This is a genomic window from Pseudomonas sp. TAE6080 (assembly GCF_018732265.1).
GTDB lineage: Bacteria > Pseudomonadota > Gammaproteobacteria > Pseudomonadales > Pseudomonadaceae > Aquipseudomonas > Aquipseudomonas brenneri.
The window spans coordinates 55093-111234 of sequence record NZ_JAHIDY010000017.1 but is presented as its reverse complement, the minus strand read 5'-3'; the positions used below and the strand labels follow the sequence as shown (position 1 = coordinate 111234).

General features: G+C 61.6%; 56 protein-coding genes (2 of these 56 cut by a window edge). 24 read left to right on the top strand and 32 right to left on the bottom strand.

What is annotated here, in order from left to right; all coding sequences use genetic code 11:
- A protein-coding gene (locus KL786_RS14920) for an HAD family hydrolase (protein WP_458729846.1) crosses the window boundary here: on the top strand, positions 1–561 show its 3' portion. It extends 498 nt beyond the left edge of the window; 561 of the gene's 1059 nt are visible here — the last part of the coding sequence; its start codon lies off the left edge, out of view; the stop codon is at positions 559–561.
- Positions 562–752: 191 nt separating this feature from the next.
- Here the strand turns inward: KL786_RS14920 and ilvD are convergent, their stop codons facing one another.
- From ilvD to KL786_RS14905, 3 genes are all read right to left on the bottom strand, one after another.
- Positions 753–2594, bottom strand: coding sequence for a dihydroxy-acid dehydratase (ilvD, locus tag KL786_RS14915; RefSeq protein ID WP_179448437.1), 1842 nt, complete (start codon positions 2592–2594; stop codon positions 753–755).
- A 318-nt stretch (positions 2595–2912) separates the two neighbouring features.
- The gene (locus KL786_RS14910; RefSeq protein WP_215518095.1) at positions 2913–4073 is read right to left on the bottom strand and encodes an MFS transporter; all 1161 of its coding nucleotides are present in this window, start codon (positions 4071–4073) and stop codon (positions 2913–2915) included.
- A 245-nt stretch (positions 4074–4318) separates the two neighbouring features.
- Positions 4319–5515: a class I SAM-dependent rRNA methyltransferase gene (locus KL786_RS14905; RefSeq protein ID WP_015886370.1), complete on the bottom strand. Its 1197-nt coding sequence runs from the start codon at positions 5513–5515 to the stop codon at positions 4319–4321.
- Between the two features lie 242 nt (positions 5516–5757).
- Between KL786_RS14905 and KL786_RS14900 the strand changes: the two genes are divergently transcribed.
- On the top strand, positions 5758–6570 hold the full coding sequence (locus KL786_RS14900) for an HDOD domain-containing protein (protein ID WP_215518106.1): 813 nt from the start codon (positions 5758–5760) through the stop codon (positions 6568–6570).
- 21 nt (positions 6571–6591) lie between these two features.
- Positions 6592–7404 (top strand): bifunctional DNA-formamidopyrimidine glycosylase/DNA-(apurinic or apyrimidinic site) lyase, encoded by an 813-nt coding sequence (gene mutM, locus KL786_RS14895; protein WP_215518094.1) that lies wholly within the window; start codon positions 6592–6594, stop codon positions 7402–7404.
- A 116-nt stretch (positions 7405–7520) separates the two neighbouring features.
- Here mutM and KL786_RS14890 read toward each other — a convergent pair whose 3' ends face one another.
- The 5 genes from KL786_RS14890 to KL786_RS14870 all read right to left on the bottom strand — a co-directional run bounded on the left by KL786_RS14890 (position 7521) and on the right by KL786_RS14870 (position 12244).
- Complete coding sequence (locus tag KL786_RS14890; RefSeq protein ID WP_029300613.1) at positions 7521–7772, bottom strand: YfhL family 4Fe-4S dicluster ferredoxin; 252 nt, start codon at positions 7770–7772, stop codon at positions 7521–7523.
- 103 nt (positions 7773–7875) lie between these two features.
- Positions 7876–8355 carry a pantetheine-phosphate adenylyltransferase gene (coaD, locus tag KL786_RS14885; RefSeq protein WP_003176711.1) on the bottom strand — a complete coding sequence of 160 codons (480 nt, stop codon included), beginning with the start codon at positions 8353–8355 and terminating at the stop codon, positions 7876–7878.
- A gap of 238 nt (positions 8356–8593) precedes the next feature.
- Complete coding sequence (locus tag KL786_RS14880; protein WP_215518093.1) at positions 8594–10189, bottom strand: GMC family oxidoreductase; 1596 nt, start codon at positions 10187–10189, stop codon at positions 8594–8596.
- Positions 10190–10242: 53 nt separating this feature from the next.
- The gene (locus tag KL786_RS14875; protein ID WP_215518092.1) at positions 10243–10788 is read right to left on the bottom strand and encodes a twin-arginine translocation pathway signal protein; all 546 of its coding nucleotides are present in this window, start codon (positions 10786–10788) and stop codon (positions 10243–10245) included.
- Positions 10789–10816: 28 nt separating this feature from the next.
- Positions 10817–12244 (bottom strand): coniferyl aldehyde dehydrogenase, encoded by a 1428-nt coding sequence (locus KL786_RS14870; protein ID WP_215518091.1) that lies wholly within the window; start codon positions 12242–12244, stop codon positions 10817–10819.
- A 147-nt stretch (positions 12245–12391) separates the two neighbouring features.
- Here KL786_RS14870 and KL786_RS14865 point away from each other — a divergent pair, with 147 nt between their 5' ends.
- A complete protein-coding gene (locus KL786_RS14865) occupies positions 12392–13063 on the top strand; it encodes a TetR/AcrR family transcriptional regulator (RefSeq protein ID WP_032858829.1) in 672 nt (223 codons plus the stop codon).
- A 33-nt stretch (positions 13064–13096) separates the two neighbouring features.
- Complete coding sequence (locus KL786_RS14860; RefSeq protein ID WP_215518090.1) at positions 13097–13951, top strand: sulfurtransferase; 855 nt, start codon at positions 13097–13099, stop codon at positions 13949–13951.
- A 55-nt stretch (positions 13952–14006) separates the two neighbouring features.
- Here KL786_RS14860 and KL786_RS14855 read toward each other — a convergent pair whose 3' ends face one another.
- The 4 genes from KL786_RS14855 to KL786_RS14840 form a co-directional block, all read right to left on the bottom strand.
- Positions 14007–15005, bottom strand: a complete 999-nt coding sequence (locus KL786_RS14855) for a hydrolase (protein WP_215518089.1) — start codon at positions 15003–15005, stop codon at positions 14007–14009.
- Positions 15006–15129: 124 nt separating this feature from the next.
- On the bottom strand, positions 15130–15735 hold the full coding sequence (gene rsmD, locus KL786_RS14850; protein ID WP_215518088.1) for a 16S rRNA (guanine(966)-N(2))-methyltransferase RsmD: 606 nt from the start codon (positions 15733–15735) through the stop codon (positions 15130–15132).
- Entirely contained in the window at positions 15735–17225 is a 1491-nt protein-coding gene (locus KL786_RS14845; RefSeq protein WP_215518087.1) for a M16 family metallopeptidase, read from the bottom strand. The genes rsmD and KL786_RS14845 overlap by 1 nt, the downstream gene beginning before the upstream one ends.
- Positions 17218–18573, bottom strand: coding sequence for a M16 family metallopeptidase (locus KL786_RS14840; RefSeq protein ID WP_032858820.1), 1356 nt, complete (start codon positions 18571–18573; stop codon positions 17218–17220). Before KL786_RS14840 ends, KL786_RS14845 begins: the two co-directional genes overlap by 8 nt.
- Before the next feature lie 341 nt (positions 18574–18914).
- Between KL786_RS14840 and ftsY the strand changes: the two genes are divergently transcribed.
- The 4 genes from ftsY to rpoH all read left to right on the top strand — a co-directional run bounded on the left by ftsY (position 18915) and on the right by rpoH (position 22998).
- A complete protein-coding gene (gene ftsY, locus KL786_RS14835) occupies positions 18915–20342 on the top strand; it encodes a signal recognition particle-docking protein FtsY (protein ID WP_215518086.1) in 1428 nt (475 codons plus the stop codon).
- The gene (ftsE, locus tag KL786_RS14830; RefSeq protein ID WP_003213784.1) at positions 20339–21010 is read left to right on the top strand and encodes a cell division ATP-binding protein FtsE; all 672 of its coding nucleotides are present in this window, start codon (positions 20339–20341) and stop codon (positions 21008–21010) included. The genes ftsY and ftsE overlap by 4 nt, the downstream gene beginning before the upstream one ends.
- The gene (gene ftsX, locus KL786_RS14825) at positions 21007–22029 is read left to right on the top strand and encodes a permease-like cell division protein FtsX (protein ID WP_215518085.1); all 1023 of its coding nucleotides are present in this window, start codon (positions 21007–21009) and stop codon (positions 22027–22029) included. Before ftsE ends, ftsX begins: the two co-directional genes overlap by 4 nt.
- Positions 22030–22143: 114 nt before the next feature.
- Positions 22144–22998, top strand: a complete 855-nt coding sequence (gene rpoH, locus KL786_RS14820; RefSeq protein ID WP_003176698.1) for an RNA polymerase sigma factor RpoH — start codon at positions 22144–22146, stop codon at positions 22996–22998.
- Positions 22999–23131: 133 nt separating this feature from the next.
- Here the strand turns inward: rpoH and mtgA are convergent, their stop codons facing one another.
- Positions 23132–23854 (bottom strand): monofunctional biosynthetic peptidoglycan transglycosylase, encoded by a 723-nt coding sequence (gene mtgA / locus KL786_RS14815; protein ID WP_032858815.1) that lies wholly within the window; start codon positions 23852–23854, stop codon positions 23132–23134.
- Positions 23855–23928: 74 nt separating this feature from the next.
- On the opposite strand from mtgA, the gene KL786_RS14810 reads away from it, so the two are divergent.
- The 4 genes from KL786_RS14810 (at position 23929) to trmB (ending at position 26164) form a co-directional block, all read left to right on the top strand.
- Entirely contained in the window at positions 23929–24300 is a 372-nt protein-coding gene (locus KL786_RS14810) for a DUF423 domain-containing protein (protein WP_032858813.1), read from the top strand.
- A 78-nt stretch (positions 24301–24378) separates the two neighbouring features.
- The gene (gene thiS, locus KL786_RS14805) at positions 24379–24579 is read left to right on the top strand and encodes a sulfur carrier protein ThiS (protein ID WP_090293215.1); all 201 of its coding nucleotides are present in this window, start codon (positions 24379–24381) and stop codon (positions 24577–24579) included.
- A 55-nt stretch (positions 24580–24634) separates the two neighbouring features.
- Positions 24635–25429, top strand: a complete 795-nt coding sequence (locus KL786_RS14800; RefSeq protein ID WP_017845016.1) for a thiazole synthase — start codon at positions 24635–24637, stop codon at positions 25427–25429.
- Between the two features lie 9 nt (positions 25430–25438).
- Positions 25439–26164 (top strand): tRNA (guanosine(46)-N7)-methyltransferase TrmB, encoded by a 726-nt coding sequence (gene trmB / locus KL786_RS14795; RefSeq protein ID WP_215518084.1) that lies wholly within the window; start codon positions 25439–25441, stop codon positions 26162–26164.
- 152 nt (positions 26165–26316) lie between these two features.
- Here trmB and KL786_RS14790 read toward each other — a convergent pair whose 3' ends face one another.
- The 9 genes from KL786_RS14790 to KL786_RS14750 all read right to left on the bottom strand — a co-directional run bounded on the left by KL786_RS14790 (position 26317) and on the right by KL786_RS14750 (position 32968).
- On the bottom strand, positions 26317–26640 hold the full coding sequence (locus KL786_RS14790; protein WP_029300493.1) for a DUF3392 domain-containing protein: 324 nt from the start codon (positions 26638–26640) through the stop codon (positions 26317–26319).
- A gap of 18 nt (positions 26641–26658) precedes the next feature.
- Positions 26659–27861 carry a radical SAM family heme chaperone HemW gene (gene hemW, locus KL786_RS14785; RefSeq protein WP_252193739.1) on the bottom strand — a complete coding sequence of 401 codons (1203 nt, stop codon included), beginning with the start codon at positions 27859–27861 and terminating at the stop codon, positions 26659–26661.
- A complete protein-coding gene (gene rdgB / locus KL786_RS14780) occupies positions 27858–28454 on the bottom strand; it encodes an RdgB/HAM1 family non-canonical purine NTP pyrophosphatase (protein ID WP_215518104.1) in 597 nt (198 codons plus the stop codon). The genes hemW and rdgB overlap by 4 nt, the downstream gene beginning before the upstream one ends.
- Complete coding sequence (locus KL786_RS14775; RefSeq protein WP_029300487.1) at positions 28451–28885, bottom strand: DUF4426 domain-containing protein; 435 nt, start codon at positions 28883–28885, stop codon at positions 28451–28453. The genes rdgB and KL786_RS14775 overlap by 4 nt, the downstream gene beginning before the upstream one ends.
- A gap of 21 nt (positions 28886–28906) precedes the next feature.
- Entirely contained in the window at positions 28907–29527 is a 621-nt protein-coding gene (metW, locus tag KL786_RS14770; protein ID WP_029300485.1) for a methionine biosynthesis protein MetW, read from the bottom strand.
- A 7-nt stretch (positions 29528–29534) separates the two neighbouring features.
- A complete protein-coding gene (gene metX, locus KL786_RS14765) occupies positions 29535–30674 on the bottom strand; it encodes a homoserine O-succinyltransferase MetX (protein WP_215518083.1) in 1140 nt (379 codons plus the stop codon).
- Positions 30675–30828: 154 nt separating this feature from the next.
- Entirely contained in the window at positions 30829–31419 is a 591-nt protein-coding gene (locus tag KL786_RS14760) for a YggT family protein (protein WP_215518082.1), read from the bottom strand.
- A 9-nt stretch (positions 31420–31428) separates the two neighbouring features.
- Positions 31429–32247, bottom strand: a complete 819-nt coding sequence (proC, locus tag KL786_RS14755; RefSeq protein WP_215518081.1) for a pyrroline-5-carboxylate reductase — start codon at positions 32245–32247, stop codon at positions 31429–31431.
- Between the two features lie 34 nt (positions 32248–32281).
- Positions 32282–32968, bottom strand: coding sequence for a YggS family pyridoxal phosphate-dependent enzyme (locus KL786_RS14750; RefSeq protein WP_215518080.1), 687 nt, complete (start codon positions 32966–32968; stop codon positions 32282–32284).
- A gap of 57 nt (positions 32969–33025) precedes the next feature.
- Here KL786_RS14750 and KL786_RS14745 point away from each other — a divergent pair, with 57 nt between their 5' ends.
- Positions 33026–34060, top strand: coding sequence for a type IV pilus twitching motility protein PilT (locus KL786_RS14745; protein ID WP_215518079.1), 1035 nt, complete (start codon positions 33026–33028; stop codon positions 34058–34060).
- Positions 34061–34188: 128 nt separating this feature from the next.
- On the opposite strand, the gene KL786_RS14740 is transcribed toward KL786_RS14745, so the two are convergent.
- Positions 34189–34824: a C40 family peptidase gene (locus KL786_RS14740; RefSeq protein ID WP_215518078.1), complete on the bottom strand. Its 636-nt coding sequence runs from the start codon at positions 34822–34824 to the stop codon at positions 34189–34191.
- Between the two features lie 249 nt (positions 34825–35073).
- Between KL786_RS14740 and KL786_RS14735 the strand changes: the two genes are divergently transcribed.
- On the top strand, positions 35074–35502 hold the full coding sequence (locus KL786_RS14735) for an NINE protein (protein ID WP_032858797.1): 429 nt from the start codon (positions 35074–35076) through the stop codon (positions 35500–35502).
- A gap of 145 nt (positions 35503–35647) precedes the next feature.
- Here the strand turns inward: KL786_RS14735 and KL786_RS14730 are convergent, their stop codons facing one another.
- From KL786_RS14730 to gshB, 7 genes are all read right to left on the bottom strand, one after another.
- Positions 35648–36919, bottom strand: a complete 1272-nt coding sequence (locus KL786_RS14730; RefSeq protein WP_215518077.1) for a dihydroorotase — start codon at positions 36917–36919, stop codon at positions 35648–35650.
- A complete protein-coding gene (locus KL786_RS14725; protein ID WP_032858794.1) occupies positions 36916–37920 on the bottom strand; it encodes an aspartate carbamoyltransferase catalytic subunit in 1005 nt (334 codons plus the stop codon). Before KL786_RS14725 ends, KL786_RS14730 begins: the two co-directional genes overlap by 4 nt.
- 24 nt (positions 37921–37944) lie before the next feature.
- The gene (gene pyrR / locus KL786_RS14720) at positions 37945–38451 is read right to left on the bottom strand and encodes a bifunctional pyr operon transcriptional regulator/uracil phosphoribosyltransferase PyrR (RefSeq protein ID WP_065942744.1); all 507 of its coding nucleotides are present in this window, start codon (positions 38449–38451) and stop codon (positions 37945–37947) included.
- An 82-nt stretch (positions 38452–38533) separates the two neighbouring features.
- Positions 38534–38971, bottom strand: a complete 438-nt coding sequence (ruvX, locus tag KL786_RS14715) for a Holliday junction resolvase RuvX (RefSeq protein ID WP_005792259.1) — start codon at positions 38969–38971, stop codon at positions 38534–38536.
- Positions 38971–39540: a YqgE/AlgH family protein gene (locus KL786_RS14710; protein WP_032858790.1), complete on the bottom strand. Its 570-nt coding sequence runs from the start codon at positions 39538–39540 to the stop codon at positions 38971–38973. Before KL786_RS14710 ends, ruvX begins: the two co-directional genes overlap by 1 nt.
- A gap of 194 nt (positions 39541–39734) precedes the next feature.
- Positions 39735–40634: an energy transducer TonB gene (locus KL786_RS14705; RefSeq protein WP_215518076.1), complete on the bottom strand. Its 900-nt coding sequence runs from the start codon at positions 40632–40634 to the stop codon at positions 39735–39737.
- Between the two features lie 77 nt (positions 40635–40711).
- Positions 40712–41665: a glutathione synthase gene (gene gshB / locus KL786_RS14700; RefSeq protein WP_029300457.1), complete on the bottom strand. Its 954-nt coding sequence runs from the start codon at positions 41663–41665 to the stop codon at positions 40712–40714.
- Between the two features lie 239 nt (positions 41666–41904).
- Here gshB and pilG point away from each other — a divergent pair, with 239 nt between their 5' ends.
- From pilG to KL786_RS14670, 6 genes are all read left to right on the top strand, one after another.
- Positions 41905–42312 (top strand): twitching motility response regulator PilG, encoded by a 408-nt coding sequence (gene pilG, locus KL786_RS14695; protein ID WP_032858786.1) that lies wholly within the window; start codon positions 41905–41907, stop codon positions 42310–42312.
- A 46-nt stretch (positions 42313–42358) separates the two neighbouring features.
- A complete protein-coding gene (gene pilH, locus KL786_RS14690; RefSeq protein ID WP_215518075.1) occupies positions 42359–42724 on the top strand; it encodes a twitching motility response regulator PilH in 366 nt (121 codons plus the stop codon).
- 12 nt (positions 42725–42736) lie between these two features.
- Positions 42737–43273, top strand: a complete 537-nt coding sequence (locus KL786_RS14685; RefSeq protein ID WP_032858785.1) for a chemotaxis protein CheW — start codon at positions 42737–42739, stop codon at positions 43271–43273.
- Positions 43270–45321 (top strand): methyl-accepting chemotaxis protein, encoded by a 2052-nt coding sequence (locus tag KL786_RS14680; RefSeq protein ID WP_215518074.1) that lies wholly within the window; start codon positions 43270–43272, stop codon positions 45319–45321. Before KL786_RS14685 ends, KL786_RS14680 begins: the two co-directional genes overlap by 4 nt.
- A 158-nt stretch (positions 45322–45479) precedes the next feature.
- A complete protein-coding gene (locus KL786_RS14675; RefSeq protein ID WP_215518073.1) occupies positions 45480–51335 on the top strand; it encodes an Hpt domain-containing protein in 5856 nt (1951 codons plus the stop codon).
- Entirely contained in the window at positions 51328–51783 is a 456-nt protein-coding gene (locus KL786_RS14670; protein WP_215518072.1) for a chemotaxis protein CheW, read from the top strand. The genes KL786_RS14675 and KL786_RS14670 overlap by 8 nt, the downstream gene beginning before the upstream one ends.
- Before the next feature lie 184 nt (positions 51784–51967).
- Here the strand turns inward: KL786_RS14670 and KL786_RS14665 are convergent, their stop codons facing one another.
- Both KL786_RS14665 and KL786_RS14660 read right to left on the bottom strand, forming a co-directional pair.
- Positions 51968–52456: a mobile mystery protein B gene (locus KL786_RS14665; RefSeq protein WP_252193737.1), complete on the bottom strand. Its 489-nt coding sequence runs from the start codon at positions 52454–52456 to the stop codon at positions 51968–51970.
- Complete coding sequence (locus tag KL786_RS14660; protein WP_032858778.1) at positions 52435–52899, bottom strand: helix-turn-helix domain-containing protein; 465 nt, start codon at positions 52897–52899, stop codon at positions 52435–52437. The genes KL786_RS14665 and KL786_RS14660 overlap by 22 nt, the downstream gene beginning before the upstream one ends.
- 474 nt (positions 52900–53373) lie before the next feature.
- Between KL786_RS14660 and KL786_RS14655 the strand changes: the two genes are divergently transcribed.
- The 3 genes from KL786_RS14655 to KL786_RS14645 form a co-directional block, all read left to right on the top strand.
- The gene (locus KL786_RS14655; RefSeq protein WP_215518071.1) at positions 53374–54015 is read left to right on the top strand and encodes a hypothetical protein; all 642 of its coding nucleotides are present in this window, start codon (positions 53374–53376) and stop codon (positions 54013–54015) included.
- A gap of 203 nt (positions 54016–54218) precedes the next feature.
- Positions 54219–55889, top strand: coding sequence for a malonate decarboxylase subunit alpha (gene mdcA / locus KL786_RS14650; RefSeq protein WP_215518070.1), 1671 nt, complete (start codon positions 54219–54221; stop codon positions 55887–55889).
- Positions 55890–56142: the 5' portion of a triphosphoribosyl-dephospho-CoA synthase gene (locus KL786_RS14645; RefSeq protein ID WP_215518069.1), read on the top strand. It continues 605 nt past the right edge of the window; 253 of the gene's 858 nt are visible here — the first part of the coding sequence; it begins with the start codon at positions 55890–55892; the stop codon falls past the right edge of the window.

The following is a 56142-nucleotide window of genomic DNA, read 5'->3' as shown; positions in this document are numbered from 1 at the left end:
ATCTTCACCGGCCAGACCGAGCTGTACAACAAGTTGATGGAAAACGGCATCGACGTGTACGTGATGACGGCGGCCTCTGAAGAGCTGGTGCGCATGGTCGCGTCTGATCCCAAGTACGGCTACAACGTGAAGCCGCAGAACGTGATTGGCGTCAGCCTGCTGCTCAAGGACCGCAAGACTGGCGAGCTGACCACCGCACGCAAGCAAGTCACGGCCGGCAAGTATGACGAAAAGGCCAACCTCGACCTGGAGCTGACCCCGTACCTGTGGACCCCAGCGACCTGGATGGCCGGCAAGCACGCGGCGATCCTCACCTACATCGATGAATGGAAAAAACCGGTACTGGTCGGCGGCGACACCCCTACCAGCGACGGCTACATGCTGTTTCACGATGTGGACGTGGCCAAGGGCGGCATTCACTTGTGGATCAACCGCAAGGACAAGTACATGACGCAAATGAACGGCATGATCGCCAAACACGCTGCGGCCCAGGCCAAGGAAGGCTTGCCGGTGACGGCGGACAAGAACTGGGTGATCGTCAAGCCCGACGAGATCCAGTAACCCGTCTTAAGCCCAAGTGCAGTCAATGTGGGAGCTGGCTTGCCTGCGATGGCATCGACGCGGTGTATCAGGTACGCCGTGGTGTCCGCATCGCAGGCAAGCCAGCTCCCACATTTGATCTCCTGTGGCTTGGCGATTCAGGCAGGCAAAAAAATGCCCCGCACTTGGCGGGGCATTTTCATGGGCGGGGCTTACAGGCCGTCAAGCATCGCCTTGTTACGTACCGCACCCTTGTCGGCACTGGTGGCCAGCAGCGCGTAAGCCTTCAGCGCGGTGGTGACTTTGCGCGGACGCTTCTCCACTGGCTTCCAGCCCTTCTTGTCCTGCTCGACCCGGCGCGCGGCCAGTTCTTCATCGCTGATCAACAGGTTGATCGAGCGATTCGGAATGTCGATCAGCACCTTGTCGCCATCCTGCACCAGGCCTATCGCGCCGCCGGCAGCGGCTTCTGGCGAAGCGTGGCCGATGGACAGGCCCGAAGTACCGCCGGAGAAGCGACCGTCGGTCAGCAGCGCACAGGCTTTGCCCAGGCCCTTGGACTTGAGATACGACGTCGGGTAGAGCATTTCCTGCATACCCGGGCCGCCTTTCGGACCTTCGTAGCGGATGATCACGATGTCGCCTTCTTTCACTTCGTCGGCGAGGATGCCGCGTACCGAGCTGTCCTGGCTTTCGTAGATCTTGGCGCGGCCTTCGAACACATGGATCGACTCGTCCACGCCGGCGGTTTTCACCACGCAGCCGTCGAGGGCGATGTTGCCGTACAGCACGGCCAGGCCGCCTTCTTGCGAGTAGGCGTGCTCGACGCTACGGATGCAGCCGTTTTCACGGTCGTCATCCAGGGTTTCCCAACGGGTCGACTGGCTGAACGCCGTCTGGGTCGGGATCCCGGCAGGGCCGGCCTTGAAGAAGGTGTGCACGGCTTCGTCGTCAGTCTGGGTGATGTCCCACTTGGCGATGCCTTCGGCCAGGGACTTGCTGTGCACGGTCGGCAGGTCGGTGTGCAGCAGGCCGCCACGGGCCAGGGAACCTAAGATCGAGAAGATCCCGCCGGCACGGTGCACGTCTTCCATGTGGTACTTCTGGATGTTCGGCGCGACTTTGCACAGCTGGGGTACATGCCGGGACAGGCGGTCGATATCGCGCAGGTCGAAATCGATCTCGGCTTCTTGCGCTGCGGCCAGCAAGTGCAGGATGGTGTTGGTGGAACCGCCCATGGCGATATCCAGGGTCATGGCGTTTTCGAACGCCTTGAAGTTGGCGATATTGCGCGGCAATACCGACTCATCGTTCTCGGTGTAGTAACGCTTGCACAACTCGACGATGGTGCGGCCGGCCTGCAGGAACAATTGCTCGCGGTCGCTGTGGGTCGCCAGTGTGGAACCGTTGCCCGGCAACGCCAGGCCCAGGGCTTCCACCAGGCAGTTCATCGAGTTGGCGGTGAACATGCCGGAGCACGAACCGCAGGTTGGGCAAGCGCTGCGCTCGTATTCCGCGACCTTCTCGTCAGAAGCGCTGGAATCGGCGGCGATCACCATGGCGTCCACCAGGTCGAGGCCGTGGGAGGCGAGTTTGGTCTTGCCGGCTTCCATCGGGCCGCCAGAGACGAAGATCACCGGGATGTTCAGGCGCAGCGAGGCCATCAGCATGCCCGGGGTGATCTTGTCGCAGTTGGAGATGCACACGATGGCGTCGGCGCAGTGGGCGTTGACCATGTACTCCACGGAGTCGGCGATGATCTCGCGGCTCGGCAGGGAATACAGCATGCCGTCATGGCCCATGGCGATGCCGTCGTCCACGGCAATGGTGTTGAATTCCTTGGCCACGCCGCCAGCGCGTTCGATCTCACGGGCGACCAGTTGGCCAAGGTCCTTGAGGTGGACATGGCCCGGCACGAACTGGGTGAACGAGTTGGCAATCGCGATGATCGGCTTCTTGAAGTCGTCATCTTTCATCCCCGTGGCACGCCACAGCGCGCGCGCGCCGGCCATGTTGCGGCCGTGGGTGGATGTTTTCGAGCGGTAATCTGGCATGGAGCACTCCGGGCGGCTAATCAGGAATCAAAGGGGAGTGAGCTTCTATTGACGTCTGGAACACCCGAAAAATGGCCCTGGTGTCCGGAAGTTGCCGCAAACGTGACGGGATCGCCGTGCGCATTGGCCTTGAGCTCATAAACCCGCCGGGGGATGACTGGCGATGAATACGGCCGATTCTACACCGTCTTCCTGTAGGAGCGAGCTTGCTCGCGAAAAACCCATAGGCGACGCAGGTTGCCTGGGGGCGCTGCGTTATCGTTGGCGTTCTTCGCGAGCAAGAACTAGGCGTCCCCCTCGCTCCTACAGGGGAAAGCGTTAGCGCCCGACCCGTAAATTCGTCAACCAGCCCCAGAGGCTGAACACGATGAAGCTGACCGCAATGGTCAGCAGCAGATGCGTTCCGGTTTGTGCCAAGGCCGCACTGCTTATGGCGGCCGTGAGGAACATGATGCTGTTCCCGGCCGATGCAGCGGTGCCCGCGCTGCTCGAGAACAACAGCATCGCTGCGGAAATCGCAGCGGGCCGAACCAGGGTGACGGCCAGGGCGCTGATCAACATGGGGATGAGCAAGGTCACGGTGGTGATGGCTTCCAGGCTGACGACCAGCGTTAGCAGCGCGCCCGCGACGAGCAGCAAGCCGAGGCCGATGTTGATTTGCCGGGACAGCGCCATGCGTTTTTGCAGGTACGAAGCCGCCACGCCGCCGAGCAGGTAGGCTACGCCGTACACCATCAGTACCAGCGCGTACTGGTATTCGGACAGTTTCAACGCATCCATGAAAATCAGCGGTGTCACGCTGATCAAGGCGAAATAGCAGGCAAACACCAGGGCGGCGATCCACCAGTAGCGCAGGAAGTCGCGATTGGCGGCGACAGCTTTGAGCGTGCCCAGGATCGAGACGGGCGCGCGGTGCGGGCTGGTAGCCTTGGGCGGCAGGATGCAAAACGCATGGATCAACATGCCCAATGCCATTAGCGCAAACCCATAAAAGCTCCCTTGCCAGTCGAAGGTGGTTTGCAGCCAGGAGCCGATCAGCGGTGACAGCGCTACAAACGAGCCGCTCAGGGTCATGTAATAGAGGCGTACGCGGGCGCGGTCTTGTTCGTCGAACAAGTCTTCCACCAGCGCGTGGCCCAGCACGAAAAATCCACAGCCCATGGCCTGCACACTGCGAAACAGCAGGAAGCTCAGGTAATCCGGCGCCATTGCGCAACCGATGGCACCGAGGATCGACAGGCTGATACAGCCGATCAGCACTTCCTTGCGCCCCCATTTATCCGACAGCGGGCCGGCCACCAGTTGGGAAGTCGCAAAGACCAGCGTGAACAGGCTGATGGACAGCGCGATATCTGCGCTGGGCGTGTCGAAGCGGTTTGCCAGTGCGGGGAAAGAGGGCAGCAGGATATTGATCGGGAAGAAGCTGATCAGGGAAATGCAGGTGATGAGGATAAAGCGGGAGAGGGTGGGCCCAGACATTGTTTTTGTTTTCCGGAGTAGAACCAGAAACCGATACTAGTCTGCGAAAAGTGGAATTCAATCAAAACCGTTGGCGGAAGTTTCCTGGGCTCGTGTGGGTTGCGACGGTAGGAAAAATCTTTCTGATACAGCACAAAAAAATGTGGGAGCTGGCTTGCCTGCGATAGCGGTGTAACAGATTAAAAATCTGTAACTGATACACCGCTATCGCGGGCAAGCCCGCTCCCACCTTTGATCTGTGTTACTTAGCTATTGGGCAACAACCGGCACGTAATGCTCTTGATATACCGCGTCTCGACAATCGCCGGGTGCACCGGGTGGTCCGGGCCCTGGCCGCCGCGTTCCAGCATCTGGATATTGCGGTCCAGGTGGCGGGCGCTGGTCAGCAGGATGTTTTGCAGGTCGTCTTCCGGCAGGTGCATGGAGCACGAGGCGCTGACCAGGATGCCGTCCTTGCTGAGCAGGCGCATGGCTTGCTCGTTCAGGCGGCGGTAGGCGCCTTCGCCGTTTTTCATGTCTTTTTTGCGTTTGATGAAGGCCGGTGGGTCGGCGACGATCACGTCGAAGCGTTCTTCGCTGGCTTTCAGTTCTTTCAACGCTTCAAAGACGTCGCCTTCGATGCAGGTCATCTTCTCCGCGACGCCGTTCAGCGCGGCGTTGCGCTCGACGCCGTCGAGGGCGAAGGCGGAAGCGTCGACGCAGAACACTTCACTGGCGCCGAACGCTGCGGCTTGCACGCCCCAGCCGCCGATGTAGCTGTACAGGTCGAGGACGCGTTTGCCTTTGGCATACGGGGCCAGGCGTGCGCGGTTCATGCGGTGGTCGTAGAACCAGCCGGTCTTCTGGCCCTGGATCACCGGGGCTTCGAACTTCACGCCGTTTTCTTCGAGGGCGACCCACTCTGGCACCAGGCCGAACACGGTTTCGACGTAGCGGTTGAGGCCTTCGGCGTCGCGTGCGGCAGAATCGTTCTTGAACAGGATGCCGCTGGGCTTGAGCACTTGGGTCAGTGCGGCGATCACGTCTTCTTTATGGGCTTCCATGGTCGCCGAGGCGATCTGTACCACCAGGATGTCGCCGAAACGGTCGACTACCAGGCCTGGCAGCAGGTCGGAATCGCCGTAGACCAGGCGGTAGAACGGTTTGTCGAACAGACGGTCGCGCAGGGACAGGGCGACGTTCAGGCGGTGCACCAACAGCGACTTGTCCAAAGGCAACTTGATGTCGCGCGACAGCAGGCGTGCGCAGATCAGGTTGTTCGGGCTCATGGCCACGATGCCCAGGGTCTTGCCGCCAGCCGCTTCCAGAATAGCCTGGTCGCCTGCCTGGAAGCCGTGGAGTGGGGTGGCGGCCACGTCGATTTCGTTGCTGTAGACCCACAGGTGGCCGTTGCGCAAACGGCGATCGGCGTTGGCTTTGAGACGCAGGCTTGGCAGGGACATGACGTCGCTCCGGAAAAAAGAGCGGGAGTATACCCTTTGCGCATCCGTTCATGTGGGAGCTGGCTTGCCTGCGATGCAGGCGGCGCGGTGTATCTGACGTACGGCGTTGATGCTATCGCAGGCAAGCCAGCTCCCACAAAAGACCGAGATAGAGGTTAGAATCGCCGCCTAGCCCAGAGTGTGTACTTATGTCCCAAGAGCTTTCCGCCGAACAGATCCAGCAGGCCCTGCAAGGCATCAGCGTGCCGCCTCAACCGCAAATCATGGTGGATTTGCAGATGGAGCAATACATGCCCGATCCGGACCTGGAAGTGATTGCGCGGTTGATCTCCCAGGACCCCGGCCTGTCCGGTTCGTTGCTGAAAATCGTCAATTCGCCGTATTACGGCCTGAGCAACAAGATTGCCTCGATCCAGCGGGCGGTCAACCTGCTGGGCAGCCGTTCCATCGTCAACCTGATCAATGCCCAGTCGATCAAGGGCGAGATGAGTGACGACACCATCGTCACCCTCAACCGGTTCTGGGACACCGCCCAGGATGTGGCAATGACCTGCCTGACCCTGGCCAAGCGCACCGGCTCCCAGGCGGTGGATGAAGCCTACGCCCTGGGCCTGTTCCACGATTGTGGCGTGCCGTTGATGCTCAAGCGCTTCCCGGACTATATGAGCGTGCTGGAAGAGTCCTACGCCAAGGCGGGCCCCGACTGCCGGGTGGTCGATACCGAGAACCGCGCGTTCCACACCAACCATGCGGTGGTGGGTTACTACACCGCCAAGTCCTGGCGCCTGCCGGAGCATGTGACCAACGCGATCGCCAACCACCACAACGCCCTGGCGATTTTCAGCGATGAGTCGGCGCGCAACAGCCCACTGAAAAACCTGCTGGCGATCCTGAAGATGGCCGAGCACATCTGTGCGTCCTATCGGGTACTGGGCAACCAGACGGTGGACCATGAATGGGAGAGCATCGGCCATCTGGTGCTGGATTACGTGGGCCTGTCGGATTACGACTTCGAGAACCTGAAGTTGTCGATCCGCGAATTGGGCGCGCACTAACCTTTCTATCGCGAGACGAATATGCCTGAGCTGCCAGAAGTCGAAACCACCCGGCGCGGGATCGCGCCGCACCTGGAAGGCCAGCGGGTCAGCCGGGTGATCGTGCGTGAGCGCCGCCTGCGTTGGCCGATTCCCGAGGATCTGGACGTGCGCCTGTCCGGGCAGCGCATCGTGCTGGTGGAGCGTCGCGCCAAGTATCTGCTGATCAATGCCGAAGTCGGCACCTTGATCAGCCACTTGGGCATGTCGGGCAACCTGCGCCTGGTGGAAGTCGGCCTGCCGGCGGCCAAACATGAACATGTGGACATCGAACTGGAGTCAGGCCTGGCCCTGCGCTACACCGACCCCCGGCGCTTTGGCGCGATGCTCTGGAGCCAGGACCCGCATAACCACGAACTGCTGCTGCGCCTGGGGCCAGAGCCGTTGACTGACCTGTTCGACGGTGAGCGCCTGTTCCAGCTGTCCCGTGGGCGCTCCATGGCGGTCAAGCCGTTCATCATGGACAACGCGGTGGTGGTGGGCGTGGGCAATATCTACGCGACCGAGGCGTTGTTTGCCGCCGGGATCGACCCGCGCCGGGAGGCCAAGGGCATTTCCCGTGGGCGATATTTGAAGCTGGCGATTGAGATCAAACGCATTCTTGCGGCTGCCATCGAGCGTGGCGGTACAACCTTGCGTGATTTTATTGGCGGCGACGGGCAGCCGGGGTATTTCCAGCAGGAGCTGTTCGTCTACGGGCGCGGGGGCGAGGCGTGCAAGGTCTGTGGGAGTGAGTTGCGTAATGTGATGCTGGGGCAGCGGGCGAGTGTGTTTTGCCCGAAATGCCAGGGCTGACTTTGTGTGAGGGCGGCTGCCGTCATCGCGGGCAAGCCCACATTTTGATTTGTGAATACCTTCAAATGTGGGAGCTGGCTTGCCTGCGATAAGGCCCGCCCAGCCACCACAAGGTTTCAGGCCTTACCGGTAATCAAGCGGTACTTCTCCATCAATTGCTCTTCTGTTTCCGGGCGGGCTTCATCCAGCGGAATGCAATCGACCGGGCACACTTGCTGGCACTGGGGCTCGTCATAGTGGCCGACACACTGGGTGCACAGGTTGGGGTCGATCACGTAGATCTCTTCACCCTGGGAAATGGCAGCGTTCGGGCACTCGGGTTCGCAGACGTCGCAGTTGATGCAATCGTCGGTGATGATCAGGGACATGGAAACTCCTGCCAGGGCACTTGAGCCAAGGCATCTGAAAACTAATGCGCGCAATTGTGCCGCATTGGCGCCCGCAGTGCGAGCAGGCGCCGATCAAGCGGTCTTACTTCTTGAAGCGTAGGGTCAGGGCGTCGGCGACCGCAGGGTGCACGAACTTGGTGATATCACCGCCCAATGCCGCAATTTCCCGGACCAATGTCGAGGAAATGAACGAATAACGCTCCGACGGTGTGAGAAACAGGCTCTCGACGTCCGGTGCCAGTTGGCGGTTCATATTGGCCAGCTGGAATTCGTACTCGAAGTCCGACACTGCACGCAGGCCGCGCAGGAATACATTGGCGTTCTGTTCCTTGGCGAAGTGCGCCAGCAGTGTCGAAAAGCCCACTACTTCAACGTTCGGCAGGTGCTTGGTGACCTCGCGCGCCAGTTCCACGCGCTGTTCCAGGGGAAACAGCGGGTTTTTCTTGGGGCTGGCAGCGACCGCGATGATCACATGGTCGAACAAGCGCGAGGCGCGTTCGACCAGATCGCCATGGCCTTTGGTAATCGGGTCGAAGGTACCTGGGTACAACACTCGGTTCATCGCGTCGTCCTGGCGGAGTCCGTTGGGGAACCGGATGGTATCGCAGCCATCCCGGTCGGCCAAGTCAACTTATTCAGAAGAAAGCACTATAGACACCGCGAATACCCCTATGAACCCCTGTAGGAGCGAGCTTGCTCGCGAAGAACGTCAACGATAACGCAGCGCTATCAGATAGCCCGCGGTGCCTATGGGTTCTTCGCGAGCAAGCTCGCTCCTACAGGGGGCCATCATTGGCTTTTCATGCTGTTTTCAGGCGTTCGGCCAGTGCCGTCGCCAGTTGCGCGGTCAGGCCATACACCGACAGTTGTGGGTTGGCGCCGATGCTGGTGGGGAACAATGAACCATCGTGGATCGACAGGTTACGCAACTGGTGATGCCTTCCGAGGCTGTCGGTCACGGCGTTTTTCGCCTCTTCACCCATGGCGCAACCGCCCATCACGTGGGCGCTGCCCAGGCAGGTGCGGTGCAGTTCCAGGTTCAGGCCGTCAATCAGGCTGCGGGCTTCGGCCAGTGTGCTGACGTATCGCGCATCGTGGTGCAGCGGCTTGACCGACTTGGCGCCGGCGGCAAACTGGATTTCGGCCATGCTGTGGAAGGCCCGGCGCAGGCCATCCCAGGCATAGGGCGAGACCTCATAGTCGAGTACCGGCGTGCCATCGCCCCGCAGGCCGACGCTGCCGCCCTGGCTGTCAGGGTGGAACCCGTCCCGCAGCAGCGCGAGCATCGCATGGGTCTTGGGCAACTGGCTCATGTCCAGGGCGTTCTGCGTGCCATAACCACCGAACAACGTACTGGCCAGGGCCGGGTGCAAGGGCGGCGCTTCAAGCTTGTAGGACATTTTACCGGTGGTGCCGTCCTGCCATTGGAAGTGGTCGGAGTAAATCGACTGTGGCGCGCCATAGAACGGGTTGATCACCTCGTCGAACAGCCCTGCGGAAAAATTCACCAGATGCAGGAAGGTGCGCTTGCCCAGGCGTGAGTGCGGGTCGGGCGCGTCGGAGCGCATCAGCAGCGCCGGGCTGTTGATACCGCCGCCGGCCAGCACGTAATGCTTGGCCTTGACCGTGATCTTGCGGCCGGTAGGCGCTACGCAGCGTGCGTCCATGGCCACGCATTCGAGGCTGGTGATGGTGTCGCCGCTGAATTTCAGGCGCTCGGCGCGGGCCAGGTACAACAGCTCGCCGCCTTGCTCCAGGGTCGAGGGAATGGTGGTCACCAGCATCGATTGCTTGGCGTTGACCGGGCAGCCCATGCCGCAATAGCCCAGGTTGAAGCAGCCGCGCACGTTGCGTGGGATCACGTGCCAGCTGTAGCCAAGCTTTTCGCAGCCTTTGCGGATCACATCATTGTTGGGGTTGGGTGGCAGGGCCCAGGGTGCGATGCCCAGGCGTTGCTCCATCTTTTCAAACCACGGCGCCATCTCGGCGCTGCTGTGGCCCGTGACCGCGTACTCGCTGGCCCAGTGGGACAACGTCGGGTCGGGTGTGCGAAAGCTCGATGTCCAGTTGATCAGCGTGGTGCCACCCACCGCGCGGCCCTGCAGGATGGTAATGGCCCCGTCCTTGCTCATGCGCCCGATGCCTTCCTGATACAGGCTGGCGTAGGCCTCGTCTTCCAGCAGCTTGAAGTCGCTGCTGGTCTTGAGCGGGCCTTCTTCGATCAGCAGCACCTTGTAGCCAGCGGCGCTGAGGATTTCGGCGGTGGTGCCACCGCCTGCGCCGCTGCCGATGATTGCGACATCGGCCTCCAGGGTCAGGTCCTGGTCAAGGGCGGCGCCATTGTGGGTTTTCCAGCCGCGGGCCATGCCATCGCGGAACACATCAGGTACGGGCATCAGCTTGTTCTCTTGTTTTTATCAGCGGTCATGACGTGTAGGAGCTATCACGGTCAGATCTTCGGCGGCCCGGGGTATCCGCAATGGGCCCAGGACTCGGGCCGGAAATACCAGGCCATGATCACCAGCTTGAGCAGCGAGCCGTGGCCCATGCGCAGCAGGTTGAGGAAGCTGTTTTCCCAGCGATGCAGGAAGTTGCGGATCTGCTCGCTGCTGGCGTTTTCCCAGCTGCCCCAGACGCCGGTGAGCGGGCCACGGGTGACGGCCATGCCCAGCACATCGAACAACTGCTGGGTCAGCTTGAACATCTCCGGCGACAGGTGCTGCAGGCTGTAATCGAGCTTTTTAAGCGTGTCTTCAATCCCTGCGGCCACGACCCCGGCGCTGGCCGCCCCTTCCAGCAACACCGGAATCACCGCGCGCAAAAACGGCAGGTCGCTGTTGCGCAACATGGCAAAGCCGCTGGCGGGGGTGCTGCTGGAGCAGCCGCTGAGGCTGGCGCCAAGGCCGGCGGTCGCCAGGAAGGCCGTGCCGCACAGGCCGATTTTCAAGACGCCGCGCCGCGACAGCGCGGGTGATTCAGTCAGGCTAGGGTTCATTTTTATTGTTGTCCCGGTGATAACGGTTTTAGCGCACGAACAGCTTCTGGATCAGTTTCTGGATGGCTTTGCCATACGGCGGGTAAATCAGCTTCGCCGCGTTCAGGCGCTGCTTGATCAGTACGCCCTTGGCCTTGCTGAAGGTGAGGAAGCCTTCATGGCCATGGTAGTGGCCCATGCCCGATGGGCCGATGCCGCCAAATGGCATATCGTCCTGGGCCACATGCAGCAGGGTGTCGTTCAAGCACGCACCGCCGGAATGGGTTTCGTGGAGTACGCGATTCTGTTCGGCCTTGTTGTAGCCGAAGTAATACAGCGCCAGTGGGCGAGGGCGTTGGTTGATGTAGGCAAAGGCCTGGTCGATCCCGCGATAGGGCACGATGGGCAGCACCGGGCCGAAAATCTCGTCCTGCATCACGGTCATCTCATCGCTGACATTTAGCAGCAGGCTATGGGCCATGCGCCGGGCCTGGCCCTGGTCGTAGAGCGGCACCAGGGTCGCGCCCTTGTCGGTGGCGTCCTTGACGTAGGCATTGAGCCGGGCGAGTTGTCGCTCGTTGATGATGGCGGTGTAGTCCGGGTTATCGGCCAGTGTCGGATAAAACCCACGTACCGCCTGGGTGTAGGCCTCGACGAAGCCCTCTACCCGGTCCTCTGGAACCAGCACGTAGTCCGGCGCCACACAGGTTTGCCCGGCATTCAGCGCCTTGCCGAACGCGATTCGTTCGGCGGCGTCCTTGAGTGGTACATCCGCCGAGACAATGGCCGGGGATTTGCCCCCCAGTTCCAGGGTGACCGGGGTCAGGTGCTCGGCGGCGGCGCGCATCACATGCTTGCCGATGCTGGTAGCGCCGGTGAACAGCAGGTGATCGAAAGGCAGTTTGGAAAACGCCATGCCCACTTCCGCTTCGCCGAGCACCACGCATACCAGGTCTTCGGGGAAGATTTTCGCCAGCAGGGTCTTGAGCAACTGACCGGTGGCCGGGGTGGATTCGCTGAGCTTGAGCATCACCCGGTTGCCCGCCGCCAACGCACCGACCAACGGGCCGATGGCCAGATACAACGGGTAGTTCCAGGGCACGATCACCCCGATGACCCCCAGCGGTTGATAGATAACTTTGGCAGACGCCGGCTGGAAGGCTATACCTACAGCGCGGCGCGACGGTTTCATCCAGCCCTTGAGGTGTTTGCTGGCGTAGTGAATGCCGTGCAGGCTGGGCATCAGTTCGGCGAACAGGGTTTCATCGGCGCTGCGATGGCTGAAGTCACTGCTGATGGCCTCGATCAGCGCCTGGCGCTCGTCGCTGAGCAGGTCGCGCAAGGCCTTGAGCCACTGCTGGCGCTGCGCCGCCGGCGGCATCGGGTTACCTGCGTAGGCACGCCGTTGGGCGTCAAACAGGTCCTGGAGTTGGTCCAGCGCCTGGGAATCTTGCAGGTAGGCAACGTTGGCAGACATGGCGCAGATCCTGATTGTTATTGGTATAACTGCGTTTTTAGAGTCATTGCTCTATTTTGTCAAATGCCTTCGCAGCAGCATGCAGTTTTATCCTGGCAAGGATAGACCGTAAGATGTTTGCATCAGGATTCAAGAAGCCGATACCCCATGGCACCACGAGTAAAAACCAGCGAACGCATTGTGCAAACCAGCCTGGAGCTGTTCAACCAGCAGGGCGAGCGCAGCATCAGCACCAATCACATTGCCGCCCACATGGAAATATCCCCGGGCAACCTGTACTACCACTTCCCGAACAAGCAGGCGATTATCGCGGTGCTGTTTCGCGAGTACGAGGCCTTGGTGGACAGCTTCCTGCGCCCGCCACAGGGGCGTGCAATGGTGGTCGAAGACAAGCGCTTCTATCTGCAGGCGGTGCTGGCCGGTATGTGGCGCTATCGCTTTTTACATCGTGACCTTGAGCATTTGCTGGAGAGCGACCCGGAACTGGCTACGGGCTACCGGCGTTTCTCCCAGCGCTGCCTGATTCAGGGCGGCGCGATTTACCGGGGGTTTGTCGAGGCCGGAATCCTGAATATGGACCCGGTGCAGACCGAGGCCCTGACCCTCAATGCCTGGATCATCCTGACCTCCTGGGTACGTTTTTTGTGTACCACCAATGAAAACTCCACGCACCTGAGTGCCGAGGCGATCAAGCGCGGGGTGTATCAGGTGCTGGTGCTGGAGGCCGGGTTTATCACGCCGCAGGCTAAAGAGGCCGTGGACGGGTTGTTCAAGGAGTTTTACGTGCCGTTGAATCAGGCACTGGAAGAAGTGAAGTAAGCCCTTTCCTAAACGTATTTCCAGGAGTCCGTCATGCCGCTTGCGCAACTGATCAGCCCGCCACAACTGGCCGAACGCCAGAAGCACGCAGGCTTAGTCGTCCTCGATTGCCGTTTTGCCCTGGAAGACCCGGACTACGGGCGTTGCAGCTATGCCGAAGGGCATATCGAAGGTGCGCAGTATGCTGACTTGGAACGCCACCTCAGCGGGCCGGTGACCAGGGGTGTGACCGGGCGCCATCCATTGCCGGCGCCCCAGGCACTGATCCGGCAGTTGCAGGCCTGGGGCATCAATGCCGACAGCGAGATCGTGCTTTATGACGACGGCCCAGGCGCGTATGCCGCCCGTGCCTGGTGGCTGCTGGCATGGTTGGGCAAGCGTGACGGCGTGTCGATCCTCGATGGTGGGCTGAAAGCCTGGCATGCCGCGGGTTTCCCCTTGAGCCTGGATGCGCCGAGCACCGAGCCTGGCACCTTCACCGGCAGCCCGGACAACCACCTGTTGCTGGATGCCGAACACCTGCAAAAACGCCTGGGCCAGCCAGGCCTGACCCTGATCGATGCTCGCGCCTTGCCGCGTTTTCGCGGTGAGGTGGAGCCGATTGATCCGATTGCCGGGCACATTCCCGGGGCGCAATGTGCGGCGTTCAACGAGAACCTGGGCAGTGATGGGCGTTTCTTGCCGGTGGAGCAGCTCAAGCAGCGGTTTGCGCAAAAGCTGCAAGACCGTTCGCCGGATGAGTTGGTGGCGTATTGCGGCTCGGGTGTGACGGCGTGCCACAACCTGTTTGCCCTGAGCCTGGCGGGTTATCCGTTGGGCAAGCTGTATGCGGGGTCGTGGAGCGAGTGGATCAATGATCCGCAGCGACAAATCGCGACCGGCGACTGAGTTGCCGGGCCTGTAAACCCAATCCAATGTGGGAGCAGGCAAGCCAGCTCCTACATTATCGACCGGGTTGAGACAGTAACCACTGCGGGATCCGCCGTTCCAGGTAGTACCCAGGCGTCTTCACCGACCCGTCGACAAACCCCACATGCCCACCCTTGGCCTGCAGCTCAAACTCGATGCAGTCCGACAGTTCGCTGGCCTGGGGCAGGCTATGGGCAAACACAAAAGGATCGTCCGCCGCCTGGATGATCAGCGTCGGCGTGCGAATTGCGCCTAGAAAGTAGCGACTCGACGCGCGCCGGTAATAGTCCTCGGCGCTCAGGTAGCCATGCAGCGGCGCGGTGACGCGCCCGTCAAAGTCCCAGAACGTACGCATCTTCTCCAGCGAGCCTAGGTCGGCCAGGGTCTTGAGCGCGTCTTCGCGTCCGTCCTGCTGGAATTGGCGTTGCTTGACCCGGATATAGCCGAGCATCTCGCGCATGAAATGCTTCTGATAGACCCGTGAAAAGCCCAGGCCGATGCGGTCGGCGCACTGGTCCAGGCGAAATGGCACCGATACCGCTGCTGCCCCTTGCAGGCCAGAGCTGTCGCCGGTTTCGCCCAAGTGCTTGAGCAGTACATTGCCGCCCAGGGAATAACCCACGGCATACAGCGCCGCCAACGGCCGCTTGGCCCGCAGGTGCGCGATGGTGGCCGCCAGGTCTTCACTGGCACCGGAATGGTAACTGCGGGCCAGCCGGTTGGGTTCGCCGGAGCAGCCGCGCCAATTTAGCGCAACGCTGGTCCAGCCCTGACCGGCCAGGGATTTTTGCAGGCCTGCGACGTAGGGCGAATTCGACGAACCGGTCAGCCCGTGTAGCACCAGCACCAGCGGCGCATGGGGATCATGCGGGCCATGCCAGTCGAGGTCGAGAAAGTCGCCATCCTCCAGCCACAGGCGTTCGCGCTGGCGAACGAGGTGGTTGGTAGCGCGCCAGAGCGGGCCCCACAGCGTTTGCAGATGGGGGTTGCCAAGGCCGAAGGCGGGGGTGAAGCGGTTGGATGAAGGCGTCATACACACCGATAACTGTAGGAGCGAGCTTGCTCGCAAAGAACCAACAAGCGACGCATCTCTATCAGATGCGTTGCGTTATCGTTGGCGGCCTTCGTCGGAACGCCGCCCCCAGACACGCTCGCTCCTACGCCGTACGTTGCCACAGCGCGTAATACACCCGCCCGGACTTCTGCTCGCGGTGCAGGCGCCAGTTGCCCGGCAGGCCAAGGGTCGAAGGCGCAGTTTCGCTTTCGGTGTAGACCCAGGCGTCATCGGCCAGCCATTGGCGCTCTTCCAGCAGCGCGCAGACCGTCGGCAACAGGTTCTGGTTGAACGGCGGGTCGAGGAACACCACATCGAATGCACTGGCCGGCTGGGTTTCCAGATAGCGCAGGGCATCGGCGGTTTGTACATGACCGGTGGTGCAGCGCAGGGTGCCCAGGTGTTCGCGCAGGCTGGACACTGCCACGTTGCTTGCGTCCAGGGCCTGGCCCAGGGCCGCGCCACGGGACAGGGATTCCAGGAACAACGCCCCGCTGCCGGCGAACGGGTCAAGCACCTTGGCCCCTTCGATGTACGGCGCGAGCCAGTTGAACAAGGTCTCACGGACCCGATCCGGGGTAGGACGCAGGCCCACCACATCGGGGAAACTCAGCTTGCGGCTGCGCCATTGGCCGCCAATGATGCGCAGTTGGCCCACACCGTTGTGAACGTTATGGACAGGTTTTTTAGTACGCGATGGACTAGCCATTAATGCTCCGGAACCCCGAGCGGCTGCTCGGCAGGTTTATCAGTGGGGGGCGGTAGTGGCTTTTGCGCAGTGGTTGGACCTGCGGTCACAATCACCATTTTATCGCTACTCAAGTGTTTGTTCATGGCGGCCTTGACCTGATCGACGGTCAGGGCCTGGGATTGCTGCATGAAGTCTTCCAGGTAATTGAGCGGCAGGTTGTAGAAACCCATGGCACCCAGTTGCCCGACGATATCGGCGTTGCTCGCGGTAGACAGTGGGAAGCTGCCGGCCAGTTCGCGCTTGGCGTCATCCAGTTCTTTTTGCGTCGGCCCGGTCTTGAGGTAGTCGGCCAGCACTTGCTCCACCAGGCGCAAGGTGCCGCCGCTCATTTCGGCGCGGGTCTGCAGGTTGATCATGAACGGGCCACGGACCTGCATCGGCGAGAAGCCCGAGTACACGCCATAAGTCAGGCCGCGTTTCTCACGCACTTCGCTCATCAGGCGGGTGCCAAAACCACCGCCACCCAGGATCTGGTTGCCCAGGGACAGGGCCGCGTAGTCCGGGTCGGCACGGTTGATGCCCAGTTGTGCGAACAACAGATGCGTCTGCTTGGATGGAAACTCGATATGCCCCAGGCCGGCCTTGGGCTCGGTCGGTTCGGCGATCTTCGCCAGCGCCGGGCCCTTGGGCAGGGATGCGGACACCTTGGCCGCCATGGCCTCGGCGTCGGCGCGGGACAGGTCGCCGACCATCGCGATCACCGCGTTGCCAGCGGCGTAGGCCTTGGCGTGGAATGCTTGCAGCTGCGCCTGGGTAATCGCCGGAACGCTCGCAGGCGTGCCTTCGCTCGGGTGTGCATAGGGATGATCGCCGTACAGGCGCTTGAACAGCTCGATGCTCGCCAACTTGCCCGGGTTCTGCTTCTGGTACTCGAAGCCGGCCAGCAACTGGTTCTTGATCCGTGCCAGGGAGTCGGCAGGGAAGGTCGGCTGGCCGATCACCTGGTCAAACAGCGTGAGGGCGGCGTCGCGCTTGTCGGCGGCACTGAGGCTGCGCAGCGAGACCAGCGCCATGTCGCGGTAGGCACCGTTGCTGAAATCGGCGCCCAGGCCTTCAAAACCGGCGGCAATCTGCCCCACATCCTTGCCCGGCACGCCTTCGTTGAGCATGGCGTTGGTCAGCAGGGCCAGGCCTGGGGTGTTGCCGTCCTGGCTGCTGCCAGCGGCGAACAGGATGCGCATGTCGAACATCGGCAGTTCGTGGGCCTCGACGAACAACACCTTGGCGCCTTCGGCGGTGTTCCAGGTCTGCACGTTGAGCTTGCGGTTGGTCGGGTTCTTGCCGTCCAGTTCTGCCAGCGATTGCAGGGTCTTGCTGGACTTGGCCTGTTCCAGCGCCGGGCTGGCCACGGAGTCGTCCGGGCGACCGATATACACCGCGACCGCTGCCACCAGGGTCACGAGGATCAGGCCGGGCAGCACCAGGCGGTTGTTTTTGCGATTACTCATGAGTGGTCTCCTCTGGCAGGACATGGGCGACACTCAGGCGTTCGCGGGTGAAATACGTGCGTGCGGCCTTCTGGATGTCCTCGGGCGTCACGCTCTGCAGCTCGGCAAGTTCGGTATCCATGAGTTTCCACGACAGGCCGACCGTTTCCAGGGAGCCAATGGCCGTGGCCTGGCTGGTGATGGAGTCGCGCTCGTAGACCACGCCGGCAATGACCTGGGCGCGGATACGCTCCAGTTCCTCGGCAGTCGGTGGCTTGGCCTTGAGTTCGTCCAGCAGGCGCCAGAGCCCGGCTTCGGCCTGGGCGACGGTTTTCTTCTTCTGCTGGTTGGGCGTGGCGCTCAGGGTGAACAGGCTGTCGCCACGGGTGTAGGCGTCGTAGTTGGTCGAAGCCCCGGACACCAGTTCTTCACCGCGTTCCAGCTGGCTTGGGATGCGCGCGCTGTAGCCGCCATCGAGCAGGGCCGAGATCAGGCGCAGGGCATTGACCGAGCGCTTGTCTTCGGCGGTGGCCAGGCCTGGGACGTTGAAGCCCAGGATGACGCTCGGCAATTGAGTCTGCACGTGCAGGGTCAGCAGGCGCTCGCCCGGCTCGGCCAGCTCCAGCGGTTTTTTCGCCGGTGGCACGTCACGCTTGGGGATCGGGCCGAAGTAACGCTGGGCCAGGGTTTTCACCTCGTCCGGGGTCACGTCGCCGACCACCACCAGGGTGGCGTTGTTCGGCACGTACCAGGATTGGTACCAGTGGCGCAGTTCCTCGACCTTCATGCGGTCTAGGTCAGCCATCCAGCCGATGGTCGGCGTGTGGTAGCCACTGGCCGGATAGGCCATCGCCTTGAAGCGCTCGAAGGCCTTGGACATCGGGTTGTCATCGGTGCGCAGGCGGCGCTCTTCCTTGATCACTTCGATCTCGCGGCTGAACTCGTCGGCCGGCAGGCGCAGGGTGGCCATGCGATCAGCCTCCAGCTCCAGGGCGACGCCCAGGCGGTCACGGGCCAGTACTTGGTAGTAGGCCGTGTAGTCATCGCTGGTGAAGGCGTTTTCCTCGGCACCCAGATCGCGCAGGATCAACGAGGCTTCGCCGGGGCCGGTCTTGGAGCTGCCCTTGAACATCATGTGTTCCAGGGCGTGGGACAAACCGGTCTGGCCTGGGGTTTCATAGCTGGAGCCGACCTTGTACCAGACCTGCGATACCACCACCGGGGCGCGATGGTCTTCGCGCACGACGACCTTGAGGCCGTTGTCCAGAGTGAATTCGTGGGTGGGTTGAGGATCGGCAGCCAAGGCTGAAAGGGGCAGACAAACTGTGCTGAGCAGCAGGCCTGCGGCGCGGCGGGCTAGAGCATTCATTCGTTTTTAAACCTGTTGGGCTGCCCGCTTGGTCTTAGCGTCGGCGGGCGAGGAGGTGCTAGGATACTGATCCGTATTAGCGGCGGCCACTGCGGCGGTCATATCGTTTCGGATCCAGTCGTAGGAATGATGGAGTTAACGGTGGGTTTCCCCGATTTTCTTCCACTTTTCACCGATTTTATCGCTTCAGTCCTATATTGAATCGATTTGTTGAGGTTGTGTTAACACCTCACAAAATGTTGCGCATGAACAAGCTGGCTAAAAAACAGTCTGTTACGCATCGAATATTATTTACCGAGGCGCCACCTTGGCGCGTCGCTACCTTGAGATAGCCGTCCTCCATGTTTGGTTCCAACGACGACAAGAAGACCCCAGCTGCGGCTGGCGAGAAAAAAGGCCTGTTCGGATGGCTGCGCAAAAAGCCGCAGGAAACCGTCGTCGAACAGCCGCAAGTCCAACCTGAGCCTGTGCCCGAGCCTGTTCTGCAGGCGGAACCTGCGATTGAGCCGGTGGCCGAGCCTGTCGTCGAGGCCCCGGTGGTGTTGCCTATGGCCGAGCCGGTGTTGCAACCGGTGGTGGAGGCTGCGCCAGAGCCAGAGCACAAGCCATGGCCGTCATTGCCGGTGGCTGAAGAGCCCGTTGCGTTGGTCGAGGATGTGCAGGCCGAACATGCAGCGCCGCCGATTCCTGCCATTGTCGAGCCTATCGAGCCGCTACCCGTCGTCGTTGAGCCGGCCCCGCTCGTAGTCGAGCCCGCTCCGCTGGTGATCGATGCTGCTCCCGCAGTCATCGAGGCTGCCTTGGTACCTGCGCCTGTCGAAGCGCCTGTCGAAGCCAGCAAGACCGGCTTCTTCGCCCGCCTCAAGCAAGGCCTGAGCAAGACCAGTGCGAGCATCGGCGAAGGCATGGCCAGCCTGTTCCTGGGCAAGAAGATCATTGATGACGAACTGCTCGAAGACATCGAGACCCGTCTGCTGACTGCTGACGTAGGCGTTGAAGCCACCGCCGTGATCATCCAGAGCCTGACGCAGAAGGTGGCGCGCAAGCAGCTGACTGACGCCGACGCTCTGTACAAATCGTTGCAAGCCGAACTGGCCGCCATGCTCAAGCCGGTGGAGGCACCGCTGGTCATCACCGAGAACAAACCGTTCGTGATCCTGGTCGTAGGCGTCAACGGCGCCGGCAAGACCACCACTATCGGCAAGTTGGCGAAGAAGCTGCAACTGGAAGGCAAGAAAGTCATGCTCGCTGCCGGTGACACCTTCCGCGCCGCTGCCGTGGAGCAATTGCAGGTATGGGGCGAGCGCAACAAGATCCCGGTCATTGCCCAGCATACCGGCGCCGATTCCGCCTCGGTGATCTTCGATGCCGTGCAGGCCGCCAAGGCCCGCAACATTGACGTACTGATTGCCGATACCGCCGGTCGCCTGCACACCAAAGACAACCTGATGGAAGAATTGAAAAAAGTGCGCCGGGTCATCGGCAAGCTCGACGCCGATGCGCCGCACGAGGTGTTGTTGGTGCTGGATGCCGGCACCGGGCAGAACGCGATCAGCCAGGCCAAGCAATTCAACCAGACGGTACAACTGACCGGCCTGGCGTTGACTAAGCTCGATGGCACGGCCAAGGGCGGGGTGATTTTCGCCCTGGCTAAACAATTCGGGCTGCCGATTCGTTATATCGGTGTCGGCGAAGGTATTGATGACCTGCGCACGTTTGAAGCCGAACCCTTTGTCCAGGCACTGTTTGCCGAGCGGGAGCGTTCATGATTCGATTCGAACAGGTCGGTAAACGTTATGCCAATGGGCATGTGGGCTTGCATGAGCTGAGTTTCCGGGTACGCCGCGGCGAGTTCTTGTTTGTCACCGGCCATTCCGGCGCCGGCAAAAGTACCTTGCTGCGCCTGCTGCTGGCCATGGAACGTCCCACCACCGGCAAGTTGCTGCTGGCGGGCCAGGATCTGGCCACTATCAGTAATGCGCAGATTCCATTTCTGCGCCGGCAGATCGGTGTCGTGTTCCAGAACCACCAGTTGCTGTTCGACCGCACGGTGTTCAACAACATCGCCCTGCCATTGCAGATTCTCGGGCTGTCCAAGGCCGAGATCGTCAAGCGTGTGGATTCGGCCCTGGAACGTGTGGCGCTGTCGGACAAGACCGACCTGTACCCCGGCGACCTGTCCACCGGCCAGCAACAGCGTGTCGGCATTGCCCGCGCCATCGTGCATCGCCCGGCCTTGCTGCTGGCGGATGAACCGACCGGTAACCTCGACCCGCGCCTGGCTGCAGAAATCATGGGGGTTTTTGAAGACATCAACCGTCTGGGCACCAGCGTGCTGATTGCCAGCCACGACCTGGCATTGATCGCGCGCATGCGCCATCGCATGCTGACCCTGCAACGCGGTCGCCTGATTGGTGATGGGGAGGCTGGCGTATGAGTGCCACACGTAGCCCTAAAGTCTCCGAACGCGTGGCGCCGAAACCGGCCGACCCGCAGCCGCAGAAGAAGAAACGCGACGAAGACGACGGTCCGGACTTCAGTACTCTGCTGCACGCCTGGATCGAAAGCCATCGCGCCAGCCTGGTGGACAGCCTGCGCCGCCTGGGCAAGCAGCCGATTGGCAGCTTCTTTACCTGCCTGGTGATGGCCGTGGCCTTGAGCCTGCCGATGGGTTTGTCATTGCTGCTTAATAATGTCGAGCGCCTGGGCGGTTCCTGGCAGCGCGCGGCGCAGATTTCCCTGTACCTGCAACTGGACGCCAGCGCCAATGAAGGCGAGGCCCTGCGCGAGCAGATCAAGAACATCCCAGGCGTAGCGGATGCCGAGTACATCAGTCGTGAACAGGCCCTGGAAGAATTCCAGCAGCAATCGGGCCTGGGCGAGGCGCTCAAGGAGCTGCCGCAGAACCCGCTGCCGGGCGTAGTGCTGGTCACGCCGAATGAAATCGACAAGACCGCCCTTGAAGCATTAAGACAAAAACTGGCTGAATTGCCCAAGGTACAACAGGCGCAGCTTGATTTAGTCTGGGTCGAGCGTCTGGCGGCGATTCTCAAGCTGGGCGACCGGTTTGTCTTCGGCCTGACGGTGTTGCTGGTTTCTGCATTACTTTTGGTGATAGGCAATACCATTCGTCTTCATATTGAAAACCGCCGCACCGAGATAGAAGTGATTAAACTGGTCGGCGGCACAGACAGCTATGTGCGTCGTCCTTTTCTGTACATGGGCGCGCTTTATGGCTTCGGTGCCGGGATTCTGTCCTGGGGCGTATTGGCGTTTGGCCTGGATTGGCTGAACGACGCGGTAATCGGCCTGGCCGGTTTGTATGGCAGTGATTTTGCCTTGGCTGGCGTACCCGCTGCCGATGGTCTATCACTCTTGCTTGGCGCGGTGTTGTTGGGTTATATCGGTGCATGGATCGCAGTCGCACGCCATCTCAGGGAGTTGGCGCCGAAGTAGTGTCTTTTTGCTTGTATTGACCTTTCAGCGTTTATAGGGAACTTGTCCTACGGTTTCCGGTCAATTTTCGCAGTGCTGAACTGCACGAGTTATGTGAGTCGGAGGTTTTTTCGTATGACCACTTCTTTGCAACCTGCTTATGCTCTGGTCCCAGGCGCGAACCTGGAAGCCTATGTGCACACGGTCAACAGCATTCCTTTGCTGACGCCCGAGCAGGAGCGTGAACTGGCCGAGAGTCTCTATTATGAGCAGGATTTGGGGGCGGCTCGGCAGATGGTGCTCGCCCACCTGCGTTTTGTCGTACATATCGCCCGTAGCTATAGCGGCTACGGCCTGGCCCAGGCTGACCTGATCCAGGAAGGCAACGTCGGCCTGATGAAGGCTGTAAAGCGCTTCAACCCGGAAATGGGCGTGCGCCTGGTGTCGTTCGCCGTGCACTGGATCAAGGCGGAGATTCACGAGTTCATCCTGCGCAACTGGCGCATTGTGAAAGTCGCGACCACCAAGGCCCAGCGCAAGCTGTTCTTCAACCTGCGCAGCCAGAAAAAACGCCTGGCGTGGCTGAACAACGAGGAAGTCCACCGTGTGGCGGAAAGCCTCGGCGTGGAACCGCGGGAAGTGCGCGAGATGGAAAGTCGCCTGACCGGCCATGACATGGCCTTCGACCCGGCCGCCGAAGCGGACGACGACAGTGCTTTCCAATCGCCGGCCAACTATCTGGAAGACCACCGGTACGACCCGGCGCGTCAACTGGAAGATGCCGACTGGAGCGACAACTCCAATCACAACCTGCACGAAGCGCTGGAAGTGCTGGACGACCGCAGCCGTGACATTCTCTACCAGCGCTGGCTGGCAGAAGAAAAAGCCACGCTGCACGACCTGGCCCAGAAGTACAACGTGTCGGCCGAGCGGATTCGTCAGCTTGAGAAAAGCGCGATGAACAAGCTGAAACTATCGATCGCCGCCTAACACGCAGCGAACGGTCAAAAAAATGCCCCGATCGAAAGATCGGGGCATTTTTGTTTACAGTCGAAAATCTCAAATATAACGCGGTCCAAAAATGTGAGAGCGGGCTTACTCCCACATTTGGTTTTGTGTGGTGTCAGTTTGACCACGGCGCCTGGCGTGTTTTGTTCAGCTCATTCAAATAGCCGGTACCGCCCAACTGCCCCATCTGCTGACGAATCCACGCCGCCCGCCGCGCCACATATGCTGTCGGGTGGCTGGCACTCCACACCCGTGGATTGGGCAGTACCGCCGCCAGATAACTGGCCTGCTGTCGCGAAAGCCCCTTGGCACTCACCCCAAAGTGATGTCGAGCCGCCGCTTCTGCGCCAAACACCCCTTCATCCCATTCCACACTATTGAGGTACACCTCAAGAATCCGCTGCTTGGGCCACAGGATTTCGATCAGTCCGGTAAACCAGGCTTCCAGACCCTTTCGCAAATAACTGCGGCCGGCCCATAAGAAAAGGTTCTTCGACACCTGCTGGCTCAGCGTGCTGGCGCCGCGAATCGAGCCACCGCGCTCGTTATGCAGCAGGGCGGCCTGGATCGCGCCGAAATCAAAGCCCCAGTGCTGCGGGAAACGCTGGTCCTCGCCGGCCATGACCGCCACTTTCAGATCGTCGGAGATCTCATCCCACGGCACCCAGGTGCGTTGCAGGTCGATGGGCTCGCCGTCGACCCAGGATTCGATCTTGCGTTCGATCATCAGCGCAGTGAACGGCGGCGGTACTACACGAAACAGCAGCACCAGCAAAATACTGCCGATGACAAACCATTTCACGACTTTGAGAAAACGACTGAAGAGGACACGCAGCATAGAGATGGCTTGGCCGAACCCGTTGAGCGGGCCATTATACAGACCCTGTCCAATGAGTCTGACTGGAGTTCCTCATGCTGCGTGGCTTTCTGATGTTGGCGGCTTTTTTCGGTTTTACCGGTGTTGCCCTCGGCGCATTTGCCGCCCACGGCCTGAAAAAAAGCCTGAGTGCTGAATACCTGGCGATTTTCCACACCGGCGTGACCTATCAACTGGTGCACGCCCTTGCGCTGTTTGGCGTGGCCTTGCTGGCTGCTCACCTGCCTGGGCGCCTGGTGATGTGGGCCGGGGTGTCGTTTACCATCGGTATCCTGCTGTTCTCCGGCAGCCTGTATCTGCTGACCACCATCGGCATCGGCAAGCTGGGGATCATTACCCCGTTCGGCGGCCTGGCGTTCCTGATCGGCTGGCTATGCCTTGGCCTGGCCGCCTGGCGCCTGCAATGACCGCTTGACGCTTGTAGCTGACCTTCAGGTCATGATCAGGCTAGAATGCTGGCCCCTAAAAACGATGGCGGCCCTGGCATGCGCATTCAGTTGAACGGCGAACCCTATGAACTGCCCGACGGTGAAACCGTCGCGGCCCTGCTGGCCCGACTGGAACTGACCGGACGTCGCGTCGCAGTGGAGCTCAACCAGGATATCGTCCCGCGTAGCCAGCACCCCGACACTGCTCTCGCCGAAGGCGACCAGGTCGAAGTGGTCCACGCCATCGGCGGCGGCTAGCCTGCCGGCACGTATCCGGATTCTGCAGAACCTCAACCCATTGCGAGGATTTCCCATGAGCATCGTTCGTAGCGACAAGCCCTTCGTCCTGGCCGGTCGTACCTACCAGTCGCGTTTGCTGGTAGGCACCGGCAAGTACCGTGACATGGAAGAAACCCGCCTGGCTATCGAAGCCTCGGGCGCCGAGATCGTGACGGTGGCCGTGCGCCGCACCAACATCGGCCAGAACCCGGGCGAACCGAACCTGCTGGATATCCTGCCGCCGGACCGCTACACCATCCTGCCGAACACCGCCGGTTGCTACGACGCCATCGAAGCCGTGCGCACCTGCCGCCTGGCCCGTGAGCTGCTCGACGGCCACAACCTGGTGAAGCTGGAAGTGCTGGCGGATCAGAAAACCCTGTTCCCCAACGTGATCGAAACCCTCAAGGCCGCCGAAACCCTGGTCAAGGAAGGTTTCGACGTGATGGTCTACACCAGCGATGACCCGATCATCGCCCGCCAACTGGCCGAGATCGGCTGCATCGCGGTCATGCCGCTAGCCGGCCTGATCGGTACAGGCCTGGGGATCTGCAACCCGTACAACCTGCAGATCATCCTCGAAGAAGCCAAGATCCCGGTGTTGGTGGACGCGGGTGTCGGTACCGCGTCCGACGCTACCATTGCCATGGAGCTGGGCTGCGAAGCGGTGCTGATGAACTCGGCCATCGCCAACGCGCAACAGCCGATCATGATGGCCGAAGCCATGAAACACGCGATTGTCGCCGGCCGCCTGGCGTACCTCGCCGGTCGCATGCCGAAAAAACTTTACGCCAGCGCCTCCTCGCCGCTGGATGGTCTGATCAAGTAAGAGCCATTGATGACTGAATCAAACGAAACGCCGAACCCCGTGGAAGAAGGCGACGAGTCCAAGCACCGCCGCATCAAGAGTTTTGTGATGCGTGCCGGGCGCATGACTGAAGGCCAGCAAAAGGGCCTGGAACAAGGCACGCCGCTGTTCGTCCTGCCCCTGGCCGATGCGCCGGTGGACTTTGACCAGGTGTTTGGCCGCTCGGCCCCGCGCTCCCTGGAAATCGGCTTCGGCATGGGCCATTCCCTGCTGGAAATGGCCGCAGCGTCGCCCGAGCAAGACTTTATCGGTGTCGAAGTGCACCGTCCGGGCGTGGGTGCGCTGCTCAACGGCGTGCTGACCCAGGGCCTGAAAAACCTGCGGGTCTACGACTGCGACGCGATTGAAGTGCTCAACCGCTGCATCGCCGACAACAGCCTCGACCGCCTGATGCTGTTTTTCCCGGATCCGTGGCACAAGAGCCGTCACCACAAGCGTCGTATCGTCCAGGCCTCCTTCGCGGAACTGGTGCGCAGCAAGCTGAAAGTGGGCGGCATCCTGCACATGGCCACCGACTGGGAACCCTACGCGGAGTACATGCTGGAAGTGATGAACGTCGCGCCTGGCTACCGCAACCTGGCCGAAGATGGTCAATGTGTGCCGCGCCCGGCCGAGCGCCCGATCACCAAGTTCGAGCGTCGTGGCGAGCGGTTGGGGCATGGGGTTTGGGATTTGAAGTTCGAAAAGCTGGCTTGATCAGCTAGAAGACTGAGATGCGATCAACTGTAGGAGCGAGCTTGCTCGCGAAAAACGGGCAGGCGACGCGGGCTACCTGATAGCTCTGCGTTATCGTTAACGTTCTTCGCGAGCAAGCTCGCTCCTACTGTTTTTTGGTGTTGGGCTTTTGGTCAGCGGCGGTCGGCAACCACGCCAATCAGCACCAGCACCACCAACAACACCGGCGCCAAACTGTAGTTATTAAACTGGCTCAACCCCCGCACAATCCACGGCGTGGCATAGATCAACGCAGCACCACTGCCGATCATGCACAGCAGCGCCATCAACGGTACGCGCAAGGCGCCGGCGATGTTGCCCAGGCGTGCTTCGACCCAGCCCTTGATGTCGGCGCCGAACAGCACCAGCAGGCAGCCGACGAGCGCCAGGGATATTTCTGACAGGTTACTGCGGCTCCAGCGGGATACGGTGGCAAGCAGGTCGAGTACCAGATCCATGGGATTTCCTTAGAGCGATCAGCTCAAAAACTTCTGCAGCAGGTCATTGAGAAAGAGTTGCCCACGGTCGGTGGCCGCCAGGCGTGACGGTTCGACCTGCAATAAGCCACTTTGTTCTGCCTCGCGCCGGGACTCATCCAGGCTGGTCAGGTCCAGGCCGGTGCGTTCGGCGTAAAGCCTGGCTTCAACGCCGTCGGTAAGGCGCAGGGCGTTCATCAGGAACTCGAAGGGCAACTCTTCGTTGGTCAACTCTTTCATGCCTGCCTGAAAGCTTTTGGCCGGGTTGAGGTAGTCCTTCGGTGCGCGAGTCTTCCAGGTGCGCACGATGCGCCCGTCTGGATGGCTGAGCTTGCCGTGGGCCCCGGCACCGATGCCGATAAAGTCGCCAAAGCTCCAGTAGTTGAGGTTATGCCGCGCGGGCCGGCCCGGCTGGGCGTAGGCCGAGACTTCATATTGGGCGTAACCGTGTTCGGCGAGCAGGGCCTGGCCGGCTTCCTGGATATCCCACAGGGTGTCGTCTTCCGGCAGAGTCGGCGGCTGGTTCCAGAACACTGTGTTGGGTTCCAGGGTCAGTTGGTACCACGACAGATGGGTCGGCTTGAGGGCGATGGCCTGGCGCAGGTCGCCCAGCGCGTCGTCCAGGGACTGGTCGGGCAAGCCGTGCATCAGGTCCAGGTTGAAGTTGTCGAAACCGGCCTGGCGCGCCATGCCGGCAGCTCTTACGGCTTCATCGCCATTGTGGATGCGGCCCAGGGCCTTGAGTTTTTCCTGCTGGAAGCTCTGGATGCCGATGGACAGGCGATTGATCCCCAGCTTGCGATAAGCCACGAACTTCTCTTGTTCGAAGGTGCCGGGATTGGCTTCCAGGGTGATTTCGATATCCCTGGCAAACGGGATGCGTTGTTCGACACCCTTGAGCAACCGGCCCAATGCCACGGCGCTGAACAGGCTTGGTGTGCCGCCACCAAAGAAGATCGAGCTCAACTCACGGCCATATACCGCGTGCAGGTCCTGGTCGAGGTCCGCCAACAGTGCGTCGACGTACTCTTCTTCCGGCAACACCGGGCTGGCGGTATGGGAGTTGAAGTCGCAATAAGGGCATTTGCGCACGCACCACGGGATGTGGATGTACAGCGCCAGGGGCGGCAGCACTGGCAGGGCCGCCCGAGGTGTTTGCGCGCCGCCGTGGATCAGCGGCAGCGCCGGGGTGTCGTGGGTCATTTCAAGCCCAGGCGCTGGCGCAGCAAGTCCATTGCACGGGCGCGGTGGCTGATCTGGTTCTTGTCGGCCGGGCTCAGTTCGGCGCTGGAGACATTGCGCTCCGGTACCCAGAACAGCGGGTCATAGCCAAACCCATGCTCGCCACTGGCGGCATGCAGGATGCGCCCGTGCCACAAGCCTTCGCAGAGGATCGGCAGCGGGTCGTCAGCGTGGCGCACCAGCGCCAGCACGCAGACGAACTGCGCGCCACGCATCGCCTCCGGTACATCCTTGAGAGCGTCCAGCAACTTGGCATTGTTCGCCGCGTCGCCTTTGCCGTCGGCATACCGCGCCGAATAGATGCCAGGGGCGCCGCCAAGAAAGTCCACGGCCAGGCCAGAGTCGTCGGCCAATGCCGGCAGGCCGGAAATACGCGCGGCATTGCGGGCCTTGAGGATGGCGTTCTCGACGAACGACAGGCCGGTCTCTTCCGGCTCCACCTGGCTGAACTCGCCAATCGAGCGCAATTGCACCGATTCGCCGAGCATGGCCTGGAGTTCCTTGAGTTTGCCGGCGTTATGGCTGGCCAGTACGAGTTGTGTCAGGTTCATTATTCGGCCGGGAACAGTTCTTGGGTGAAACTGAAACCGTGGGCCTTGCCGCCGGTTTCAACATTGATGGTAAAGGTGCGGAACTCTTGCTGTGGCACCGAGTAGGGGGCGAGGTAGTAGATCGCACCTTTTTCGGTGATTTGCTTGAAGGTCAGCATTTCACTCTTGCCGGTCAAGTCCTTGATCGTGCCGGTCACCTGCGCCGCCACGGGCTCGACACCCTTGATCACCGAGACGTTGATCATGCCTTTGTTCTTGCTGCGCACCACGCCTACGGCCTGGGCCGTCTCGGGTTGCAGGAAGCTGGAGGTGAAGGTGCTGTAGTGCACTGTGATATCACCAAACGCCTTCTGCCGATTACTGTCGATAGGGCCGGCGGCCATGGCGCTGGCGCCCAGGCAGGCGGTGAGTAGAAAAATAGCCAGGCGACTCATGATCGTCCTCCTCGAAAATGGTTAGACGGCAATCTGATGGTCGGTCAGGCCGGGACTGCTGACCCGATAAATCCCGATCTCACCTAAAAGATTAGGCCATAGCTTACTCGCCCAGCCGTGGCGGTGCTGTTGATCGACGGCAAGGCGGTTGATCACTTTGGCTTCGCGCCCGCTGCACAGTGCTTCGAAATCCTCGAAGGTGCAGAAGTGAATGTTCGGTGTGTTGTACCAGGTGTATGGCAGGAAGTCCGACACTGGCATCCGGCCCTTGGTGGCCAGGTACCAGCGGCAGCGCCAGTGGCCGAAGTTAGGGAAGGTAATGATGCACTGGCGGCCGACACGCAACATTTCGTCGAGGATCCGATCCGGGTAGTGCACGGCCTGCAGGGCCTGGGTCATCACCACGATATCGAAGCTGTTGCTGGCAAAGTTGCCCAGGCCCTTGTCCAGGTCCTGCTCGATCACGTTGATGCCCTTGGCCACGCACTGGGCGATGTTGTCCGGGTCGTTTTCCAGGCCATAGCCGGTGACTTGCTTGTTGTCGCGCAGCCAGCTCAGCAGTTCGCCATCGCCGCAACCGAGGTCGAGCACGCGGCTGCCGGCGGGGATCCAGTCTTGGATGATTTCCAGGTCGGCTCTCATGGCGTTCTCACAAAGTTATGCGGTTCATGTAGTTGCTGAAAGCCTGCAAATAGCGCGGGATCGGGATCAGGAAGGCATCGTGGCCTTGCGGTGCATCGATCTCCAGGTAGCAGACGTCTTTGCGCGCGGCCATCAGCGCATCCACCAGTTCCCGCGAACGGGCCGGGGAGAAGCGCCAGTCGGTGGTGAACGACATCACGCAGAACTTGGCGCTGGCACCCTCGAAGGTCTTCGCCAGGTCGTCATCAAAGTTTGCCGCCGGGTCGAAGTAGTCCAGAGCCTTGGTCATCAACAGGTAGGTGTTGGCGTCGAAACGCCCGGAGAACTCCTCGCCCTGATAGCGCAGGTAACTTTCGACCTGGAACTCGACGCTGTGGAAGTCGTAGTTGAGCTTCTCGCTCTTGAGCCCACGGCCGAATTTCTCGCCCATGGAGTCATCGGACAGGTAGGTGATGTGCCCGACCATCCGCGCGAGCATCAGCCCGCGCTTGGGGATCACACCCGCCTCCTGGAACGAACCGCCGTGGAACTCCGGGTCGGTGAGGATTGCCTGGCGCGCCACTTCGTTGAACGCGATGTTCTGCGCCGACAACTTGGGGGCCGAGGCGATGGCCAGGCAATGGCGCACACGGTCGGGGTAAGTGATGGTCCATTGCAGCGCCTGCATGCCGCCCAGGCTGCCGCCGATCACCGCCGCCCATTGGCGTACACCGAGCAGGTCGGCCAGGCGTGCCTGGCTGTGCACCCAGTCTTCCACGGTCAACACCGGGAAGTCGGCGCCAAACGGCTTGCCGGTCTCCGGGTTGAGGCTGCTGGGGCCGGTGGACCCGTTGCAGCCGCCGAGGTTGTTCAGGCTGACCACAAAGAACGTGTTGGTGTCGATGGGCTTGCCGGGGCCGATGCAACTGTCCCACCAACCGGGCTTGCGCTCGTCGGCGCTGTGGTAGCCCGCAGCGTGATGATGGCCAGACAGGGCGTGACAGATCAGCACGGCATTGCTGGCCGTGGCGTTCAGCGCGCCGTAGGTTTCATAGATCAGGTCATAGGCCGGCAGCGATCGACCGCAGGCCAGGGCCAGGGGTTCGCTGAAGTGCGCCACTTGGGGCACGACCAGTCCAACAGAATCGGGGGGGAAGGCAGCTGGCATCGACCCTGCTCTCGTTTAAATGAGGCGTAAGTCTAAAGAGCGGGGGGGCTAGCGGCAAGCAAAGGCCTGCATGGATTCAATTCAAGACACAGTTACAAAAAAGTGGGAGCTGGCAAGCCAGCTCCCACAGATATCTGTGCCAAGTGCGGGCCGGTCAGATCAGCAGGCGCAGAATGTCCGGCATCATGGTCATCGCCGCCAGGTTGTTGATCACCAGCATATCCAGGAGCTTGAGCACCATGAACGCGAGGATCGGCGAGATATCCAGGCCACCGAGGTTCGGCAGGATCTTGCGGAACGGCGCCAGGGCGGGCTCGCAGATCTGGTTGACCAGTTCGGCGCCAGGGTTATGGCTGCCCGGCGCGACCCAGGACAGGATCACGCTGATGATCAGGGCAAAGAAGAAAATCTTCAGGAACAGCGCGGTCACGCCGATCATGGCCCAGACCAGCAGTTGCAGGAAGTTGCCTATGGTGCCGTAGGTCAGCAACAGCGTCAGGGCCATCAGCGCCAACTGCACCAGGATCGCCAGTACCAGCGACGACATGTCCAGGCCGAACAGGCTCGGGATCACCCGGCGCAACGGCTTGAGCAGCGGCTGGGTGGCCTTCACGGCGAATTGGCACAGCGGGTTGTAGAAGTTGGCGCGTACCAGTTGCAAAACAAAGCGCAACAGCACGATCAGCAGATACAGGCTGCCGAGGGTTTGCAGCACGTAGACGGCTGCGGTGTTCAAACCAATCATATTGGCTCCTTATTGACCCAGTTGTTCGGCCAGTTCGGCCGAGCGGTGCGCGGCGGCACCCAGTGCTTTTTCGACCAGGGCTTCAAAGCCCCCGGCCTGGAACGATTCGATGGCAGCCTGCGTGGTGCCATTGGGCGAGGTCACGCGACGGCGCAATTCGGCCGCGTCCACATCGCTGGACACCACCATGTGTGCGGCGCCGAGGGCGGTTTGCTGAGTCAGTTGCTCGGCGATTTCCCGTGGCAGGCCCAGCTTCACGCCAGCCTCGGTCATGGCTTCGACCAGCAGGAAGAAATATGCCGGGCCACTGCCGGACACGGCGGTGACGGCGTCCAGTTGCTGTTCTTCTTCCAGCCACAGGGCCATACCCACGGCCGACAGCAGCTCCTGGGCCTGCTCACGCTGTGCGGTGCTGACTTGTGCAGTCGCGTACAAGCCGCTCACGCCCTGGCGCAACAGTGATGGTGTGTTAGGCATGCAGCGCACGATGGGCTGGGCGCCGAGCCAGTTGTTCATGCTGGCGCAGTTGATGCCGGCGGCAATCGACACCACCAGTTGCTGCGGCGCCAGGCTTGGGCGCAGGGCTTCGCACACGGCCTTCATGGCCTGTGGCTTGACCGCCAGCACAATCACGTCGACACCCTGGATGGCCTCGGCGTTGTCGGCAAAGGTCTGGATACCGTGCTCGGCGCTCACCCGGGCGCGGGTCTCGGCGCCCGGATCGCTGGCGCGAATCTGCGCAGCGTCCAGGCCCTTGGCCCGCAGGCCGCCGATCAGGCTGGCCGCCATGTTGCCGGCGCCGATAAAGGCTATACGCGTGTTGCTCATGACAGGTCCTTACTCAGATGGAAGTCAGCCATTTTCATGGCTGGCCGTAGTCGCGGGCGCCAAACAGGGCGGTACCGATCCGCACCCAGGTGGCCCCTTGGGCAATGGCCGACTCAAGGTCATGGCTCATGCCCATGGAAAGTGTGTCGAGCCCAAGGTTCAGGCTCGCTTGCAAGTCGCGCACGGCTGCGAACGCGGCATCTTGCGCCGCACGGTCCTCAGTCGGCTCGGGGATCGCCATCAGGCCACGCAGTTTCAAGCGCGGCAGGGCACTGATTGCCTCGGCCAGCGCTGGCAAATCGGCGGGTGTACAGCCGGATTTGCTGGCTTCGCCACTGACATTGACCTGAATGCAGATATTGAGCGGTGGCAGGTCGGCCGGGCGTTGCTCGGACAGGCGTTGGGCGATTTTCAGGCGGTCCACGGAGTGCACCCAGGCGAAGTTCTCGGCGATAGCGCGCGTCTTGTTCGATTGAATGGGGCCGATGAAGTGCCAACTCAAGGGCAGGTCGGTTAATTCGGCTTGTTTGCCGAGGGCTTCTTGCAAGTAGTTCTCGCCGAAGTCGCGCATCCCGGCGGCATAGGCTTCGCGCACGGCTTGCGCGGGCTTGGTCTTGCTGACCGCCAGCAAATGCACGCTGGATTCATCGCGTTGCACGGCCTGGGCCGCAGCACGGATCCGCTGACTAACCAGGCCAATATTGTCTGCTATGGTCGACATTCAAGTTGCGCCCGTGGATATGGAGTCCGCGGCATTCTACTGGAAATGGATAGCCCTATGGACATCACTGAATTGCTGGCCGCAAGCGTCAGCCGGGGCGCCTCCGACCTGCATCTGTCGGCAGGGCTGGCGCCGAGGATGCGAATTGACGGTGAGGTGGTGCCACTCGATTGGCCATCATTGAGTGCTACGCAAGTTGCGGACTTGCTCAGCCCGATCCTCAATAAGCATCAACAAAAGGATTTCGAAACATCTCTTGAAACGGATTTTTCCTTCGAGTTACCCGGTGTGGCGCGCTTTCGCGCCAATGTGTTCCAGCAGCACCGAGGGATGGGCGCGGTGTTTCGCGCGATTCCCTCCCGGGTACAGAGCCTGGAAAGCCTGGGGCTGGGCGACGTGTTCCGGCGCATCGCCGAACTGCCTCGGGGGCTGGTGCTGGTGACCGGGGCCACGGGCTCGGGCAAGTCCACCACCCTGGCGGCGATGATCGATTACCTCAACAACACCCGTCAGCAACACATCCTGACCCTTGAAGACCCTATCGAATTTGTCCATGAACCGCGCACGGCGCTGATCAGCCAGCGCCAGGTGCATCGCGATACCCACAGTTTCTCCGCCGCCCTGCGCTCTGCGCTGCGCGAAGACCCGGATGTGATCCTGGTCGGCGAGTTGCGCGACCTGGAAACCATCCGCCTGGCCCTGACGGCGGCTGAAACCGGGCACCTGGTGTTTGGCACCCTGCACACCAGTTCGGCGGCAAAGACCGTGGACCGGCTGGTGGATGTGTTCCCCGCGGGGGAAAAGGCCATGGTCCGCTCGATGCTCTCGGAGTCGCTGCAGGCGGTGGTTTCCCAGGTGTTGCTGAAAAAAGTCGGCGGCGGGCGCGTGGCGGCCCATGAAATTATGCTCGGTACACCGGCGATCCGTAACCTGATCCGCGAGGACAAGGTGGCGCAGTTGTACTCGGCGATCCAGACGGGTGGGGCGTTGGGGATGAAGACGTTGGATATGAGCTTGAAGGGGTTGGTCAGTCAGGGGCTGGTCAGCCGCGAAGAGGCCCGGGAGCAGGCACGGGTGCCCGCAGAGTTATGACCTGTGGGAGCTGGCTTGCCTGCGATACAGGCAGCGCGGTGTGTCATTCACACTGAGGTGATGCAATCGCAGGCAAGCCAGCTCCCACACAAGCCAGCTCCCATGCCAGCCTGCATTCCCATTCAATGTCAGCGTTGCACAATGCGCAGGTTGTTCTGCTCTTTAGGCAGCACACGCTTGGCAATCACGTAGTTCTTGTTCCAAAACGGCTTTTTCAGGGTATCGATGCTGACCGACTTGCCACGCCGCGGTGCGTGAATGAAACGGTCGTTGCCCAGGTAGATGGCAACATGGTTGACTTGGCGGCTCTTGAGCTTGAAGAACAGCAGGTCGCCAGGCTTCAAATCCTTGCGCTCGACTTTCTGCCCGTGGCCGCTGGCCATGGCATTGGAGGTGCGTGGCAAATCCACCGCAGCTACATCATTGAAGGCGTATTTCACCAGGCCGCTGCAATCAAAGCCTTTACTTGGGCTGCTGCCGCCCCAACGATAAGGAGTACCGAGCACGTTGACCGCACGGCTGAGGACTTTGCTGCTTTGCTGGTTATTGCTCGCTACCAGGCCGGAAACTGCTTTACCGTGGGCCTTGCTCACTTGAGTCGGGCGCTTGACGGTGAGTTTTACCGATTTGGCGGAGCTGGTAGTGGCGTGGACTTTAGGGGTGAAACCATTGACGTTCGGAAGTCGTTGCTCACGATTGGTGGCGTGGGCGGCCAGTGGCATTAATAGGCAAATGGTTAGCCATGTCTTTAAAAATGGTCGCATAAGGCAGGCTCTTGTTGGTTTGCGCGCAACTTTATAACAGCTTTTAGTGTCTTTCTCAGGCCGTTTGTCGACTGAACCTTGACGTCAAAATCAGGAAAACCGCGACGAACCGTCGCAATTGTCCTACACAAGTCAGGCGGTACAAGGCTTTGAGGGAAGCGACGATATCATTTGCCGTACGTCGGGTGCCTGTAAAAAAGTCACAAAGAAACCAGAAATATTTATCTATCGAGGCAAAAGAGGTCATTCATGAACACCTATCGACAGGCTGTTTCGCAACAGGACACTCACAGCAAGATGATCGGTTACCTGCTCTGGATCTTCGGATTCACCGGCGCGCACCGTTTCTATTACGGCAAGCCGGTGACCGGGACGATCTGGTTCTTCACCTTTGGTTTGCTGGGGATTGGCTGGCTGATCGACCTGTTCCTGATCCCGGCGATGGACCGCGAAGCCGACCTGCGTTTTACCGCCGGGCCCATTGAATACAACGTGGCCTGGATTCTATTGGCGTTCCTGGGGGTGTTTGGCTTGCACCGCATGTATCAGGGCAAATGGCTTACCGGCCTGTTGTACCTGGTGACCGGCGGCTTGTTCCTGCTGGGTGTGCTGTATGACTTCTGGACGCTGAATACGCAGATTTCGGTGCGCAATGCCGAGCGGCTGGGCGGTCGATAAGCGCAGGTCCTGAACTGTAGGAGCGGGCTTGTGTGGGAGCTGGCTTGCCTGCGATTGCATCACCTCAGTGTCACTGACACACCGAGGTGCCTGTATCGCAGGCAAGCCAGCTCCCACATTTTGACCGTGCCCGCTTTGGATCGGATCAAGCCTGGTAGCTGATCCGTCCGTCCACCAGGGTGTAGCGCACATTCGCCGGCAAGCTATGGCCGATGAACGGGCAGTTTTCCCCCCTGGACAGCCATTGCTCGCCAGCCACGGTGGAACTGGCCGGATCAAACAGCACCAGATCCGCCGCCGAACCCACCGCCAACTTGCCCGCCGGCAGGCGCAACGCCTGGGCCGGGCCTGAACTCAGGCGTGCGAGCAGCGTTGGCAGGTCCAGCAAACCATCTTCCACCAGGGTCATCGCCAATGGCAGCAGCAACTCGACGCTGCTGATCCCAGGCTCTGTCGCGCCAAACGGTGCCAGCTTGGCATCCCGTTCGTGGGGCTGGTGATGGCTGGAGATCGCCGAAACTACCCCAGACTTCACCGCCGCGCGCAAACCATCACGGTCGGCGCGGGTGCGCAGTGGTGGTTGCACGTGATACAGGCTGGAGAAGTCGATCAACGCCTCATCCGTCAGGATCAACTGGTACAACGCCACATCGGCGGTCACCGGCAAGCCACGGGCCTGGGCCTGGGCGATCAGGGCCACGCCCCGGGCGCTGGTCAGTTGGCTGAAGTGCGCGCGTACGCCGCTTTGTTCCACCAACAGCAGGTCACGGGCCAGGGCCACGGTTTCTGCTGTTTCCGGGATGCCCGCAAGGCCCAGGAAACTGGCGGTGGCGCCTTCGTGGGCTAGGCCGCCTTCGGCCAGGTCGCGGTCCTGGGAGTGGAAGATTACCGTCAGGTCGAAGGTGGCCGCATATTCCAGCGCACGGCACAGGGTGCGGGTGCTGCGGAAACTCTCCAGGCCATTGCCGAAGGCTACGCAGCCAGCGTCACGCAGGGCAATCAGTTCGGCCAGTTGTTCGCCGTCCAGGCCTTTGCTCAGGGCGCCAATGGGGAACACTTTGCAATTGCCGGCTTCGCGGGCGCGGTCGAGGATCAGCTCGGTCACGGCCGAGGTGTCCAGTACCGGCTTGGTCTGCGGTGGGCAGCACAGGCTGGTCACGCCACCGGCGGCGGCGGCGCGGGTTTCGCTGGCGATGCTGCCTTTGCGGCTGTAGCCCGGTTCGCGCAGGGCGACGTTCAGGTCTACCAGGCCGGGTGCGGCCACCAGGCCTTTGGCGTCGATGGTTTGGGTCGGGCTGAAACCGTTTGGCGCAGCGCCGATGGCAATGATCTTGCCGGCTTCCAGATGCAGATCGCTGACTTGATCCAGGCCACTGGCGGGATCGATGACTCGGGCGCCGAGAATGCTGAGCTTCACTGGGCGTTCTCCTGCTCGAATTGACGTTGGGCTGTTTGCCCGCTCATGGCCATGGACAGCACGGCCATGCGCACGGCGATGCCGTAGGTAACCTGGTTGAGAATCACAGAATGCGGGCCGTCGGCCACCGCCGACTCAATCTCCACCCCACGGTTGATCGGGCCGGGGTGCATGACAATCGCATCGGGCTTGGCGCCGGCCAGGCGCGCGGTAGTCAGGCCGAACAGGCGGTAGAACTCGCCCTCGCTGGGCAGCAGGCCACCGGCCATGCGCTCGCGTTGCAGGCGCAGCATGATCACCACGTCGACGTCCTTCAGGCCTTCAGCCATGTCGGTGTAGACCTTCACCCCGTATTGCTCGATGCCCACCGGCAGCAGGGTTTTCGGCGCAATCACGCGGATGTCCGGGCAGCCCAGGGTTTTCAGGGCCAGCATGTTCGAGCGCGCTACCCGCGAGTGCAGGATGTCGCCGACGATCGCCACCGAGAGGTTTTCAAAGCCGCCCTTGTGCCGACGGATGGTGAGCATGTCGAGCATGCCCTGGGTCGGGTGGGCGTGACGGCCATCGCCGCCGTTGATGATCGCCACCTGCGGGCACACGTGCTCGGCGATAAAGTGCGCCGCGCCCGAGTCGCTGTGACGTACCACGAACATGTCGGCCGCCATGGCTTCCAGGTTGCGCAGGGTGTCGAGCAGGGTTTCGCCCTTGCTCGCCGACGAGGTGGAGACGTTCAGGGTGATCACGTCGGCTGACAGGCGCTGGGCCGCCAGTTCGAAGGTGGTGCGCGTGCGCGTGGAGTTCTCGAAGAACACGTTGCAAATGGTTTTGCCGCGCAGCAGCGGGACTTTTTTCACCGCCCGGCCGCCGACTTCGAGGAACGAGTCGGCAGTGTCGAGGATTTCGGTGAGCAATTCGCGGGGCAGGCCGTCGAGGGACAGGAAGTGTTGCAGCTGGCCCTGAGCGTTGAGCTGCAGCGGGCGCTTGGCATCTAGAGGCGTCATCGCGGGGACTCTTTACAAGGCGGTTTAAAGGGCGAGGTCTTGCAGTTCGAGTTCGAGCGGCGTGGGACCGGACAATTTTACCCGCTGCTGGGCTGAAAGTGACAGGGTCGCGCCCACGACATCCGGGCTGATTGGCAGTTCGCCAGCGTCGAGGTCGAGCAGGCAGACCAGGGTGATACTGGCCGGGCGGCCGTAGTCGAACAGCTCGTTCATGGCGGCGCGGATGGTACGCCCGCTCATCAGCACGTCATCGATCAGCACCAGGTGCTGGCCTTCGATCTCGAACGGCAGCTCTGACGGACGCACCTGTGGGTGCAGGCCGTTCTGGCTGAAGTCGTCGCGGTAGAAGGATACATCCAGGGTGCCCAGGGGCGACTCACTGCCCAATTCTTGCAGCAAGGCCTGGGCGACCCACACGCCACCGGTGCGGATGCCAATGAAGCGCGGCTCGCTGATGGCACGGTGTTGCAAGTGGGTCGTTAGGCTCGTCGCCATCTGACGGATCAGTTCGGCGGGATTGGGCAGGCTCATGGTGGCTCCTTCAGGGGCTTGGGCAGCGTGACGCTGGCAAAGTCCGGGCTCAAACGTAAGAAGACGCGGCAAGCCGCGTCAGTCAGGATTCAAATAAAGCGGTGTTTTCATCCAGCCAGCCCTGCAACAGCAAGGCGGCGGCAATGGCGTCGACCGGGTTGTCGCGGTAGCTGCCCTTTTGCCCGCCACGGTCGCGACGCTCACCCTTGGCCTCGAAGGTGGTCAAGCGCTCATCGTGGGTATAGAAGGGCAGGTTGTAGCGGCCATTGAGGCGGCGGGCGAATTTTTCCGCGCGCAGGCACATATCGCTGGGGGTGCCGTCCATGTTCAACGGCAGGCCAACGACCACCGCGTCGGGCTTCCACTCCTTGATCAGGGCTTCGACCTGATTCCAGTCCGGTATGCCGTTCTGCGCCTTCAAGGTACACAGCTCGCGGGCCTGGCCGGTGATGACCTGGCCCACGGCGACGCCGATCTGCTTGGTACCGTAGTCAAACCCGAGGATCAATCGCAAGGCCATCAGGCGTGTCCCGCCTGGCTGGTCAGCAGGTTGAGGTTGACCCCCAACTGTGCCGCCGCGGCGTTAAGACGCAGCTCGCTGGCGGTATTGAACAGAATGTCGGCATCAAACGGGCAGGTCAGCCAGGCATTGTTGGCTAGCTCTTCTTCCAGTTGCCCGGCTTCCCAGCCGGCGTAGCCCAGGGTAATCAGGCTCTGCTTGGGGCCGACGCCATCGGCGATGGCAAACAGCACGTCTTGGGAAGTGGACAGCGATACCCCGTCCAGATCAACCGTTGCCTGAAACGTCGGGCCCGTGGGGTGCAGCACGAAACCACGGTCGGTCTGCACCGGGCCACCGAAATAGATCGGCACCGCCTGGCAACTGGCGGGTGGGTCGATCTCCGGGCGCAGTTGCTCAAGGATATCGGCCAGGTTCAGGTCCTGCGGGCGGTTGACCACCAACCCCATGGCGCCATTGGCCGTGTGCTCGACGATATAGGTCAAGGTGTGCGCAAAGTTCGGGTCGGCCATATGGGGCATGGCGATCAGGAATTGGTGCTTGAGGTAAGTCGGGCTGACATTTTTCATGTCCGCTAGTGTGGCGTTGGAGGGGCGAACTGACAAGCTGGGGATGTGTAGGAAATCGGTCAGCGGATTTATTTCCTGTGTAGGAGCGAGCTTGCTCGCGAAGATCGTCAACGATAACGCGGGCAGTCAGAATGCATGCGGCGCCCTCAGGTTCTTCACGAGCAAGCTCGCTCCTACACCGTTGAGGGGGCAGATCAGTTGCTGGAAAGACGATCGCCCTTGGCAAAACGCCAGGTGCGGATGATTTCCAGGCGGTCGATATCGTTCAGGTCGCCGGTAAACGGGGCAAACGGTGCGGCCAGACGCACGATGCGTTGCGCCGCCTGGTCCAGCAACGGCTGGCCGGACGACTCCAGCACCAGCACTTCATATAAGGAGCCGTCGCGGTTGATCGACACCAGCAGGCGCAGGTTGCCGTAGATCTGCTGGCGCCGGGCCTCGTCCGGGTAGTTCAGGTTGCCGATGCGCTCGACCTTCTTGCGCCATTCGTCCTTATACCAGGCGCCTTTGTCGCGCATGGTCGAGGCGGCATTGAGCCGGTAGATGCGCGGGCGCTTGGCGTACAGTTGTTGCTCATTGGCCAGCTCGGCCTCCAGGCTGGAGATTTCGCTGGAAAGTTGCGAGGCGTCGAATGTCGGTGCGGGTTTGCTTGGCGCAGGCTCAGTCTTCACGGCTTCGCGCTGGGTCACGGCCTTCTGGGGCTTTGGTGCAATGGTGGCGACGGCGGCTTTGGGCGCGGCTTGCTTGACCTCGGGCTTGGCCGCTGGAGGCGGGGTGACCTTATTGATCTTGTTGTCCTGGAAGGGCGCCACTTCAGTGGTCTTGGGCACTGCCTTTTTGTCCAGGGTGCCGCTGCCTTGCTGATTATCCTGGGCGAGAAAGTCGGCCTTTTCGGGCTTTTTCTCACTTTTGAAGGTGGCGAGGGTGATTTCCAGGGTTTTACTGATCTGCTGGGGTTCGACGAAGGTAAAGCCCAGCCCGAGGATCAACGCCAAGTGAATCAGCGCTGCCAGGAACAGGGTAAAGCCGAGCCGATCAGCCGGGCGCACGCGGCTGCGGCTGAATTCGGGGGGCAGGTCAGACGGGAGCGTCATAGCAGGAAAACCAACATCGCGCGTTTCACAGGTGGCGCATGATAGCGCAATGTTGGTTTACATCCGGCTGTTCTATGTCACTTGGCTTGTAGCTTGTCGGCAATCGCTGCCATGAGCATTTCGCCGATATTGGTGCCGAACGCGTTGTCTATTTCGCGAATACAGGTCGGACTGGTGACGTTGATTTCCGTCAGGTGCTCGCCAATTACGTCAAGGCCTACAAACAGCAGGCCTTTTTCCCGCAGGGTCGGGCCAACCTGGGCGGCGATCCAGCGGTCCTTGTCGCTCAGCGGGCGGGCTTCGCCACGGCCACCGGCCGCGAGGTTGCCACGGGTCTCACCGGCCGCCGGGATACGCGCCAGGCAGTAATCCACCGGCTCGCCGTCGATCATCAGGATGCGCTTGTCGCCATCCTTGATCGCCGGCAGGTAGGCCTGGCCCATGATCTGCTGGGTGCCCAGCGCGGTCAGGGTTTCGAGGATGACCGACAGATTGGGGTCGCCTGCGCGGTGGCGGAAGATCGAGGTGCCGCCCATGCCGTCCAGCGGCTTGAGGATCACATCACCGTGCTTGGCGGCAAATTCACGCAGCACGTCGGCGCGGCGGCTGACCACGGTCGGTGGCGTGCACTGTGGGAACAGCGTGGCGAACAACTTCTCGTTGCAGTCGCGCAGGCTCTGGGGTTTGTTGACGATCAGCACGCCCGCGCGCTCGGCCTGTTCCAGCAGGTAGGTGGAGTAGACGAACTCCATGTCGAACGGCGGATCCTTGCGCATCAGGATCACGTCCAGGTCGCTCAGGGGGCTGTCGATCTCGTCTTGCAGTTCAAACCACTTCTCAGGGTTGGCGAATACCTGCAAGGGGCGCATCCGCGCCCGCGCCTCGCCGTCACCCTGGTAAAGGTCGCGCTGTTCCATATAGAACAGGGTCCAGCCGCGGGCCTGGGCGGCCAGCAGCATGGCCAGCGAGCTATCCTTTTTATAGGAGATGCTGGCGATAGGGTCCATGACAATGCCGACGCGAACGCTCATGGGGGAAATCCTCTAGCAAATAAGGGCGCATAAAAGTGGCGTCAGAGTGGCGCTGCGGCTGTTGTGGGTCAAGGAAAAACCACCTTGCCGGTCGGCCGATAGATTGCCTCCCCAGTCTGTGCTAAAAAGGCTGCCATGGCGTGTCGGCCCTTGAACCACAAGGGTTTTGGCGCTCGTCCCTGGCAATATCCGGCAGTACACACCGAAAACCGATTCGCTGTGGCGATGGTAGAGCAGATATGGAACAGCATTCCAACGCCTTGAAAGTGATGGTGATCGACGATTCGAAAACGATTCGCCGCACCGCTGAAACGCTGTTGAAGAACGTAGGGTGCGAAGTCATCACGGCCATCGACGGTTTTGATGCCCTGGCCAGGATCGTCGACCATCACCCGCACATTATCTTTGTCGACATCATGATGCCGCGCCTGGATGGCTATCAGACCTGCGCCCTGGTCAAGAACAACCCGGCGTTCAAGGCCATCCCGGTGATCATGCTGTCATCCAGGGATGGCCTGTTCGACAAGGCCAAGGGGCGCATCGTTGGTGTCGATCAATTTTTGACCAAGCCTTTCAGCAAGGAAGAACTGCTGAGTGCGATCAAGGCCTATGTGCCGGGTTTCGCTGCAGTAGAACAAGCACATTGACCCAGCCCCCTCGGGGCTTGCGTCAACCAATGTAGTGGGGAAAACCATGGCACGCGTTCTGATCGTCGACGATTCGCCGACTGAAATGTACAAACTGACCGGCATGCTGGAAAAGCACGGCCATCAGGTCCTCAAGGCCGAGAATGGCGCCGACGGCGTGGCCCTGGCCCGCCAGGAAAAACCCGATGCGGTGTTGATGGATATCGTCATGCCGGGCCTCAATGGTTTCCAGGCCACGCGCCAACTGTCCAAGGAGCCGGAAACCAACGGTATCCCGATCATCATCGTCACCACCAAGGACCAGGAAACCGACAAGGTCTGGGGCACACGCCAGGGGGCCAAGGTGTACCTGACCAAGCCGGTGGAAGAAGACAAGCTGATCGAAGTCCTGAACTCGGTGCTCAAGCCCTGACGGCTCGCCCCCATGACCGAGTCGCAAACCGCCTTTGAGCTGCTGCTGGACATCGACCGCCGTTGCCGCCTGCTGGCCGCTGACCTGCCGTCCCAGGAAACCCGCTCCCACAGTTGGAGTGGCATCGGTTTTCGCCTGGGTGAACATTGGTATGTCGCGCCCATGGGCGAAGTCGCCGAGGTGTTGCATGAGCCGCGCTGTACGCTGATGCCCGGGGTCAAGCCCTGGGTCAAGGGCGTGGCCAACCTGCGCGGGCGCTTGCTGCCGGTGATCAACCTGTGCGGGTTCTTCGGCTATGAGTTATCGGCCGCGCGCAAACAGCGCCGGGTGCTGGTGATCGAACACGAAGACACCTTTGTCGGCCTGCTGGTGGATGAAGTGGTTGGCCTGCAACATTTTGCCCAGGACCTGCTGCGCCCGGTATCGGCCAGTGTGCCCGCCGCCAGCGCTGCGTTTATCCAAGGCCAGTTCAGCGGCGACCCGCTGTGGCAGGTCTTCAGCCCCTTTGCCCTGGCCCAGGCCCCGGGCTTTCTGGATGTTGCCGCATGAGCACCGTCACCCCCGTCAAACCGCAGGAAGCCTCCCGTAGCCGTTCGCAGATCATCGTGCTGTTTATCGCGCTGATCATCTTCATCATGCTGCTGTTCGCCAACTTCGCGTACCTCAACACCCAGTCCACCTATGACAAGCAGTACATCGGCCATGCCGGCGAGCTGCGGGTGCTGTCCCAGCGGATTGCCAAGAACGCCACGGAAGCAGCGGCCGGCAAGGCTGCGGCGTTCAAGCTGTTGAGCGAGGCGCGCAATGATTTTGCCCAGCGCTGGGGCTACCTGAAAAAAGGCGACCCGGCCACCGGCCTGCCCGCCGCGCCCAGCGCCGTGCGCAGCGAAATGCGCGCCGTGCAGCACGACTGGGAAGCCCTGCTGAAGAACACCGACGTGATCCTGGCCAGCGAGCAGACGGTGCTGTCATTGCATCAAGTGGCGGCGACCCTGGCCGAAACCGTGCCGCAATTGCAGATAGAGTCGGAAAAGGTCGTCGAAATCCTGTTGCAACGCGGCGCGCCCGCCAGCCAGGTAGCGGTGGCCCAGCGCCAATCGCTGTTGGCCGAGCGCATCCTGGGGGCGGTCAATACGGTGTTGGCGGGGGACGAAACCGCCGTCAAGGCCGCCGATGCCTTTGGCCGCGATGCCAACCGCTTTGGCCAGGTCCTGGCCGGCATGCTCCAGGGCAGCACCGGCCTGAAAATCAGCGAAGTACAAGACCCGGACGCCCGCGCGCGCCTGGCGGAAATCGCCGAGCTGTTCGAGTTTGTCTCCGGCTCGGTGGATGAAATCCTCGAAACCTCGCCGCAACTGTTCCAGGTACGTGCCTCGGCGAGCAACATCTTCAGCCTCTCGCAAACCCTGCTCGATGAAGCCTCGCACCTGGCCACCGGCTTTGAAAACCTCGCCGGCGGGCGCACCCTCGACACCATCGGCGGCTATGTCCTGGGCTTGCTGGCGTTGGCCTCGATCATCCTGATCGGCCTGGTGATGGTGCGCGAGACCAATCGCCAGTTGCGCGAAACCGCCGAGAAAAACGAACGCAACCAGAACGCGATCATGCGCCTGCTGGACGAAATCGAAGACCTGGCTGACGGCGACCTCACCGTGACCGCCTCGGTGACCGAAGACTTTACCGGCACCATCGCCGACTCCATCAACTACTCGGTGGACCAGTTGCGCGACCTGGTGGCGACCATCAACCTCACCGCCGGTGAAGTCGCCGGCGCCGTGCAGGAGACCCAGGCCACGGCCATGCACCTGGCCCAGGCCTCGGAGCATCAGGCCCAGCAGATCGCCGAGGCGTCGACGGCGATCAACCAGATGGCCCGATCCATCGACCAGGTGTCGGCCAATGCCGCCGAGTCCTCGGCAGTTGCCGAGCGCTCGGTGGAAATCGCCAACAAGGGCAACGAGGTGGTGCACAACACCATCCACGGCATGGACAACATCCGCGAACAGATCCAGGACACCGCCAAGCGCATCAAGCGCCTGGGGGAGTCGTCCCAGGAGATTGGCGATATCGTCAGCCTGATCGACGACATTGCCGAGCAGACCAACATCCTCGCCCTCAACGCCGCGATCCAGGCGAGCATGGCCGGCGATGCCGGGCGCGGCTTTGCGGTAGTGGCCGATGAAGTGCAGCGCCTGGCTGAACGCTCGTCAGCCGCGACCCGGCAGATCGAGAGCCTGGTGCGGGCGATCCAGACCGACACCAACGAAGCGGTGATCTCCATGGAGCAGACCACTACCGAAGTGGTCCGCGGTGCGCGGCTGGCCCAGGACGCGGGGGTGGCACTGGAAGAAATCGAGGGCGTGTCCAAGACCCTGGCCGCCTTGATCCAGAGCATCTCCAACGCTGCGCAGCAGCAAACCTCGTCGGCAGGGCAGATCTCGCTGACCATGAACGTGATCCAGCAGATCACCAGCCAGACCTCATCCGGCTCCACGGCCACCGCCGACAGCATTGGCAACCTGGCGAAAATGGCCAGCCAACTGCGGCGCTCGGTATCGGGCTTCACCTTGCCGCCCGTGCGCAAGACCAATGAATGACATGCCCCCCCAAAACCACCGCAATCTAAATGTGGGAGCGGGCTTGCTCGCGAAAGCGGTGTATCAGTCACCTAATGTGCCGACTGACCCAGCGCTTTCGCGAGCAAGCCCGCTCCCACATGGCTTCTCACTTTTCACCCATTCAGACGGGAGTCGTTATGGTTGACCGGCACGACTACGTCGCCCTCGAATGGGTCAAGGGCGAGATCGCCGACACCCTGAAGCAGGCCCGTTCGGCGCTGGACGCCTACACCGACGAGGCCAGCGATGAGGCCCTTGCGCAGTGCCTGGAGGGCATTCACCAGGTTCATGGCGCCCTGCAAATGGTCGAGTTCTACGGCGCGGCGTTGCTCGCCGAAGAAATGGAACACCTGGCCCAGGCCCTGCAAGCCGGGCGTGTCAGCCAGCGCGAAGAAGGTATTCGCCTGCTGCAACAGGCCCTCGGGCAACTGCCGTTGTACCTGGACCGTGTCCACAGTGCCCGGCGCGACCTGCCCCTGGTGGTGTTGCCGCTGCTCAACGACCTGCGCAGTGTGCATGGCAAAAGCCTGCTCTCGGAAACCAGCCTGTTCAGCCCGCAACTGCTGGTGATCGCGCCGCTGCCCGAGGATGCGCTGGCCCAACGTGCGCCGGCGGATTTTGCCGAGCAACTGCAGCAATGGCGGCAAATGCTGCAACAGGGCTTGGCCGGGCTGCTGCGTGAGGACCACGGCCCGAGCAATCTGGAAGACATGGCCCGGGTCTTCGCCCAACTGGAAGCGCTGTGTCACGGCGCGCCGTTGCTGGCGTTGTGGCAAGTCACCTCGGCGCTGACCGAAGGCATGTTCACCGGGGTCATCGCCAATAGCCCGGCGTTGCGCAGCCTGTTCAAGAGTTGTGACAAGGTGCTCAAGCGCCTGCAAATCCAGGGCATCGAAGGGATCAACACCCCGGCGCCGGACCAATTGCTCAAGAGCCTGCTGTTCTATATCGCCAAAGTCACCCGGCCGACCCCGCGCATGCAAAGCCTCAAGGAACGCTACGGCCTGGATGAGGCCTTGCCCGACAGCGCGGTGGTCGATGCCGAACGTGCGCGCCTGGCCGGACCTGACCGCAATGCCATGGGCTCGGTACTGGGTGCGTTGTGTGAAGAACTGGTGCGGGTCAAGGAACGCCTGGACTTGTTCGTGCGCAGCGACCGCCAGCACCTCTCGGGCCTGGACAGCCTGCTGGCGCCGTTGCGACAGATTGCCGACACCCTCGCGGTATTGGGGTTTGGCCAGCCGCGCAAAGTCATCATCGACCAGCTGGCGGTGGTCCAGGGCCTGGCCCAGGGGCAGCGTGAACCCAACGATGCGGTGTTGATGGATGTGGCCGGGGCGTTGCTGTATGTCGAAGCGACGCTGGCCGGGATGGTCGGTACCGTCGAGCCGCAAAGCCGTGAAGACAGCCGCCTGCCCACCACCGACCTGACTCAGATCCACCAGTTGGTGATCAAGGAGTCATGCCAGTGCCTCAAGCAGGCCCGGGAACTGGTGGTCGACTGCCTTGAAGCGCACTGGGATACGCAGCGCCTGGAGTCCCTGCCCGAACTGCTGACCCAAGTGCGTGGCGCCCTGGCGATGATTCCGCTGCACCGTGCGGCGAGCCTGATGCGTGGTTTCAATGACTACGTGGATGAGCAATTGATGGTCCACGCCACTGCACCACCGGCGGTGGACCTTGAGCATTTTGCCGATGTGCTCAGCAGCCTTGAGCACTACCTGGAACGTATGCTCCAGGACCCGGATGCGCCGGGCGAGCGCGTACTGGATATCGCCTTCGACGGGCTTGCGGCACTCGGCTACGCGCCGGTACAGGCGCAGCAGCCCTGGCGCCAGGAGCGGGCCGTGCCGGCCGATGAGTTGCCGGCCGACTCCCAGACCCTGGCCCAGGCGCTCGCCAGCCCGACCCCGCGCCTCAACCCGCCGGCACTGCAACGCCCGGGCAGCCTGTTGCCGCCGCCTGCCGATGAAGAGTCGGTGGATGACGAACTGCGTGAGGTGTTCCTGGAAGAAACCGCAGAAGTGCTGGAAGTGTTGCAGCGCCTGGTCCCCCAGGGCGCTGCGAGCCTGGCCGACAAGACTGCCCTGAGCGACATGCGCCGTGCCTTCCATACCTTGAAAGGCAGCGGGCGCATGGTGCGGGCGCTGGTGTTGGCAGAGTTGGCCTGGGCCGTGGAAAACCTGCTCAACCGTGTGATCGAACGGGTCGTCGCGCCAGGCCCCGAAGTCCAGGCGGTATTGGACGATGTTGTGTTACTGCTGCCCGAGTTGATCGCCGAGTTCGCCTCTGACACCCAGCGCCAGCGGGACGATGCCGACCACCTTGCGGCACGCGCCCACGCCCTGGCCAATGGCGCGCCATTACCGGTTGCCGTGGAGCCGGACGACAACACGCTCGACCCGCTGCTGCTGGAGATTTTCCGCAACGAAGCGCTAAGCCACTTGGACAGCCTCAATCGGTTCTTGCACCAGGCCACCGAACAGATGCCGCTGCACGTCAGCGACGAGCTGCAACGCGCCCTGCACACCCTCAAGGGCAGTGCCTATATGGCGGGCGTCTTGCCAATCGCCGAACTGGCGCGGCCGTTGGATCACTTGACCCGTGAGTTCAAGGCCCATCGCCTGGCGCTGGACCTGGATGAAGTCGAACTGTTGCTGGAGGGTGAAGCCCTGTTCCAGCGCGGCTTGCGCCAGTTGGGCAGTGATCCCCTGGTGCCTATCGAAGGCGCGCAGTCCTTGATCGAACGCACCCAGGCGCGCCTCGACAGCCAGCTCGAAGCCTTCCTCAACGCCCCGAGTACGGGCTTGCGGGTCAAGCGCGACCCGCAGTTGATCAGCAACTTCCTGGCCCAGGGCATGGATATCCTGCTGGACGCCGAAAGCCTGCTGCGGCGCTGGCAGCAACACCCCGGCGAGCGCCAGGAACTCAGCGCATTGCTGGACGAACTGACCACCCTGGGCGAGGGCGCGCACCTGGCCGACCTGCACCCGATGGACGAGTTGTGTGAAGCCTTGCTCGACCTGTACGGCGCGGTGGAAGAGAGCAGCCTGGCGGTCAGCGAGCGGTTTTTCCATGAGGCCGAGCAGGCCCATGAAGCCCTGATCAACATGCTCGACCAACTGGCCGCAGGCCAGGAAGTCAGCCCGGCGCCGGCACGCATGAAGGCCTTGCGCGAGTTGCTCGATGAAGGGCTGGATCCGAGCGCCACCGGGCTGATCAAAAGCGATGGTAGTCGTACACTGAGCATTGCCGAATTGGGTGCGGCCACCACCCAGTTGCAACAGGACTGGGCGGTGGACGATGAGATCGTCGAGATCTTCCTTGAAGAGGCCGTGGATATCCTCGACAGCGCCGGGCAATCCCTCAAGCGCTGGTTACTGGAGCCCGACGGCGTGGCGCCGCTCTCGTCCCTGCAACGCGACCTGCACACCCTGCGGGGTGGCGCGCGCATGGCCGAAATCGGCCCGGTGGGCGATCTGGCCCAGGAACTGGAAAGCCTTTACGAAGGCCTGGTGGACCGGCGCTACAGCTACTCCGGCGAATTGGCGCAAGTGTTGATGGACAGCCATGAACACCTGGCGTTGCAGTTGGAGCAGTTGCAAGAGCAGCAACCCTTGAGTGATTCCAGCGCCCTGATCAACCGTTTGCGCGAGGTACGTCAGAACGCCGCGCCGGTGACGGTTCTCACACCGCCCGAGGCGCAGGTGGCCGGCAGTGATCCCGAGCTGCTGGACATCTTTCTTGAAGAAGCCGCCGACATCCTCGACAGCTCCGGCGCCGCGCTGTTGCGCTGGCAGGCCGAGCCGCAGAGCCGCCAGGAAGTCGAGACCCTGCTGCGCGACCTGCACACCCTCAAGGGCGGCGCACGCATGGTCGAGATCGGCCCCATCGGCGACCTGGCCCATGAGTTGGAGTTTCTCTACGAAGGCTTGTCGGCCGGCTTGCTGGCGCCTACCGCTGAGCTGTTTGCGTTGTTGCAAGGCTGCCACGACCGCCTGGCACAGATGGTCGAGGCGGTGGCGGCGGGGTTGCCGGTTGGCTCGGTAGAACGTCTGATCGAGCGGATCAAAAGCCTGGTCCAACCAGTCGAAGCCCAGGCTGCCCCGGTCGCGATGCCCGCCGCCAAACCCGAGGCGCCGGCTGCCAGTGAGCCGGGCGCGGACATGGTGAAAATCTCTGCCGAACTGCTGGATGACCTGGTCAACCTCGCTGGTGAAACTTCGATTTTTCGTGGGCGTATCGAGCAGCAGGTCAACGATGCACGCACCGCCCTTACCGAGGTGCAAACCACCATCGAGCGCATGCGCGACCAACTGCGCCGCCTCGATACCGAGACCCAGGGGCGGATCCTCAGCCGCCAGCATGCCGAAGCCGAGCGCCTGGGCTACGAAGAATTCGACCCGCTGGAAATGGATCGCCATTCGCAGTTGCAACAACTGTCCCGTGCGTTGTCCGAGTCGGCTTCAGACCTGCTGGACCTCAAGGAAACCCTCGACCAGCGAAACCAGGATGCGCAGAACCTGTTGCAGCAACAGGCGCGCATCAACACCGAGTTGCAAGAAGGCCTGATGCGCACGCGCATGGTGCCGTTCGAGCGCATGTTGCCGCGCCTCAAGCGCATCGTGCGGCAAGTGGCCGGTGAGCTGGGCAAGGATGTGGAATTCGTGGTCGGCAATGCCGAGGGCGAAATGGACCGCAACGTGCTGGAACGCATGGCAGCGCCCCTGGAACATATGCTGCGCAACGCCGTCGACCACGGCCTGGAGTCGCGGGATGCGCGGCTGTTGGCGGGCAAGCCGGAGAAAGGTCGGATCACCCTGGACCTGAGCCACGAAGGCGGCGATATCATCTTCGACATGCGCGACGACGGCGCCGGCGTGCCGCTGGATGCGGTGCGGCGCAAGGCGATCAAGCGTGGCCTGCTGGACCCGGAGATGGAGATCAGCGACCGCGACGTGTTGCAGTTCATCTTGCAGCCGGGGTTTTCCACCGCCGAAAAAATCACCCAGATTTCCGGGCGTGGCGTGGGCATGGACGTGGTGCACGAAGAAGTGCGCCAACTGGGCGGCAGCATGTTCATTGACTCTACACCCGGCCTGGGCGTGCATTTTCGCATTCGCCTGCCGTTTACGGTGTCGGTCAACCGGGCGTTGATGGTGCAGTGCGCGGAGGACCAGTACGCGATCCCGTTGAACACCATCCAGGGCCTGGTACGGGTATTGCCCAATGAGCTGGAAGGGCACTACCAACTGGACCCACCTGTGTATGAATACGCGGGCCAGCGCTACGAGTTGTATTACCTGGGCGAGTTGCTGCACACCGTCGCCCGGCCCAAGCTGCTGGGGCAAGACCAGCCGTTGCCGGTGCTGTTGATGCAATGCAACGAGCGGCACATCGCGGTGCAGGTGGACGACATGGCCGGCACCCGGGAAATCGTGGTCAAGGGCCTGGGCCCGCAGTTTGCGGCGGTGCAGGGGCTGTCCGGGGCGACCATCCTCGGTGACGGCCGGGTGGTGTTGATCATCGACCTGCTGGCGCATATCCGCGCCCTGGCACCGGCCTTGCCGGCCCAGGCCACGGAGAATCCGCTGACGGTCAACGAGCCGCAGAAAAAACGGCGGTTGCTTGTGCTGGTGGTGGACGACTCGGTCACTGTGCGCAAAGTCACCAGCCGCTTGTTGGAGCGCAACGGCATGAACGTGCTGACCGCCAAGGACGGTATCGATGCCATCGCCGTTCTGGAGGAACACACCCCCGACCTGATGTTGCTGGATATCGAGATGCCGCGCATGGACGGCTTTGAAGTGGCGATCCAGGTACGCAACGACCCACGGCTCAAGCGTCTGCCGATCATCATGATCACCTCGCGCACCGGCCAGAAACATCGCGACCGGGCCATGGCCATTGGCGTCAACGACTACCTTGGCAAGCCGTATCAAGAGTCGGTGCTGCTGGAAAGCATCGCCTACTGGAGCCCGAAACATGCTTGACCACCGCACCAGTCAACTCACCGGCCTGCTCCTGCCCCTGGCCGACCGCCACCTGCTGCTGCCCAACGTAGCGGTGGCCGAGCTGATCGACTTCCAGCGCGGCGAACCGGCCAGCGACGCACCACCGTGGTACTTGCGGCAAGTGACCTGGCGCGACCAGCAATTGCCCTTGATCAGCTTCGAGGCGGCGTGTGGCGGTGCCAGCGTGGTCAGCGAACGCGCCCGGATCGTGGTCCTCAACGCCCTGGGTGGACGGGCGACGTTGAAGTTTATCGCGCTGGTGATCCAGGGCATTCCCCGCTCGTACAAGCTCGACAGCCAGTTGAGCTACGTGGATGTGCCTCTATCGCCCCTGGAGCTGGCGGCGGTACAGGTCGGCGTGCATGTGGCGAAAGTGCCGGACTTGCTGGGGCTGGAGGCGCTGCTGGTCGAGGCTGGGTTGGCCTGAGCAAAATCCCTGCGACCGTTGGAGATCAAAGGTGGGCCCCGACAAGCCAGCGTCCACATTCGATTGCGTCAGGTTAACTGCACACGAAAGCTTGAAGCAGGCTGTAATCGTTCAAATCGGCTGCGCGCAAAGCCTGGATGTAGCGCATACGGACTTCATTGGCTGCGATCAGGTTAGCGCTCCCCTAGGAGAAAGGCGCAAGTCCTTGTTGTCTCAGCAGGCAGTCGGCCATCAAGCGCGCGTGGCGACCGTTGCCATTGGGGAATGGGTGCAGCGAAACCAGTTGGTGATGAAAACGGACAGCAACCTCTTCGCACGGGAATACATGGTGTTCCAGCCAATAAGTCGTGTTGTCGAGAAGGTGACGCAGGTTGACTGAAATCTTCGTCCAGTCGCAGCCGATATTTTTGTCGGTGTTCCTGAATGTCCCGGCCCATCTCCATGTGTCACTGAACATTTTGGTGTGGAGTTGACGGCAGAAATGTTCGTTCAAGACATCAAGGTTGTTTTGGCGCCCCAGCCAACGCATTGCCTTGAGGATGTTTGCAGCTTCCCATTCATCCAACTCGCCTTGGGTGGTGATGTGCCTGGGTTTAAGCCCCGCTATCTCGTCGGGGGCCAGGGGTGTTTGGCCGGGTTTTAGCTCAAGTTCTATCGCCACAATCGAGCCCATGGGCCGCGGAGCAATTCCATACGGCGATCCGCCACCTGACGCTCGACGAACGTATCTGACGGACGTTGGTTTTCGAGGCTCATCGTATGAGCGACCCCCATGACTTCTTGCCTGGCCAGTAGCTCGGCCCGCGCCTGCACCATCTCGTGTAGCGGTTTTCTTGGTACCAGAGCGTAGACAAGCTCACAGTCCAGGCCTGCCGCCAACTTACGGAGCTGGGCGAGTGTGATGCGATCTTCAGCTTCGGCCTGCTCCGACTGCTGCAACGTAGCAAAGGCAACGCCGAGCATGGCTGCCTGGGATCTCAGTGATCGGCCCAATGATTCTCTGATCGAGCGCAGCCATCCTCCAGGCGGGGTGGATTTGCCACTTAGTGTTTCAAACGGCTCCAGCGCCCTTTCTACTTGGGCAAGGCGCAGTTCGTTGAGTGAGGAAGATGTCATGGGGCGGTACCCGTATTTTGCCTGTCAGATGTGCAGTTATTGAATGCCTATAGGCATACATTTTTACATTATATGTATGCCTATAGGCAGTCAATATTATTTATTTTGTATGCCTTTAGGCATTCGTTTTATGTCGTGCGCAGAGGGTTCCGATACAAAAGGCTAGTGAGACGACATCCGAGCAACAACCTCAAAAATCTGTAGGAATAATCGTGCGGCATGATGCCCGCAAGTTTTCGCGCCGCCCATGAACTTGTCGCTCTGCGCCTTCGCGCCAAAACTTGATCAGTCCCAGAAAAGGACCGTTCGTTCCCTTTTTGGGACTGATGCCTGCTCGGGTAAAGCCCCACGTAAACCCGCCGATAACCCAAGGAGTCTTTCGGTGGAAGCAACAACCCAATGTGGCTATTCGACGTATTTGCCCGGCTGTATAACCTCAACCCGTTTACCTTCGCTTTAATCATGTGGTTTGTGGTGCTGGTGATCACCGCCAGCGTGACGATGAAATGCCCAACCAGGCGCGGCAAGCTCGTAGGGTTTGGGATCACGTCCGTAGGCGCGGTGTTGATTTTGGGGCACCTGGAACTGCTGACGCTCAGCGCCACCGGTAAAGAAATCAAAGGGGTTGTGACCAATTTTGTAGTCATGACCCTGGGCGGCCTGGGCTCGGGCCTGCTTGCAGTCGCTATCTCGAAAGGGCCGAACAAGGCCGAAATTGAACAGACCCGCAATTTCATCCGCGGCTGGGGCCTGAGGGGCTTTGAATACCTGTTCGTGTTTATCCTCATGTGCTCACTCGCCTTGTCTGCGCTCTGCCTGCTCTTGTGGTTCTTCGGTTGGCCTGTGGTGACGGGGCATGCAGTGTCGGGCTTGTTGCTGGTATTCCTGGGTGCGGCGTTGGGTTGCGCGATCGTCTCCCGCCTGCGCCGGTTAATGAAGTGGGAGCAGTGGGGCGTGGGTCTGTTGTTTGGGCTGTTGCTGTTTCTACTGCCGGTGTATGTGCAGGCGATTGGGGGGCTGGTGAGCTGGAGCCTGGCGGCGGTGCTGGGGTTCCATCTCGTCGCGGGCGCAGCCATGGGCTGGACGGTGTGGCGCCAGCGCATGGAATGGCTGTAGGAGCGAGCTTGCTCGCGAAGGACGCATGGGCGCCGCGCGTTACCTGATAGCGCTGCGTTATCGTTGAGGTTTTTCGCGAACAAGCTCGCTCCTACAGAGGGGATCGTTACTCCAACCGTAACGGTTCGCCGCCGAGCTTGATTGATACCCCTCCTCATTCACTCCTATGGTGAGCCCCACGACAGCGAACCCGTGGAGCGATCATGACAACAACAATAACCCCCGACTCGCGCTGGACGCGGCGACGCGATGAGAAACAGCGGCGCCTGGCGCGGGTGGCATCCCTGGCTGATGGCGTGGTGTTGCCCACCGAGCGCATTGTCGAGGCCCTTGAAGCCCTGATCCTGCCCGGCGACCGGGTGGTGCTGGAAGGCAACAACCAGAAGCAGGCCGACTTTCTCTCGCGCTCCCTGGCCAAGGCCGACCCGGCCGTGCTCCATGACTTGCACATGATCATGCCCAGCGTCGGGCGCTCCGAGCACCTGGACCTGTTTGAAAAGGGCATCGCGCGCAAGCTCGACTTCTCGTTCGCCGGCACCCAATCCCTGCGCATCAGCCAGTTGCTCGAAGACGGTCTGCTGGAAGTCGGTGCGATTCACACCTACATCGAACTCTATGCACGGCTGGTGGTGGACCTGATCCCCAACGTAGTGCTGTCTGCCGGCTTCATGGCCGACCGCGCCGGCAACATCTACACCGGCCCCAGCACCGAAGACACCCCGGCGCTGATCGAGCCGGCGGCCTTCAGCGATGGCATCGTCATCGTCCAGGTCAACCAGTTGGTGGATGACGTCAGCGACTTGCCCCGGGTGGACATTCCGGCGAGCTGGGTGGATTTTGTGGTGGTGGCCGACAAGCCGTTCTACATCGAACCGCTGTTCACCCGCGACCCGCGGCACATCAAGCCGGTGCATGTGTTGATGGCGATGATGGCGATCCGTGGTATCTATGAGAAACACAACGTTCAGTCGCTGAACCACGGCATCGGCTTCAACACCGCGGCGATTGAATTGATCCTGCCGACCTACGGCGAATCCCTGGGCCTCAAAGGCAAGATCTGCCGCAACTGGACCCTCAACCCGCACCCGACGCTGATCCCCGCCATCGAAAGCGGCTGGGTCGAGAGCGTGCATTGCTTCGGCACCGAACTGGGCATGGAACACTACATCGCCGCGCGGCCGGATGTGTTCTTCACCGGTCGCGACGGCTCGCTGCGCTCCAACCGGATGTTCTGCCAACTGGCCGGCCAATACGCGGTGGATCTGTTTATCGGCGCCACCTTGCAGGTCGATGGCGATGGGCATTCCTCCACCGTGACCCGTGGTCGCCTGGCCGGGTTTGGTGGCGCGCCGAATATGGGCCACGACCCGCGCGGCCGGCGCCACGGCACTCCGGCCTGGCTCGATATGCGCCACGGCGATGCCCCCGAAGCCCTGCTGGAACGCGGCAAAAAACTCGTCGTGCAAATGGTCGAGACCTTCCAGGAGGGCGGCAAACCCACCTTCGTCGAAACCCTCGACGCGGTGGAAGTGGCGCGCAAAAGCGGCATGCCGCTGGCGCCGATCATGATTTACGGCGACGACGTGACCCACCTGCTCACCGAAGAAGGCATCGCCTACCTGTACAAGGCGCGCTCCCTGGAAGAACGCCAGGCGATGATCGCCGCCGTCGCCGGAGTCACGGCCATCGGCTTGCGCCATAACCCCAAGGACACTGCGCGAATGCGCCGCGAAGGCCTGATCGCCTTGCCCGAAGACCTAGGCATCCGCCGCACCGACGCCACCCGCGAACTGCTGGCGGCCAAAAGCGTGGCCGACCTGGTGGACTGGTCCGGCGGCCTGTACAACCCACCCGCCAAGTTCAGGAGCTGGTAAATGCACGCACTCAAACTGCACACACTGACCCTGGCCGAGCAACTGGCGGACCTGGCGGTCGACGCGCTGATCGACGAAGCCGACTTGTCGCCCAAACCGGCGTTGGTGGATCGGCGCGGCAACGGCGCCCACAACGATCTGCACCTGGGTTTGATGCATGCCTCGGCGCTGTCCCTGTGGCCGGCGTTCAAGGAAATGGCCGAGGCGGCGATTGAGCTGGGTGAAATCGGCTTGCCGCTGCGCGAAGCCCTTG

Excerpts from the sequence above, each read along its gene's own strand:
- ilvD (WP_179448437.1), bottom strand. The coding sequence starts at position 2,594 with ATGCCAGATTACCGCTCGAAAACATCCACCCACGGCCGCAACATGGCC.
- KL786_RS14910 (WP_215518095.1), bottom strand. The coding sequence starts at position 4,073 with ATGTCTGGGCCCACCCTCTCCCGCTTTATCCTCATCACCTGCATTTCC.
- KL786_RS14905 (WP_015886370.1), bottom strand. The coding sequence starts at position 5,515 with ATGTCCCTGCCAAGCCTGCGTCTCAAAGCCAACGCCGATCGCCGTTTG.
- mutM (WP_215518094.1), top strand. The coding sequence starts at position 6,592 with ATGCCTGAGCTGCCAGAAGTCGAAACCACCCGGCGCGGGATCGCGCCG.
- KL786_RS14890 (WP_029300613.1), bottom strand. The coding sequence starts at position 7,772 with ATGTCCCTGATCATCACCGACGATTGCATCAACTGCGACGTCTGCGAA.
- coaD (WP_003176711.1), bottom strand. The coding sequence starts at position 8,355 with ATGAACCGAGTGTTGTACCCAGGTACCTTCGACCCGATTACCAAAGGC.
- KL786_RS14880 (WP_215518093.1), bottom strand. The coding sequence starts at position 10,189 with ATGCCCGTACCTGATGTGTTCCGCGATGGCATGGCCCGCGGCTGGAAA.
- KL786_RS14875 (WP_215518092.1), bottom strand. The coding sequence starts at position 10,788 with ATGAACCCTAGCCTGACTGAATCACCCGCGCTGTCGCGGCGCGGCGTC.
- KL786_RS14870 (WP_215518091.1), bottom strand. The coding sequence starts at position 12,244 with ATGTCTGCCAACGTTGCCTACCTGCAAGATTCCCAGGCGCTGGACCAA.
- KL786_RS14865 (WP_032858829.1), top strand. The coding sequence starts at position 12,392 with ATGGCACCACGAGTAAAAACCAGCGAACGCATTGTGCAAACCAGCCTG.
- KL786_RS14860 (WP_215518090.1), top strand. The coding sequence starts at position 13,097 with ATGCCGCTTGCGCAACTGATCAGCCCGCCACAACTGGCCGAACGCCAG.
- KL786_RS14855 (WP_215518089.1), bottom strand. The coding sequence starts at position 15,005 with ATGACGCCTTCATCCAACCGCTTCACCCCCGCCTTCGGCCTTGGCAAC.
- rsmD (WP_215518088.1), bottom strand. The coding sequence starts at position 15,735 with ATGGCTAGTCCATCGCGTACTAAAAAACCTGTCCATAACGTTCACAAC.
- KL786_RS14845 (WP_215518087.1), bottom strand. The coding sequence starts at position 17,225 with ATGAGTAATCGCAAAAACAACCGCCTGGTGCTGCCCGGCCTGATCCTC.
- KL786_RS14840 (WP_032858820.1), bottom strand. The coding sequence starts at position 18,573 with ATGAATGCTCTAGCCCGCCGCGCCGCAGGCCTGCTGCTCAGCACAGTT.
- ftsY (WP_215518086.1), top strand. The coding sequence starts at position 18,915 with ATGTTTGGTTCCAACGACGACAAGAAGACCCCAGCTGCGGCTGGCGAG.
- ftsE (WP_003213784.1), top strand. The coding sequence starts at position 20,339 with ATGATTCGATTCGAACAGGTCGGTAAACGTTATGCCAATGGGCATGTG.
- ftsX (WP_215518085.1), top strand. The coding sequence starts at position 21,007 with ATGAGTGCCACACGTAGCCCTAAAGTCTCCGAACGCGTGGCGCCGAAA.
- rpoH (WP_003176698.1), top strand. The coding sequence starts at position 22,144 with ATGACCACTTCTTTGCAACCTGCTTATGCTCTGGTCCCAGGCGCGAAC.
- mtgA (WP_032858815.1), bottom strand. The coding sequence starts at position 23,854 with ATGCTGCGTGTCCTCTTCAGTCGTTTTCTCAAAGTCGTGAAATGGTTT.
- KL786_RS14810 (WP_032858813.1), top strand. The coding sequence starts at position 23,929 with ATGCTGCGTGGCTTTCTGATGTTGGCGGCTTTTTTCGGTTTTACCGGT.
- thiS (WP_090293215.1), top strand. The coding sequence starts at position 24,379 with ATGCGCATTCAGTTGAACGGCGAACCCTATGAACTGCCCGACGGTGAA.
- KL786_RS14800 (WP_017845016.1), top strand. The coding sequence starts at position 24,635 with ATGAGCATCGTTCGTAGCGACAAGCCCTTCGTCCTGGCCGGTCGTACC.
- trmB (WP_215518084.1), top strand. The coding sequence starts at position 25,439 with ATGACTGAATCAAACGAAACGCCGAACCCCGTGGAAGAAGGCGACGAG.
- KL786_RS14790 (WP_029300493.1), bottom strand. The coding sequence starts at position 26,640 with ATGGATCTGGTACTCGACCTGCTTGCCACCGTATCCCGCTGGAGCCGC.
- hemW (WP_252193739.1), bottom strand. The coding sequence starts at position 27,861 with ATGACCCACGACACCCCGGCGCTGCCGCTGATCCACGGCGGCGCGCAA.
- KL786_RS14775 (WP_029300487.1), bottom strand. The coding sequence starts at position 28,885 with ATGAGTCGCCTGGCTATTTTTCTACTCACCGCCTGCCTGGGCGCCAGC.
- metW (WP_029300485.1), bottom strand. The coding sequence starts at position 29,527 with ATGAGAGCCGACCTGGAAATCATCCAAGACTGGATCCCCGCCGGCAGC.
- metX (WP_215518083.1), bottom strand. The coding sequence starts at position 30,674 with ATGCCAGCTGCCTTCCCCCCCGATTCTGTTGGACTGGTCGTGCCCCAA.
- KL786_RS14760 (WP_215518082.1), bottom strand. The coding sequence starts at position 31,419 with ATGATTGGTTTGAACACCGCAGCCGTCTACGTGCTGCAAACCCTCGGC.
- proC (WP_215518081.1), bottom strand. The coding sequence starts at position 32,247 with ATGAGCAACACGCGTATAGCCTTTATCGGCGCCGGCAACATGGCGGCC.
- KL786_RS14750 (WP_215518080.1), bottom strand. The coding sequence starts at position 32,968 with ATGTCGACCATAGCAGACAATATTGGCCTGGTTAGTCAGCGGATCCGT.
- KL786_RS14745 (WP_215518079.1), top strand. The coding sequence starts at position 33,026 with ATGGACATCACTGAATTGCTGGCCGCAAGCGTCAGCCGGGGCGCCTCC.
- KL786_RS14740 (WP_215518078.1), bottom strand. The coding sequence starts at position 34,824 with ATGCGACCATTTTTAAAGACATGGCTAACCATTTGCCTATTAATGCCA.
- KL786_RS14735 (WP_032858797.1), top strand. The coding sequence starts at position 35,074 with ATGAACACCTATCGACAGGCTGTTTCGCAACAGGACACTCACAGCAAG.
- KL786_RS14725 (WP_032858794.1), bottom strand. The coding sequence starts at position 37,920 with ATGACGCCTCTAGATGCCAAGCGCCCGCTGCAGCTCAACGCTCAGGGC.
- pyrR (WP_065942744.1), bottom strand. The coding sequence starts at position 38,451 with ATGAGCCTGCCCAATCCCGCCGAACTGATCCGTCAGATGGCGACGAGC.
- ruvX (WP_005792259.1), bottom strand. The coding sequence starts at position 38,971 with ATGGCCTTGCGATTGATCCTCGGGTTTGACTACGGTACCAAGCAGATC.
- KL786_RS14710 (WP_032858790.1), bottom strand. The coding sequence starts at position 39,540 with ATGAAAAATGTCAGCCCGACTTACCTCAAGCACCAATTCCTGATCGCC.
- KL786_RS14705 (WP_215518076.1), bottom strand. The coding sequence starts at position 40,634 with ATGACGCTCCCGTCTGACCTGCCCCCCGAATTCAGCCGCAGCCGCGTG.
- gshB (WP_029300457.1), bottom strand. The coding sequence starts at position 41,665 with ATGAGCGTTCGCGTCGGCATTGTCATGGACCCTATCGCCAGCATCTCC.
- pilG (WP_032858786.1), top strand. The coding sequence starts at position 41,905 with ATGGAACAGCATTCCAACGCCTTGAAAGTGATGGTGATCGACGATTCG.
- pilH (WP_215518075.1), top strand. The coding sequence starts at position 42,359 with ATGGCACGCGTTCTGATCGTCGACGATTCGCCGACTGAAATGTACAAA.
- KL786_RS14685 (WP_032858785.1), top strand. The coding sequence starts at position 42,737 with ATGACCGAGTCGCAAACCGCCTTTGAGCTGCTGCTGGACATCGACCGC.
- KL786_RS14680 (WP_215518074.1), top strand. The coding sequence starts at position 43,270 with ATGAGCACCGTCACCCCCGTCAAACCGCAGGAAGCCTCCCGTAGCCGT.
- KL786_RS14675 (WP_215518073.1), top strand. The coding sequence starts at position 45,480 with ATGGTTGACCGGCACGACTACGTCGCCCTCGAATGGGTCAAGGGCGAG.
- KL786_RS14670 (WP_215518072.1), top strand. The coding sequence starts at position 51,328 with ATGCTTGACCACCGCACCAGTCAACTCACCGGCCTGCTCCTGCCCCTG.
- KL786_RS14665 (WP_252193737.1), bottom strand. The coding sequence starts at position 52,456 with ATGGGCTCGATTGTGGCGATAGAACTTGAGCTAAAACCCGGCCAAACA.
- KL786_RS14660 (WP_032858778.1), bottom strand. The coding sequence starts at position 52,899 with ATGACATCTTCCTCACTCAACGAACTGCGCCTTGCCCAAGTAGAAAGG.
- mdcA (WP_215518070.1), top strand. The coding sequence starts at position 54,219 with ATGACAACAACAATAACCCCCGACTCGCGCTGGACGCGGCGACGCGAT.